This window comes from Ciceribacter thiooxidans, assembly GCF_014126615.1.
GTDB lineage: Bacteria > Pseudomonadota > Alphaproteobacteria > Rhizobiales > Rhizobiaceae > Allorhizobium > Allorhizobium thiooxidans.
Genome location: NZ_CP059896.1, coordinates 230,001 through 287,671 on the forward strand (window position 1 = coordinate 230,001; position 57,671 = coordinate 287,671).

At 61.6% G+C, this 57,671-nt stretch carries 49 protein-coding genes, 1 tRNA gene, 2 rRNA genes and 2 pseudogenes (1 of these 54 only partly in view); 41 read left to right on the forward strand and 13 right to left on the reverse strand.

Translation table 11 applies throughout. The features are described 5' to 3' along the window. The first annotated feature begins 21 nt into the window (after positions 1-21). The 4 genes and pseudogenes from H4I97_RS01060 to H4I97_RS01075 all read left to right on the forward strand — a co-directional run. Positions 22-2,819: ribosomal RNA gene (locus H4I97_RS01060) — 23S ribosomal RNA — on the forward strand. Between the two features lie 144 nt (positions 2,820-2,963). Beyond that, positions 2,964-3,078, forward strand: a 5S ribosomal RNA gene (gene rrf / locus H4I97_RS01065). A 279-nt stretch (positions 3,079-3,357) separates the two neighbouring features. Then, positions 3,358-3,434, forward strand: a tRNA-Met gene (locus H4I97_RS01070). Between the two features lie 265 nt (positions 3,435-3,699). Then, positions 3,700-4,714 (forward strand): annotated as a pseudogene (locus H4I97_RS01075) (IS3 family transposase); the annotation flags it as partial. Between the two features lie 179 nt (positions 4,715-4,893). On the opposite strand, the gene H4I97_RS01080 reads toward H4I97_RS01075, so the two are convergent. From H4I97_RS01080 to H4I97_RS01100, 5 genes are all read right to left on the reverse strand, one after another. Then, on the reverse strand, positions 4,894-6,801 hold the full coding sequence (locus tag H4I97_RS01080; protein WP_244658687.1) for a recombinase family protein: 1,908 nt from the start codon (positions 6,799-6,801) through the stop codon (positions 4,894-4,896). Beyond that, entirely contained in the window at positions 6,791-6,988 is a 198-nt protein-coding gene (locus tag H4I97_RS01085; protein WP_182306133.1) for a hypothetical protein, read from the reverse strand. The genes H4I97_RS01080 and H4I97_RS01085 overlap by 11 nt, the downstream gene beginning before the upstream one ends. A 764-nt stretch (positions 6,989-7,752) precedes the next feature. After that, positions 7,753-10,230 carry a DNA translocase FtsK gene (locus H4I97_RS01090; RefSeq protein WP_244658688.1) on the reverse strand — a complete coding sequence of 826 codons (2,478 nt, stop codon included), beginning with the start codon at positions 10,228-10,230 and terminating at the stop codon, positions 7,753-7,755. 396 nt (positions 10,231-10,626) lie between these two features. Next, positions 10,627-11,919 (reverse strand): L-rhamnose catabolism isomerase, encoded by a 1,293-nt coding sequence (gene rhaI / locus H4I97_RS01095; protein WP_182306135.1) that lies wholly within the window; start codon positions 11,917-11,919, stop codon positions 10,627-10,629. 191 nt (positions 11,920-12,110) lie between these two features. Further along, positions 12,111-14,207 carry a bifunctional rhamnulose-1-phosphate aldolase/short-chain dehydrogenase gene (locus H4I97_RS01100; RefSeq protein ID WP_182306136.1) on the reverse strand — a complete coding sequence of 699 codons (2,097 nt, stop codon included), beginning with the start codon at positions 14,205-14,207 and terminating at the stop codon, positions 12,111-12,113. Positions 14,208-14,411: 204 nt separating this feature from the next. Here H4I97_RS01100 and H4I97_RS01105 point away from each other — a divergent pair, with 204 nt between their 5' ends. The 7 genes from H4I97_RS01105 to H4I97_RS01135 all read left to right on the forward strand — a co-directional run bounded on the left by H4I97_RS01105 (position 14,412) and on the right by H4I97_RS01135 (position 21,712). Continuing rightward, positions 14,412-15,224: a DeoR/GlpR family DNA-binding transcription regulator gene (locus H4I97_RS01105; protein ID WP_182306137.1), complete on the forward strand. Its 813-nt coding sequence runs from the start codon at positions 14,412-14,414 to the stop codon at positions 15,222-15,224. Positions 15,225-15,280: 56 nt separating this feature from the next. Next, the gene (rhaS, locus tag H4I97_RS01110; RefSeq protein WP_182306138.1) at positions 15,281-16,276 is read left to right on the forward strand and encodes a rhamnose ABC transporter substrate-binding protein; all 996 of its coding nucleotides are present in this window, start codon (positions 15,281-15,283) and stop codon (positions 16,274-16,276) included. A 176-nt stretch (positions 16,277-16,452) separates the two neighbouring features. Further along, the gene (locus H4I97_RS01115; RefSeq protein WP_182306139.1) at positions 16,453-17,985 is read left to right on the forward strand and encodes a sugar ABC transporter ATP-binding protein; all 1,533 of its coding nucleotides are present in this window, start codon (positions 16,453-16,455) and stop codon (positions 17,983-17,985) included. Positions 17,986-17,996: 11 nt separating this feature from the next. Further along, a complete protein-coding gene (locus tag H4I97_RS01120) occupies positions 17,997-18,995 on the forward strand; it encodes an ABC transporter permease (RefSeq protein ID WP_182306140.1) in 999 nt (332 codons plus the stop codon). Further along, a complete protein-coding gene (locus H4I97_RS01125; protein WP_182306141.1) occupies positions 18,992-20,005 on the forward strand; it encodes an ABC transporter permease in 1,014 nt (337 codons plus the stop codon). Before H4I97_RS01120 ends, H4I97_RS01125 begins: the two co-directional genes overlap by 4 nt. Further along, positions 19,989-20,330: an L-rhamnose mutarotase gene (rhaM, locus tag H4I97_RS01130; protein WP_182306142.1), complete on the forward strand. Its 342-nt coding sequence runs from the start codon at positions 19,989-19,991 to the stop codon at positions 20,328-20,330. The genes H4I97_RS01125 and rhaM overlap by 17 nt, the downstream gene beginning before the upstream one ends. Next, positions 20,327-21,712 (forward strand): FGGY-family carbohydrate kinase, encoded by a 1,386-nt coding sequence (locus tag H4I97_RS01135; RefSeq protein ID WP_182306143.1) that lies wholly within the window; start codon positions 20,327-20,329, stop codon positions 21,710-21,712. The genes rhaM and H4I97_RS01135 overlap by 4 nt, the downstream gene beginning before the upstream one ends. Here H4I97_RS01135 and H4I97_RS01140 read toward each other — a convergent pair. Then, complete coding sequence (locus H4I97_RS01140) at positions 21,653-22,717, reverse strand: AraC family transcriptional regulator (RefSeq protein WP_182306144.1); 1,065 nt, start codon at positions 22,715-22,717, stop codon at positions 21,653-21,655. The two genes, H4I97_RS01135 and H4I97_RS01140, sit on opposite strands and share 60 nt — an antisense overlap. Positions 22,718-22,912: 195 nt before the next feature. On the opposite strand from H4I97_RS01140, the gene H4I97_RS01145 reads away from it, so the two are divergent. The 7 genes from H4I97_RS01145 to lpdA all read left to right on the forward strand — a co-directional run bounded on the left by H4I97_RS01145 (position 22,913) and on the right by lpdA (position 31,039). Continuing rightward, on the forward strand, positions 22,913-23,680 hold the full coding sequence (locus H4I97_RS01145) for a 3-hydroxyacyl-CoA dehydrogenase (protein ID WP_182306145.1): 768 nt from the start codon (positions 22,913-22,915) through the stop codon (positions 23,678-23,680). A 28-nt stretch (positions 23,681-23,708) separates the two neighbouring features. Continuing rightward, complete coding sequence (locus H4I97_RS01150; RefSeq protein ID WP_182306146.1) at positions 23,709-24,893, forward strand: acetyl-CoA C-acyltransferase; 1,185 nt, start codon at positions 23,709-23,711, stop codon at positions 24,891-24,893. A 19-nt stretch (positions 24,894-24,912) separates the two neighbouring features. Next, a complete protein-coding gene (locus tag H4I97_RS01155; protein WP_182306147.1) occupies positions 24,913-26,040 on the forward strand; it encodes an acyl-CoA dehydrogenase family protein in 1,128 nt (375 codons plus the stop codon). Positions 26,041-26,101: 61 nt separating this feature from the next. Then, the gene (locus tag H4I97_RS01160; protein WP_182306148.1) at positions 26,102-27,334 is read left to right on the forward strand and encodes a 3-methyl-2-oxobutanoate dehydrogenase (2-methylpropanoyl-transferring) subunit alpha; all 1,233 of its coding nucleotides are present in this window, start codon (positions 26,102-26,104) and stop codon (positions 27,332-27,334) included. 1 nt (position 27,335) lies between these two features. Then, positions 27,336-28,349 (forward strand): alpha-ketoacid dehydrogenase subunit beta, encoded by a 1,014-nt coding sequence (locus H4I97_RS01165; protein WP_182306149.1) that lies wholly within the window; start codon positions 27,336-27,338, stop codon positions 28,347-28,349. Between the two features lie 3 nt (positions 28,350-28,352). Then, positions 28,353-29,633 (forward strand): dihydrolipoamide acetyltransferase family protein, encoded by a 1,281-nt coding sequence (locus H4I97_RS01170; protein ID WP_182306150.1) that lies wholly within the window; start codon positions 28,353-28,355, stop codon positions 29,631-29,633. Between the two features lie 5 nt (positions 29,634-29,638). Then, on the forward strand, positions 29,639-31,039 hold the full coding sequence (gene lpdA / locus H4I97_RS01175) for a dihydrolipoyl dehydrogenase (protein WP_182306151.1): 1,401 nt from the start codon (positions 29,639-29,641) through the stop codon (positions 31,037-31,039). A 28-nt stretch (positions 31,040-31,067) separates the two neighbouring features. On the opposite strand, the gene H4I97_RS01180 is transcribed toward lpdA, so the two are convergent. The 6 genes and pseudogenes from H4I97_RS01180 to H4I97_RS01205 form a co-directional block, all read right to left on the reverse strand. Then, on the reverse strand, positions 31,068-31,850 hold the full coding sequence (locus H4I97_RS01180; RefSeq protein WP_182306152.1) for an ABC transporter ATP-binding protein: 783 nt from the start codon (positions 31,848-31,850) through the stop codon (positions 31,068-31,070). Beyond that, positions 31,850-32,911: a FecCD family ABC transporter permease gene (locus H4I97_RS01185; RefSeq protein ID WP_182306153.1), complete on the reverse strand. Its 1,062-nt coding sequence runs from the start codon at positions 32,909-32,911 to the stop codon at positions 31,850-31,852. Before H4I97_RS01185 ends, H4I97_RS01180 begins: the two co-directional genes overlap by 1 nt. Beyond that, positions 32,908-34,014 (reverse strand): ABC transporter substrate-binding protein, encoded by a 1,107-nt coding sequence (locus tag H4I97_RS01190; RefSeq protein ID WP_182306154.1) that lies wholly within the window; start codon positions 34,012-34,014, stop codon positions 32,908-32,910. Before H4I97_RS01190 ends, H4I97_RS01185 begins: the two co-directional genes overlap by 4 nt. 100 nt (positions 34,015-34,114) lie before the next feature. Then, positions 34,115-34,798: a helix-turn-helix domain-containing protein gene (locus H4I97_RS01195; protein ID WP_182306155.1), complete on the reverse strand. Its 684-nt coding sequence runs from the start codon at positions 34,796-34,798 to the stop codon at positions 34,115-34,117. Positions 34,799-34,904: 106 nt separating this feature from the next. Continuing rightward, the gene (locus tag H4I97_RS01200; RefSeq protein ID WP_244658689.1) at positions 34,905-35,384 is read right to left on the reverse strand and encodes a hypothetical protein; all 480 of its coding nucleotides are present in this window, start codon (positions 35,382-35,384) and stop codon (positions 34,905-34,907) included. A 42-nt stretch (positions 35,385-35,426) separates the two neighbouring features. Further along, positions 35,427-36,364 (reverse strand): annotated as a pseudogene (locus H4I97_RS01205) (LysR family transcriptional regulator). Positions 36,365-36,482: 118 nt separating this feature from the next. Between H4I97_RS01205 and H4I97_RS01210 the strand changes: the two are divergent. From H4I97_RS01210 to H4I97_RS01280, 15 genes are all read left to right on the forward strand, one after another. Continuing rightward, positions 36,483-37,532, forward strand: coding sequence for a class 1 fructose-bisphosphatase (locus H4I97_RS01210; protein WP_182306156.1), 1,050 nt, complete (start codon positions 36,483-36,485; stop codon positions 37,530-37,532). Positions 37,533-37,547: 15 nt separating this feature from the next. After that, the gene (locus H4I97_RS01215; RefSeq protein ID WP_182306157.1) at positions 37,548-38,420 is read left to right on the forward strand and encodes a phosphoribulokinase; all 873 of its coding nucleotides are present in this window, start codon (positions 37,548-37,550) and stop codon (positions 38,418-38,420) included. Positions 38,421-38,430: 10 nt separating this feature from the next. Continuing rightward, the gene (gene tkt, locus H4I97_RS01220; RefSeq protein ID WP_182306158.1) at positions 38,431-40,440 is read left to right on the forward strand and encodes a transketolase; all 2,010 of its coding nucleotides are present in this window, start codon (positions 38,431-38,433) and stop codon (positions 40,438-40,440) included. Between the two features lie 50 nt (positions 40,441-40,490). Further along, the gene (gene fba / locus H4I97_RS01225) at positions 40,491-41,570 is read left to right on the forward strand and encodes a class II fructose-bisphosphate aldolase (protein WP_182306159.1); all 1,080 of its coding nucleotides are present in this window, start codon (positions 40,491-40,493) and stop codon (positions 41,568-41,570) included. Between the two features lie 37 nt (positions 41,571-41,607). Next, on the forward strand, positions 41,608-43,068 hold the full coding sequence (locus H4I97_RS01230; protein ID WP_182306160.1) for a form I ribulose bisphosphate carboxylase large subunit: 1,461 nt from the start codon (positions 41,608-41,610) through the stop codon (positions 43,066-43,068). Between the two features lie 10 nt (positions 43,069-43,078). Beyond that, on the forward strand, positions 43,079-43,498 hold the full coding sequence (locus H4I97_RS01235) for a ribulose bisphosphate carboxylase small subunit (RefSeq protein ID WP_182306161.1): 420 nt from the start codon (positions 43,079-43,081) through the stop codon (positions 43,496-43,498). A 54-nt stretch (positions 43,499-43,552) separates the two neighbouring features. Continuing rightward, positions 43,553-44,431, forward strand: a complete 879-nt coding sequence (cbbX, locus tag H4I97_RS01240; protein ID WP_182307504.1) for a CbbX protein — start codon at positions 43,553-43,555, stop codon at positions 44,429-44,431. Continuing rightward, positions 44,428-45,117 carry a ribulose-phosphate 3-epimerase gene (rpe, locus tag H4I97_RS01245; protein ID WP_182306162.1) on the forward strand — a complete coding sequence of 230 codons (690 nt, stop codon included), beginning with the start codon at positions 44,428-44,430 and terminating at the stop codon, positions 45,115-45,117. The genes cbbX and rpe overlap by 4 nt, the downstream gene beginning before the upstream one ends. A 30-nt stretch (positions 45,118-45,147) precedes the next feature. Then, positions 45,148-45,705: a thioredoxin family protein gene (locus H4I97_RS01250; RefSeq protein ID WP_182306163.1), complete on the forward strand. Its 558-nt coding sequence runs from the start codon at positions 45,148-45,150 to the stop codon at positions 45,703-45,705. 195 nt (positions 45,706-45,900) lie between these two features. Then, on the forward strand, positions 45,901-46,110 hold the full coding sequence (locus H4I97_RS01255) for a hypothetical protein (protein WP_182306164.1): 210 nt from the start codon (positions 45,901-45,903) through the stop codon (positions 46,108-46,110). A 45-nt stretch (positions 46,111-46,155) separates the two neighbouring features. Continuing rightward, positions 46,156-47,142: an ABC transporter substrate-binding protein gene (locus tag H4I97_RS01260; RefSeq protein ID WP_182306165.1), complete on the forward strand. Its 987-nt coding sequence runs from the start codon at positions 46,156-46,158 to the stop codon at positions 47,140-47,142. 71 nt (positions 47,143-47,213) lie between these two features. After that, positions 47,214-47,954 carry an ABC transporter permease gene (locus tag H4I97_RS01265; RefSeq protein ID WP_182307505.1) on the forward strand — a complete coding sequence of 247 codons (741 nt, stop codon included), beginning with the start codon at positions 47,214-47,216 and terminating at the stop codon, positions 47,952-47,954. After that, positions 47,920-48,663 (forward strand): ABC transporter ATP-binding protein, encoded by a 744-nt coding sequence (locus H4I97_RS01270; protein ID WP_182306166.1) that lies wholly within the window; start codon positions 47,920-47,922, stop codon positions 48,661-48,663. Before H4I97_RS01265 ends, H4I97_RS01270 begins: the two co-directional genes overlap by 35 nt. A gap of 11 nt (positions 48,664-48,674) precedes the next feature. Then, positions 48,675-49,628: a quinoprotein relay system zinc metallohydrolase 2 gene (locus H4I97_RS01275; protein WP_182306167.1), complete on the forward strand. Its 954-nt coding sequence runs from the start codon at positions 48,675-48,677 to the stop codon at positions 49,626-49,628. A gap of 112 nt (positions 49,629-49,740) precedes the next feature. After that, the gene (locus tag H4I97_RS01280) at positions 49,741-50,586 is read left to right on the forward strand and encodes a quinoprotein dehydrogenase-associated SoxYZ-like carrier (RefSeq protein WP_182306168.1); all 846 of its coding nucleotides are present in this window, start codon (positions 49,741-49,743) and stop codon (positions 50,584-50,586) included. Positions 50,587-50,598: 12 nt separating this feature from the next. On the opposite strand, the gene H4I97_RS01285 is transcribed toward H4I97_RS01280, so the two are convergent. After that, entirely contained in the window at positions 50,599-50,964 is a 366-nt protein-coding gene (locus H4I97_RS01285) for a hypothetical protein (RefSeq protein WP_182306169.1), read from the reverse strand. Between the two features lie 468 nt (positions 50,965-51,432). On the opposite strand from H4I97_RS01285, the gene H4I97_RS01290 reads away from it, so the two are divergent. From H4I97_RS01290 to pqqE, 8 genes are all read left to right on the forward strand, one after another. Next, the gene (locus H4I97_RS01290; RefSeq protein ID WP_182306170.1) at positions 51,433-53,244 is read left to right on the forward strand and encodes a methanol/ethanol family PQQ-dependent dehydrogenase; all 1,812 of its coding nucleotides are present in this window, start codon (positions 51,433-51,435) and stop codon (positions 53,242-53,244) included. 157 nt (positions 53,245-53,401) lie between these two features. Then, positions 53,402-53,926, forward strand: coding sequence for a c-type cytochrome, methanol metabolism-related (locus tag H4I97_RS01295; protein ID WP_182306171.1), 525 nt, complete (start codon positions 53,402-53,404; stop codon positions 53,924-53,926). Between the two features lies 1 nt (position 53,927). Continuing rightward, a complete protein-coding gene (locus H4I97_RS01300) occupies positions 53,928-54,779 on the forward strand; it encodes a substrate-binding domain-containing protein (protein ID WP_182306172.1) in 852 nt (283 codons plus the stop codon). A gap of 35 nt (positions 54,780-54,814) precedes the next feature. After that, a complete protein-coding gene (locus H4I97_RS01305) occupies positions 54,815-55,372 on the forward strand; it encodes a PQQ-dependent catabolism-associated CXXCW motif protein (RefSeq protein WP_342344129.1) in 558 nt (185 codons plus the stop codon). 213 nt (positions 55,373-55,585) lie between these two features. Further along, positions 55,586-56,524, forward strand: coding sequence for a pyrroloquinoline quinone biosynthesis protein PqqB (gene pqqB / locus H4I97_RS01310; RefSeq protein WP_182306174.1), 939 nt, complete (start codon positions 55,586-55,588; stop codon positions 56,522-56,524). Further along, a complete protein-coding gene (gene pqqC, locus H4I97_RS01315) occupies positions 56,521-57,276 on the forward strand; it encodes a pyrroloquinoline-quinone synthase PqqC (RefSeq protein WP_182306175.1) in 756 nt (251 codons plus the stop codon). Before pqqB ends, pqqC begins: the two co-directional genes overlap by 4 nt. Next, on the forward strand, positions 57,273-57,572 hold the full coding sequence (pqqD, locus tag H4I97_RS01320; protein WP_244658690.1) for a pyrroloquinoline quinone biosynthesis peptide chaperone PqqD: 300 nt from the start codon (positions 57,273-57,275) through the stop codon (positions 57,570-57,572). The genes pqqC and pqqD overlap by 4 nt, the downstream gene beginning before the upstream one ends. Further along, a protein-coding gene (pqqE, locus tag H4I97_RS01325) for a pyrroloquinoline quinone biosynthesis protein PqqE (RefSeq protein WP_182306176.1) crosses the window boundary here: on the forward strand, positions 57,569-57,671 show its start. 1,028 nt of this gene lie beyond the right edge of the window; the window shows 103 of its 1,131 coding nt (coding positions 1-103); the start codon lies at positions 57,569-57,571; the stop codon falls past the right edge of the window. The genes pqqD and pqqE overlap by 4 nt, the downstream gene beginning before the upstream one ends.

Sequence of the window (57,671 nt, forward strand, 5' to 3'; positions counted from 1 at the left end):
ATGAGCATTGGCAATGAGAACGATTAAGTGTCGTAAGGGCATTTGGTGGATGCCTTGGCATGCACAGGCGATGAAGGACGTGATACGCTGCGAAAAGCCGTGGGGAGCTGCGAATGAGCTTTGATCCATGGATATCCGAATGGGGCAACCCACCTTAAATGCTTGGAAAATCCAAACTGTCAGCGATGACGGCTTGGGTTTCCAAGCATTGTTATAAGGTATCTTACCTTCGAATACATAGGGGTAAGAAGCGAACGCAGGGAACTGAAACATCTAAGTACCTGCAGGAAAGGACATCAACCGAGACTCCGCAAGTAGTGGCGAGCGAACGCGGACCAGGCCAGTGGCAATCAGGAATAAAGCCGAACGAGCTGGAAAGCTCGACCGTAGTGGGTGACAGTCCCGTAGGCGTAGAACACTGATTGTCCTTGAGTAGGGCGGGACACGTGAAATCCTGTCTGAACATGGGGAGACCACTCTCCAAGCCTAAGTACTCGTGCATGACCGATAGCGAACAAGTACCGTGAGGGAAAGGTGAAAAGCACCCCGACAAGGGGAGTGAAATAGAACCTGAAACCGGATGCCTACAAACAGTCGGAGGGCGCAAGCCTGACGGCGTACCTTTTGTATAATGGGTCAACGACTTAGTGTAACGAGCAAGCTTAAGCCGATAGGTGTAGGCGCAGCGAAAGCGAGTCTGAACAGGGCGTTCAGTTCGTTGCATTAGACCCGAAACCGAGTGATCTAGCCATGAGCAGGTTGAAGGTTGGGTAACACCAACTGGAGGACCGAACCCGCATCTGTTGCAATAGATTGGGATGACTTGTGGCTAGGGGTGAAAGGCCAATCAAACTCGGAAATAGCTGGTTCTCCGCGAAATCTATTTAGGTAGAGCGTCGACCGAATACCCTCGGGGGTAGAGCACTGGATGGGCTATGGGGACTCACCGTCTTACTGATCCTAACCAAACTCCGAATACCGAGGAGTACTAGTCGGCAGACACACGGCGGGTGCTAACGTCCGTCGTGAAGAGGGCAACAACCCTGACCTCCAGCTAAGGTCCCCAAGTCATGGCTAAGTGGGAAAGGATGTGAGGATCCCAAAACAACCAGGATGTTGGCTTAGAAGCAGCCATCATTTAAAGAAAGCGTAACAGCTCACTGGTCTAAATAAGGGTCTTTGCGCCGAAAATGTAACGGGGCTAAAGCCATGCACCGAAGCTGAGGATACGTAGCAATACGTGTGGTAGCGGAGCGTTCCGTAAGCCTGCGAAGGGGTACCTGTGAGGGGCCCTGGAGGTATCGGAAGTGCGAATGTTGACATGAGTAACGATAAAGAGGGTGAGAGACCCTCTCGCCGAAAGACCAAGGGTTCCTGCTTAAAGTTAATCTGAGCAGGGTTAGCCGGCCCCTAAGACGAGGCGGACACGCGTAGTCGATGGGAACCACGTTAATATTCGTGGGCCTTGTGGTGGTGACGGATCGCACAAATCGTACATTCTTATTGGATTGAGTGTGCGGTGGAGCGGTTCCAGGAAATAGCCCCACTTTATAGACCGTACCCGAAACCGACACAGGTGGTCAGGTAGAGTATACCAAGGCGCTTGAGAGAACTATGTTGAAGGAACTCGGCAAATTGCACGCGTAACTTCGGAAGAAGCGTGACCCCATGATGGGCAACCATTGTGGGGTGGCACAGACCAGGGGGTAGCGACTGTTTATCAAAAACACAGGGCTCTGCGAAGTCGCAAGACGACGTATAGGGTCTGACGCCTGCCCGGTGCTGGAAGGTTAAGAGGAGGGGTGCAAGCTCTGAATCGAAGCCCCAGTAAACGGCGGCCGTAACTATAACGGTCCTAAGGTAGCGAAATTCCTTGTCGGGTAAGTTCCGACCTGCACGAATGGCGTAACGACTTCCCCGCTGTCTCCAACATAGACTCAGTGAAATTGAATTCCCCGTGAAGATGCGGGGTTCCTGCGGTCAGACGGAAAGACCCCGTGCACCTTTACTATAGCTTTACACTGGCATTCGTGTCGGCATGTGTAGGATAGGTGGTAGGCTTTGAAGCAGGGACGCCAGTTTCTGTGGAGCCATCCTTGAAATACCACCCTTATCGTCATGGATGTCTAACCGCGGCCCGTCATCCGGGTCCGGGACAGTGTATGGTGGGTAGTTTGACTGGGGCGGTCGCCTCCGAAAGAGTAACGGAGGCGCGCGATGGTGGGCTCAGACCGGTCGGAAATCGGTCGTCGAGTGCAATGGCATAAGCCCGCCTGACTGCGAGACTGACAAGTCGAGCAGAGACGAAAGTCGGTCATAGTGATCCGGTGGTCCCGCGTGGAAGGGCCATCGCTCAACGGATAAAAGGTACGCCGGGGATAACAGGCTGATGACCCCCAAGAGTCCATATCGACGGGGTTGTTTGGCACCTCGATGTCGGCTCATCGCATCCTGGGGCTGGAGCAGGTCCCAAGGGTTTGGCTGTTCGCCAATTAAAGCGGTACGTGAGCTGGGTTCAGAACGTCGTGAGACAGTTCGGTCCCTATCTGCCGTGGGTGTAGGAATATTGACAGGATCTGTCCCTAGTACGAGAGGACCGGGATGGACATATCTCTGGTGGACCTGTTGTCGTGCCAACGGCATAGCAGGGTAGCTATATATGGAAGGGATAACCGCTGAAGGCATCTAAGCGGGAAACCCACCTGAAAACGAGTATTCCCTATCAGAGCCGTGGAAGACGACCACGTTGATAGGACGGGTGTGGAAGCGCAGCAATGTGTGAAGCTTACCGTTACTAATAGCTCGATTGGCTTGATCGTTCTCATTGACCATGCTCATCAAAGATGAGCCAGTAGGAGTTGGGCAGTAGGCAGTAGTCTTCGCCGCTCCAGGACGTGTTCAAAGAAAGACTGTTGCCTAAGGCCTCAGTCACCAGCTTCTCAAATATGATTGCCCTTAGCTGACCTGGTGGTTATGGCGGGGTGGCTGCACCCGTTCCCATTCCGAACACGGCCGTGAAACGCCCCAGCGCCAATGGTACTTCGTCTCAAGACGCGGGAGAGTAGGTCGCTGCCAGGTCTGCTAAAGGCAATCAAAATCTTCTCATCACAAAAAGGGCCTCGTGCCCAAAACGAGGCCGCGAAAGCGGCCTTTTTGCTTCATACAATAACACCCGGGCCAGAGCAGCCCCGCCCTCCCCAAGGCAAAAAAGCCCAAAAGGAAGGCCAAAAAAACCGGGATCGCCCGGCAGCTCAGGTCTAACGCGGGGTGGAGCAGCCCCGCCCTCCCGCAGAGCGCAACGCGCGCGAGGAAGGGCAAAACAAAAATCCGGGCAAATCCCCGGACAGCTCAACATAACGCGGGGTGGAGCAGCCCGGTAGCTCGTCAGGCTCATAACCTGAAGGCCGCAGGTTCAAATCCTGCCCCCGCAACCAACCTTCCACCCGATCCCAAAGAGCCCCCACCGCGGGGCTTTTTGCGTTTCTGCAAGCCGTCATCGCAGAACTACCAAGCAACTGACCTGCCACCACCTCCCTCCCGGCAAAACGCCGGGCGCTCCTGGCTGCCGCCACAAACCAACAGCTCCGCCGCTATCGGAAGGAATTGCCTTGCGAGGCAGCTTCTTCATCCAGCCTGACCTGCTCCCCTGAGATGTTCTCGATTTTGGGTTAGCCTGTTCCTCAACGAAGGAGACAGGCAATGAAGCGCTCACGATTCTCGGAGGAACAGATCATCGGGATTTTGAAGGAGCATCAAGCCGGGATGTCGGCGGTCGATCTGTGCCGCAAGCACGGTATCAGCGATGCGACCTTTTACACGTGGCGCAAAAAGTACGGCGGCATGGAAGTGTCGGAGGCCAAGCGGCTGAAGGCCCTGGAAGAAGAGAACGCGAAGCTGAAGAAGCTTCTGGCGGAGCAGATGATGGATGTTTCCACACTCCGCGAGATGCTCGGAAAAAACTTCTGACGCCCGGTTCGAGGAGAAATGCCGTGAACTGGGCCATTGAAGAGAAGAGCTACTCGCAGCGCCATGCATGTGCCCTGGTGGGGATGACACCGCGCGTCTACCGCTATCAGTCTAGCAGCCCCGATGACACCGAACTCCGAAAGCGTCTGCGGGAACTGTCATCGGAACGCCGACGGTTCGGCTATCGCCGCCTGCACCTGTTGCTGAAGCGCGAGGGTGTCGAGGTGAACTGGAAGAAGCTGTATCGCATCTACAAGGAAGAGAGGCTGACAGTCCGCAAACGTGGCGGCCATAAGCGGGCTTTGGGCACGCGCACACCGATGACGATCACGCAGAAAGCGAACCAGAGATGGTCTCTCGACTTTGTGTCAGATGCACTGGTCGATGGACGTCGCTTCCGCATACTTTGCGTGATCGATGACTTCAGCCGCGAGTGCCTGGCGACGGTCGTCGACAACTCGCTCTCCGGCGAACGCGTTGCCAGAGAACTGGATGCCATCGCCGAGCGGCGCGGTTATCCGTTATTGGTCGTCAGCGACAATGGCACCGAGCTCACATCGAACGCCATGCTCGCCTGGAGCAGGATCGTGGTGTCGAATGGCACTACATCGCCCCGGGCAAACCCATGCAGAATGGCTTCGTGGAATCGTTCAACGGTCGACTGCGTGACGAGTGCCTCAACGAGTATCTGTTCCGCAGCTACCGGCATGCCCGGGAGATCATCGAGGAATGGCGCATCGACTACAATCCTGTTTCATAACGCCCATCTTTCTATGTTGTTGAAGGGAATAAGCTTTCCTGATCTGGATGCGATCCTGTGGGGTGTCGGGGGTTCTGCCGGGCGCGATCGAGGATCTGACGTGCTTGTAAGGTCGCGAGTTTTGAACGGCTGAAGATCCATGGGCCATCGGGTAGCGGATGAGCCCCCTAAATATCGCCAGCCTCGGCCGCCAGACGCAGCGTCTTTGGCGTTATCCCGAGTAACTTCGCCGCGCCGCCCAGATTAAGCCATGGCTCGACCCCGTCGATCTGCGGACGGAAGACCGGAATCTTGCGATATGACCTCAGCGCGGTGACCCGCTCCCGTGTCCAGCGATTGCCATTGCCGGTTGTCAGTCCGTTGCGATTGAGGACACCGGCAATCACATCATCATTGGCGAGTAAGACGAGCTGTCTCACAGCGTCGACAATGTCGTCAGGGGTCGCGTTTCTTTGGCCGCGGCGTCGCTTCGGCAGGCGCAGCTCGGTGTGGACGCCTCCAACCCAATGAATGACGAGGACGATCTCAGAAGTTCCATCATCGAGATCGGCGACCACTTCATTGATGAGCGTGCGCACGATGCGCTTCTTCAGCCTTGCATCGGTTGTCGGCGCCGTCCAGACGGTGCGAAGGTTTCCCGCAAGTGCGGTTACCTGTGATGCGGACATGGGGAACGGCTGAGGCGTAACTGTCCGATGTTTGGCAATCCTGGTCTCGATCTCGCCGACGCGTGCGAGTGTCCTATTCCAGCGCGCTTCGAGCTCTGACGTTACAAGTCTGTTCTCCGGATCGGCCGCGTCATATTGCCGGAATGCCCGGTCGGCTACATAGCGTGCTGCCTCGAGGTCGCGTAGCAGGGCATCCTGAACCTGATCGCGTTGGCTGGCCATATTGCGTTCCGCCTCAACGGCGGCCGCAATGGCTCCTGGTTCGACTACGCCGAGCAGCGCCTCCTCGATCGCATCATCGACCCGCAGACCGCCGAAGGCGATGCAACGTGGTTCGCCATTATCGAGTAGACCACGCCAACAGGAATAGCGCGGAATGTTATGCTTGTTTCCGGTGTACCGGACGGTCAGCTTTCGACCGCATCTCTTGCAACGGAAAAGGCCGGCAAGCAGAGCGTCGCCGTGCTTCGGCGCCCCGTGATGGCGGCTGGCTGGCACATTGTCGCTTACCATCTTGCGGATCTCCTCCGCCCGTTCCCAACTGACGTAACCTTCATGTGCATCCGGGATCAGCGCCAGCCATTCATCACGCGCCTTGCGACGAATTCCAGACCGGCCATCGTATCGGGGCACGGAGCGACTCTTACCATAAGCGTAAGCGCCTCCGTAGATCGGGTTCGCAATCATCCGGTGGATGGTGGCATAATTTGGCCTGCGCCAGATGACGTCACCATTGGTATACCTGACCGGCAGGTCCAGCCCCTGCTCGAGGAACCATAGCAGAGCCTGCCGCGCACTGCCGAGTTCGGCAACCTTGTCGAAGACGAGCGCGATGGCTTCCTGGATGCGTCGGTCGGGATCCTTCTCGATCCTGTCACCGGCCTTCACGAAGCCGGCCGGAACAGTGACCACGAGTTCACCGCGGCGAGCCTTCTCATAGCGGGCGGAAAGGGAACGCTGACGCAAGAGATCGAGTTCATACTCGTTGAGGCTGCCCTTCAAACCCAAGAGCAGGCGGTCGTTGCCCTGGCGGGGCGCATAAACTGCTTCCTGGTCGACCAGGACGGTATCGACAACGCGGCACATCTCGATGAGTTGCTGCCAATCGCGGCTGTTCCGGGCGAAACGCGATACCTCACGCGCGGCCACGGCGCCAACCTTGCCAAGGCAGACTTCCGCCACCATCCGATCAAATCCAGCGCGGGTCACGCCGCCGGCGGCCGAACGACCAAGATCGTCATCCACCGTCTCTATTTGTGACCATCCAAGCGCTGCCAGACGGTCGCGCATGGCGTACTGGAGGGCGCTGCTCTCTCGATTATGCAGAACCTGGTGAGCCGAGGACTGCCGAACATAGAGGATGGCCTTCCGCTCCAGATGATGCGGCCCGATCTTCTCATGCATCATGATCGGCCTCCTTCTGTTGGGAGGCATGTCCGCACTTTGCGTGATCGACGAACAGCCGCACGATGAGCACCGTCAACGCTTGGCGGGTCTCCTCCGGCAACTCCGGCCATTGCGGCGTCCCTGCCGTTTTCCCCCGCTGCGGGGCCGAGAACAGATCGAACTGGCATGTCATGGGCTGGCGAGGCATGAACATCTCTCCGACTCGTTTCGTGAGAGACCAATGCTGCGCCCATTACCGAAGATTGCGATGAGGCATCAGCGTCCTTCAGCAATCTTGCCAAAATATGCAGGCTTGCGAGATCGACGTGCGGAACCGGCAGGCTGCGCCAACAACCACTCACTGATCGGTCGAACATCCACGACGGGACCTCAAGAAGTCGACCAGAAGAAGAACCAGAAAGGCTGCAGCGGAAAACATGCCTCCCTTTGGACACCGCCTCATGCACGTGAACGAGCCGCCCAGACCAGGGATGCCACGGATACAAAAGCTCGCGAACCTCGGTCCCGTGGGTGTTCTGTCGTCGTGTTGTACAATCTGCACCGTCCACACACGAGCCTTGGCGGGCTGACACCAAATGAGTTTGCAATCCGGTCCAGAAAGAACCACAACGTGAACAGGGCTAGCCTATGAGTGAGTACATTCGGGGGAGCAGGTCAGTTCTGAACACCTAGTCCCTCCTGTTGTTTCAGCCGAAATCGACAGGGAGCAACGATGGCGCCGTGCGGTTGGGACGCTGAGGAAGAAGACAGATCTTGAACCGAAATCTGCACCCGAAAAGCACAGCCGCGACCTGAGGCGAGCCCCGGCATCGACATATACAAAGCTGGGCGCGTCGGCGATTTTCCCGCGGGAGAACACCTCTTCTGAAGCGGGAGCGGCCGCAGCGAGAGGCCGGGACGGAGGGCGAGGGCTCAAGGAGCAGCAGGGTCTTGCCCGGCTGCCGTGTTCCATCAAATGGCGCCGTCGTTGCGCTCCGTGCCGTCGGCAATGATCGCGCGTTTCCCGACGTGATTGGCGGGGCCCACGAGCCCTTCCTGCTCCATCCGTTCCACGAGTGACGCCGCACGGTTGTAACCGATGGAGAGCTTGCGCTGGATGTAGGACGTCGAGCATTTCTTGTCGCGCATGACGATCTTCACCGCCTTGTCGTAAAGGTCGCTTGCATCCTCTTCGCCCATGGTCGAGCGGTCGAAGATGGCTTCGTCCTCTTCGGGTTCGTTTTCCTCCGCCTCTTCTGTGACCGTGCCGAGGTAGTCCGGCCGTCCTTGCGTCTTCAGGTGTGCCACCACCTTTTCCACCTCGTGGTCTGAGACGAACGGCCCGTGCACGCGCGCGATGCGGCCGCCGCCCATCATATGCAGCATGTCGCCCTGGCCGAGCAGATGTTCGGCGCCCTGTTCACCGAGAATGGTGCGGCTGTCGATCTTGGAGGTCACCTGGAAGGAGATGCGTGTCGGGAAGTTCGCCTTGATCGTACCGGTAATGACGTCGACGGACGGGCGCTGCGTCGCCATGATCAGGTGGATGCCCGCCGCGCGGGCCATCTGCGCGAGCCTCTGGATTGCGCCTTCGATCTCCTTGCCGGCGACCATCATCAGATCCGCCATCTCGTCGACGATGACGACGATGTACGGCATCGGGGAAAGGTCCATTTCCTCCTGCTCGTAGACCGGTTCGCCGGTGGACCGGTCGAAGCCCGTCTGGATCGTGCAGAGGATCGTCTCGCCCTTGGTGCGGGCGGTGGCGGCGCGGCCGTTATAGCCGTCGATGTTGCGCACGCCGAGCCGCGACATCTTGCGATAGCGGTCTTCCATCTCGCGGACGGCCCATTTGAGCGCCATCACCGCCTTTTTGGGATCGGTGACGACAGGGGTCAGGAGATGCGGAATGCCGTCATAGACGGAGAGTTCGAGCATCTTCGGATCGACCATGATCAGGCGGCACTCCTCCGGCTTGAGCCGATAAAGCAGCGACAGGATCATCGTGTTGATGGCGACTGACTTGCCCGAGCCGGTGGTGCCGGCAACCAGCAGGTGTGGCATCTTCGCCAGTTCGGCAATGACCGGTTCCCCGCCGATGGTCTTGCCGAGGCAGACCGGTAGCTGGAAGCGGGTCTCGGTATAGTCCCGCGATTCGATGAGTTCGCGGAAGTAGACGGTCTCGCGGACAGGGTTCGGCAGCTCGATACCGATCACGTTGCGGCCAGGCACAACGGCGACGCGGGCGGAGAGCGCCGACATCGAGCGGGCGATGTCGTCGGAGAGCCCGATGACGCGCGAAGACTTGACGCCGGGTGCGGGCTCGAACTCGTAGAGCGTGACGACGGGGCCGGGCCGAACGTCGATGATCTCGCCCTTGATTCCGAAGTCCTCGAGAACGCTTTCCAGGAGACCGGCGCTCTGTTCCAGCGCTTCGGGCGAGAGGATGTGTGTCTCCTGAGACTGCGGCAGTTGCAGGAGATCGATCGAAGGAAAATCGTACTCTCCTTCCGATACGGTTCGGGCATTCGCCGTGCGATCACGGACCGTGGGCTGTTCGGCGGCATTCTCCGTTGCCGACGGAACGGCCGCTTCTTCAGGCGCCGTCAGGAATACCGGTACTGCCTCGGAAACGGCAGCAGCGCCGGGTCGGGTCTGGCTGATCCGGTGAAGGCCGACCTCCCGGTAGAGTGACGTGACCGACTTGTCCGACTTTGCGGCTGGTGGTGCGAGGACCGGCATCTTCACCTTTGCGGGCGCCGTGGCGACCGGGGCCGGAAAGGCGAGCGGCGCGGGAACAGCAGCTGCCACCGGCGGGCTGACCGGAAGCATCAGACCGGCGCTCTCTGCCTCGTCGCTTGCTTCCGTCATCGCTTCCCAGAAGACGTGATCGGAGATGAACGCCGTCAGTGGCAGGAATCGCGTATCATCGGGCGACGGGACTGGCGCTGTCGTCGCCATCAGTTGTTCTGCCGTGTCATTCTGCGCGAGCTCGCGGCACGTGACGGCAATCATCGTCGTCGCTTGGGTGATCGCGGCGACCGGTAGGTCCTCGTGTGTCGTCGATGCCTCGGCTGGCGTTTCCTCGGTCTGCCTGCTTCGCGCGAGTTCGCGACGGAGCCGATAGCTGAGTGCGCGTGCGCCGGCGGCATCGGGCGGCTGCGGCAGGAATTCCGGCTGCGCAATTATGCGCTCGGCATTTCTCGTCGGCATGGATGGCAGGCTGTCCGGCGCGGCTGGAACGGCAACAGGAGCTTCAGGCACGGGACAAGGTACGCTTGCGGCCGCCGGCGCGGCGCGCTTCGGCAGCGCCGTATCGGGTGTGCGGGTGAAGCGGACGTTCGGTCCGAGTACGAAAGCCCTCTGCCAGATCGGGGCGTCGCCGCGGCCTTCGATTTCGCTCGCGGCAATCGAATCGGTGTTGCCCGCCGTGTCGCCCGAAGCCGCCATCCGCGGGTCTGCCGGATTTGCCGCCGGCTTGTGCGGCTCTTCACCTCCGGCCTCAGATCCCTTCCGTTCCTCTTCCAAGTTACTGGTAAATCTTGAGAAATTCGAACGGCTGAAACGCATGGCTACCTGCACATCTCTCGAACACGAACAACGAACACTGACAATCTTACTAAAAAATAAAGGTTAACCAGGTCTTTCCGGCGCCTGTCGGTGAGCGCTCTTTCGCCGGTTGTAGTGTGAGCAAATTGCGAGGTGCGGCGACCGTGCCACACCGGCTATTGCTTGCGCCCGGCGGAAGGTGGCGGAATGATCGGATGATCATCAGATACGCATGCAAACGCGCCCCGGAATGGTCGGAGCGGTGCGTCGATGTTTTGCTGTGCCGTTGGTGCGGGATCAGACGATGCCGCCGGAGCCGCCCTTGACTGTCGGGCGCTCGGAGGCGACCCGGGCGCGGTAGCCGCTGGCGCGATAGGTGGCGACCGGGTCGATCGCGCCGCCGTGACGGCGACGGGCTTCGGCGAGAATCGGTTCCACATCCATGCGATAGGCACGCTTGAGTGTCTCCGAAGCCATCAGCGCATCATTGTCGCCCTGGAAGCCTTCTAGTGCCGCGCGGTCGACCAGAAGCGCCTGGGCATAGGCGCGGCGGATCTCGTTGGCGCTGGAGATCAGGCTCTCGATCGGGTCGGTGACATTGTGGCTCTGGTCGATCATGTGCGCCGGGTGGAAACCCTTCACGCCGCGATGCTCCGCATCGACCAGCTCGTTGAAGACGAGGAACAGGCGGTAAGGCTCAACCGAGCCGGCGTCGAGATCGTCGTCACCGTATTTCGAGTCGTTGAAGTGGAAGCCGCCGAGCTTGCCGAACTGGATCAGTCGGGCGACGATCATCTCGATATTGGTGTTGGGCGCGTGATGGCCGAGGTCGACGAGGCAGAAGGCCTTTTCGCCGAGCGTCTGGGCGATCAGGTAATTCGTCCCCCAGTCCTGGACGACCGTTGAATAGAAGGCCGGCTCATACATCTTGTGCTCGGTGAAGAGCCGCCAGTCGTCGGGCAGGGCCTTGTAGATGTCGGCCATGGAGGCGAGGTAGCGCTCGAACTGGCGGGTGAAGTTCGACTGGCCGGGGAAGTTCGAGCCGTCGCCAATCCAGACGGTCAGCGCCTTCGAGCCGATGGCATTGCCAAGCTCGATGCATTCGATGTTGTGCTCGACGGCCTGGGCGCGGGTGGCCGCATCCACGTGGCTGAGCGAGCCATACTTGTAGGAATGTGTCTGGTCCGGCGCGTCCGAGAAGGTATTCGAGTTCATGGCATCGAAGCCGAGGCCCAGTGCGTCGCCCTTTGCCTTCAGCTCCTTCGGATCGGCCTTGTCCCACGGAATGTGCAGCGACACGGTTGGCGTGGCACGGGTCAGTTCGTTGATGACCGAGCAGTCTTCCAGCTTGTCGAAGATATGGCGCGGCTCGCCAAGGCCGGGGAAGCGGGCGAAACGGGTGCCGCCGGTGCCGACGCCCCAGGAGGGAACGGCAACGAAGAAATCGGCGACCTTGCTGGTGACGGCGTCGATGTCGATGCCGGTGCGGGCGAGCTTTTCGCCGAGCGCCGCATAATCGGACTTGAGCGCGGCCGCGCGCTTTTCGTTTTCGGCCGCGATGACGTCGGCGGCGATTATCTGATCGGTCATGGTTTTCCTCCCAAAGGTATTCCCCCTCTGTCACTTCGTGACATCTCCCCCACAAGGGGGAGACTTAACTCACGGTTGTCGATGCCTTTTGCACCAAGCAAAGTCATCGTGGTTACGCTCGGTCAACTGCTGTTCTTCTCCCCCCTTGTGGGGGAGATGCCCGGCAGGGCAGACGGGGTGCTAAAGCTTGCTCAGCGCGTGAAGCTCTGGGCGTTGCCGGCATCGACATTGATGATGTTGCCGGTCGACTTGGCCGAGAGATCGGAGGCGAGGAAGTAGATCGCTTCCGCGATGTCTTCCGGGAAGACATTGAGCTTCAGCATCGAGCGCTTGCGGTAGTGCTCCTCCAGATCGGTGACCTCGATCTTCGAGGACGCCGCCCGCTGTTCGCGCCATTCGCCGTTCCAGATCTTCGAGCCGCGCAGCACGGCATCGGGGTTGACTGTGTTGACGCGGATGCCGGCGTCAGCGCCTTCCAGCGCCAGGCAGCGGGCGAGATGGATCTCGGCGGCCTTGGCGGTGCAATAGGCGGATGCGTTCGGCGAGGAGGCAAGGCCGTTCTTCGAGGCGACGAAGACGATATTGCCGCCGATCGCCTGACGGCGGAACAGGCGGAAAGCCTCGCGGGAGACGAGGAAATAGCCGGTCGCCAGGATGTCGATGTTCTTGTTCCACATTTGAAGCGTGGTGTCCTCGACCGGGGCCGAAGAGGCGATGCCGGCATTGGAGACGAGAATGTCGACGCCGCCGAATTCGACGCAGGCTTCCGCGAATGTCGAGGTGACGGCTTCTTCCTTTGTCACGTCGAGCGTGACGGAACGAACGCTGTCGCCGCCGTAGCGCTTGGAGAAGTCGGCCATCGTGTCCGAGAGCGCGCCGGTGTCGATGTCGGCGAGCACCACGCAGGCGCCTTCGGACATCAGCCGCTCGGCCGTCGCCCGGCCAATGCCGCCGGCGCCGCCGGTGACGAAGGCGACGCGACCGGCCAGCGATTTCGGCTTGGGCATGCGCTGGAGCTTGGCTTCCTCGAGCAGCCAGTATTCGATGTCGAAAGCTTCCTGTTCGGGCAGGCCCTGATATTCGGAAACCGTCGAGGCGCCCTTCATGACGTTGATGGCGTTGACGTAGAATTCGCCGGCGATGCGGGCGGTCGCCTTGTCCTTGGCGAAGGACAGCATGCCGACGCCCGGAACCAGGAAGATGACCGGGTTCGGATCGCGCATGGCAGGCGAGTTGGCGTGCTTGCAGGCCTCGTAATAGCGCGTGTAGTCGGCGCGGTAGTCCTCGAGCGCCTTGTCGAGGCCGGCGATCACGGCGTCGGCATCGGGCTTGGCCGGATCGAAATCGACGATCAGCGGACGGATCTTGGTGCGCAGGAAGTGGTCGGGGCAGGAGGTGCCGAGCGAACCCAGCGGCTTCAGATCCTTCGAATTGACGAATTCAAGCACGGCGGCCTGGTCGTCGAAATGACCGAGCTTGCGTTCGGCCTTGCCGATCCGGCCACGGATTTCCGGCATCAGCTTGGCTGCGATCGCGCGGCGTTCGGCTTCCGGCAGGCTCTTGGCCACCGCGCCGCCGAAGATCGTCTTGCCCTCGGTTTCCTTGGCGAACCACTCGATCGCCTTGTTGATGATCTCGAGCGTTAGCAGGTAGCATTCCTTGGCGTCGTTCGCCCAGGTGAACAGGCCGTGACTTTCGAGCACGACGCCCTTGGCGGTCGGGTTTGCCTTCACGAAGGCTTCGAGGTCGAGACCGAGCTGGAAGCCTGGACGGCGCCAGGGTAGCCAGCCGATGTCGGCACCGAAGATCTTCTGCGTCAGTTCCTTGGAGTTCTTCGAAGCGGCGATCGCGATAATCGCATCCGGATGCATGTGGTCGACATGGGTGAACGGCACGAAGCCGTGCAGGGGCGTGTCGATCGAGGCGGCGCGCGGGTTCAGGTTGAAGGTGCAATGCGGCAGGAAGCCGACCATGCGGTCCTCGTCTTCGACGCCCTTGTAGAGCGTCTTCAGCGCCTCGAGCTTGTCCATGTAGAGGGTGGCGAAGCCGTCGAGCTTGATGGTGCCGACGTCGCCGCCGGAACCCTTGACCCACATGACGCGAACCTTTCCGCCGGTCAGCGGATCGGTTTCGAGCACTTTCGCGGAGGTGTTGCCGCCGCCGTAATTGGTGATGCGCTTGTCAGCGCCCAAGAGATTGGACCGGTAGAGCAGCTTGCCGGGCTCGTCGAGCTCCGCCGCACGAGCATCATCCCAACGATTATCGAGAAGGCGGGTTTGGCCCGTCATCGCTTCCTCCCTGTGCGTGTCGATTCATGGGTAACCCGACCGGGGACCCATCTCCTTCTGGTGGACGGTATCGCGCATCCGTTCGATGCTTGTCAATCAATTTCGATCACAAACGTTCATTGTGCGACGCAACATTATCTTTTTTGATCGTTTGTGATTGACAGCGTAAACGCAATCCGAATAAATCACGCTCAGGAGGAGCCCATGCACGAACGCGAACGTCATCGCATCATACTAAGCGCGATCCAGGAAAAGCCGGTCATCACCGTGCAGGATATCGCCGAGCTGACCGAGGCTTCCGAAGCCACGATCCGCCGCGACATCGCAGCGCTTCATGTGCAGGGAAAGCTCCGCCGGGTCCGCGGCGGCGCGGAGGCGGTGCATCCGCCGCAGCTCGGAAATCTCGCCGCGCGACCGTTCCGCGTTTCGGAATCGGTCAATATCGACAAGAAACGCGCAATTGCGCGTGCCGCCGTCGATCTTTGCGAGGAAGGCGACTCGATCATCATCAACGGGGGCACGACGACCTTCCAGATGGTGCATTTCATGTCGGCGCGCCGCCTGCAGGTCATGACCAATTCATTCGCCATCGCCGAGCATTTGGTCAAGCATTCGAAGTGCACGGTCTCGGTGCCGGGCGGGGCGATCTATCGCGACCAGAGCCTGATCCTGTCGCCCTTCGAAAACGATGCGATCCGCAATTTCTACGCGCGGCGCATCTTCATCGGCGCGCAGGGCATCAATGCGCTCGGCGTAATGGAGTCCGATGCGCTGGTTATCCAGAGCGAACAGAAGTTGGTCCGCCAGGCCGAGGAACTGATCATCATGGTCGATTCCAGCAAGTTCTCGAAGCGCTCGAGCTTGATTCTCTGCCCGCTCGACAACGTCTCGACGATCATTACCGACGACAAGATTCCGGACGAGGCGGCCGCCATGGTCACCGACGCCGGCATAAGGCTCATTACGGTCAAGCCGATGGCTTCGACTGAGAAGGAGGATACCACGTCGGTCGCGTGATGTGATCCGGCCGCGTGGGAGGAGTTCAAGCAGTCTCAACCTGGGAGGAAAACACAATGAAACTGTCGAAGACACTGCTCGCCGGCGTGGCGATCGCCATAGCTGCCATGACGTCCGCGGCAAATGCCGCCGACATGAAGATCGCACTTGTGGTCAAATCACTTGGCAACGGCTTCTTCGAGGCGGCCAACAAGGGTGCACAGGAAGCGGCCAAGGAACTCGGCGGCGTCGAGGTGATTTACACCGGCCCGACGACGACGACGGCCGAAGGCCAGATTGAAGTGATCAATTCCTTGATTGCCCAGGGCGTCGATGCGATCGCAATTTCCGCCAACGATCCGGACGCCGTCGTTCCGGCGCTGAAGAAGGCGCAGCAGCGCGGCATCAAGGTCATTTCCTGGGATTCGGGTGTCGCTCCGGAAGGCCGGATCATGCACCTCAATCCGTCGTCCAACGAACTGATCGGCAAGATGTGCCTGCAGCTCGCGGCCAACCATCTCGAAGGCGGCAAGGGCGACTTCGCCATCCTGTCGGCCACCACCACCTCGACCAACCAGAACATCTGGATCGAGGAAATGAAGAAGCAGCTCAAGGATTTCCCGGGCCTCAACCTCGCCACGACCGTCTATGGTGACGACCTGGCCGACAAGAGCTACCGCGAAGCCAACGGCCTCCTGTCGTCCTCGCCGAACGTCAAGGTTATCGTCGCTCCGACGACCGTCGGCGTTCTCGCCGCCTCGCAGGCTGTCAAGGATGCCGGCAAGATCGGTCAGGTCTACGTGACCGGTCTCGGCCTGCCGTCGGAAATGGCCGGTGCCATCAAGTCCGGCGCGACCAAGGAATTCGCGATCTGGAACCCGATCGACCTCGGTTACTCCGCCACACAGATCGCCTATCATCTGGTGAAGGGTGACACCGACGGTGCTCCGGGCGCGGAAATCGAAGCCGGCCGCATGGGCAAGATCAAGGTCGGCGACAACGGCGAAGCGGCGATGGCCGATCCGTTCGTCTACAATTCGTCCAACATCGACGAGTTCTCGAAGATCTTCTGATCCTGCATTTCCGAGTTCGGGGGCCGTTGCCCCTCACCCTAGCCCTCTCCCCGCACGCGGGGAGAGGGGACGTGCCCCGATGATAGGATGACGCCGTGTGGCTTGCGTCCTTCGCCCCGCTTGCGGGGAGAAGGTGCCGGCAGGCGGATGAGGGGTCTACAGGACCTGAAAAGACCATGACCGTTCAAGCCAAACCTCTCGACACCGCGCCGCTGGCCGCCGACACGCCGATTCTCGAAATGCGTGGCATTTCTCAGATCTTTCCGGGGGTGAAGGCGCTCGATGGGGTGAACATCGCGCTCTATCCCGGCAAGGTGACGGCGCTGATCGGGGAAAACGGCGCCGGCAAGTCGACGCTCGTCAAGATCCTGACCGGTATCTACCGTCCGAACGAGGGCGAGATCCTGATCGACGGCAAGCCGGTCGCATTTGCCAATGCGCAAGACGCGATCGATGCCGGTGTCACTGCGATTCATCAGGAGACAGTCCTTTTCGACGAGTTGACCGTCGGCGAGAACATCTTTCTCGGCCACGCACCACGGACCCGGTTCGGGCTGATCGACTGGAAGACCATCAATCAGCGCGCCCGACAGCTGCTGGCCGATCTCGAAAGCACGATCGATCCGACGATCAAGCTGAAGGACCTGTCGATCGCCCAGCGCCATCTGGTCGCGATCGCACGTGCCCTTTCGGTCGAGGCCCGGATCGTCATCATGGACGAGCCGACCGCTGCGCTCTCGCGCAAGGAGATCGACGATCTCTTCCGCATCGTCGAGACCCTGAAGAGGCAGGGGAAGGCGATCCTCTTCATCAGCCACAAGTTCGACGAGGTCTACGAGATCGCTGAAAACTACGCGGTCTTCCGCGACGGCAAGATGGTGGGAGCGGGTATCCTCAAGACTACGCCGCAGGATGAAATCGTCCGCCTGATGGTCGGTCGTGACGTTGATGACGTGTTTCCGAAGAGCCCGGTGCAGATCGGGCCAACAGTGCTGACCGTCGATCGCTACAGCCACGACACCGAATTTCGCGACATTTCCTTCGATCTTCGCAAGGGGGAAATTCTCGGCGTCTATGGCCTCATCGGCGCCGGCCGCTCCGAACTCTGTCAGTCCCTCTTCGGCATCACGAAACCGGCCTCCGGGCGCCTGCTGCTCGACGGCCGCGAGATCGTGATCCGGTCGCCAGCGGACGCGATCGCCGCAGGCATCGTCTACGTACCGGAAGAGCGCGGCCGCCACGGCCTTGCGCTCGAAATGCCGATCTACCAGAACATGTCGCTGCCCTCGCTGGCGCGTACCTCGGTCAGGGGTTTCCTGAAGGCTGCCAACGAATTCTCGCTCGTCCGCCGATACGCCGAGAGACTGGACCTGCGTGCCGCGGCCCTTTCCGTTCCTGCGGGAACGCTTTCCGGCGGCAACCAGCAGAAGGTCGTCATCGGCAAGTGGCTCGCCACCCGGCCGAAGGTGATCATTCTCGACGAACCGACCAAAGGCATCGATATCGGCTCGAAGGCGGCCGTGCACGGCTTCATCTCGGAACTCGCCGGTGAAGGACTTTCCATCATCATGATCTCGTCCGAACTGCCGGAGATTCTCGGCATGTCGGATCGGGTCATGGTCATGCGCGAAGGCCTCCAGGCCGGAATTTTCGAACGCGAAGGGCTTACCGCAGAGACGCTCGTGCGTGCGGCGACGGGCAATGCGTAAGGACAATTGACATGCAACGCATCTTCAAGAACCGCGAAGTTCTCCTGGCGCTGATCATCGCTGTGATGGTCGCGGGCTTCGCAATGCGGGCCAACGGGTTTGCCTCTGCCGGCAACCTCGCCAACATCTTCAACGACACCTCGATCCTGATCATTCTGGCGCTCGGCCAGATGACCGTCATCCTCACCAAGTCGATCGACCTGTCGGTGGCGGCCAATCTCGCCTTCACGGGCATGGCGGTCGCGATGCTCGACGCCGGCCATCCCGGTCTGCCGCTTGCTCTCCTCATCGTTCTGGCGGTGGTCATCGGCGCCGGGCTCGGTGCGATCAATGGATTCCTCGTCTGGTTGCTTCAGATTCCGCCGATCGTGGTGACGCTCGGAACGCTGACCATCTATCGCGGCATGGCTTTCGTCCTGTCCGGCGGAAGCTGGGTCAATGCCCACCAGATGACCCCCGATTTTCTGAACCTGCCCCGCCTGCCGGTGCTCGGCATGCCGATCCTGTCCTGGATTGCGATCGCCGTCGTTCTGCTGATCTGGTTCATGCTGACGCGGACGCCTTTCGGCCGCTCGACCTATGCGGCAGGCGGCAATCCGACCGCTGCCGTCTATGCGGGCATCGATATCGGCCGCGCCCGCTTCTTCGCCTTCGTCCTTTCCGGTGCGCTGGCGGGTCTCTCCGGTTATCTGTGGGTCTCTCGTTATGCGGTTGCCTATGTCGACATCGCTGCTGGGTTCGAACTCGACAGCGTTGCCGCCAATGTGATCGGCGGCGTGTCGATCGCCGGCGGCATCGGCACGGTCGTCGGCACGGTTCTCGGGGCGCTCTTCCTCGGCGTCATCAAGAATGCGCTGCCAGTCATCGGCGTGTCCCCATTTGCACAGATGGCGATATCGGGCATCGTCATCGTACTTGCCGTCGTCTTCAATGCCCGTGCCGAGCGCAAGAAGGGCCGTATCATCCTGCGGGATCGAGCCGCTAAGGAAACGAAAGAGGTGACAGCATGACCGCGCCGTCTGCAGATGTCGCTACCAGACGTGTCATTCCCGATCGCCTCGGCACCCCGCTGAAGCGGTTGGCGGGAAGCTGGGAAGTGCTGCTCTTCGGTGTGGCGGTGGCGATCTTCGTCGCGAACTCGCTTGCCTCGCCCTACTTCCTCGATGCGTGGAATCTCTCCGACGCGACCTTCAACTTCACCGAGAAGGCAATGATCGCCTTCGCAATGGCACTGCTCGTCATTGCCGGCGAGATCGATCTCTCGGTGGCCGCGATCATCGCGCTCGCATCGACCGCCATGGGAGCGGCGGCCCAGATGGGTGTCGCGGCGCCCGGACTGGTCGTGATCGGCATCGGCACCGGGCTCGTCTGCGGCATCTTCAACGGGCTGCTCGTCGCCGGAATCGGACTGCCGTCGATCGTCGTCACGATCGGCACTATGAGCCTTTTCCGTGGGATCTCCTACATCGTTCTGGGAGACCAAGCCTACGGGAAGTATCCGGCCGACTTCGCCTATTTCGGTCAGGGCTATGTCTTTTGGGTCTTCTCGTTCGAGTTCGTACTCTTCCTCGTGCTTGCGGCGCTCTTTGCCGTCCTGCTCCATGCGACGAATTTTGGACGTCAGATCTTCGTCATCGGCAACAATCCGCTTGCGGCACGCTTCTCCGGGATTCCGGTCGAGCGCGTGAAGTTCATCCTCTTCCTCTTGACCGGCCTGATGAGCGGGATTGCCGCGGTCTGCCTGACGTCGCGGCTTGGATCAACCCGCCCATCGATCGCACAGGGTTGGGAACTGGAAGTCGTGACCATGGTGGTGCTCGGTGGCGTATCGATCCTTGGCGGTGCCGGCACGATCGCCGGCGTGGTGATCGCCGCCTTCGTCATGGGCCTCGTGACCTTCGGTCTCGGCCTTCTCAACGTGCCCGGCATCGTCATGTCGATCTTCATCGGCCTGCTGCTGATCGTCACCATCGCCCTGCCGATCATTGCGCGGCGGATCAGGAATGCACGGAGTGCCTGAGGTGACCGAACTCGAAAAATATGCCTTCAAGATGCACCTCAATCCGGGCATGGAAACCGAATACCGCAAGCGTCATGACGAGATATGGCCCGAGCTCGTAGAGCTTCTCCACGAGGCGGGAATTCGCGATTACTCTATCCACCTTGATCGGGAGACCAGCACGCTCTTCGGGGTGCTGACCCGTCCAAAGACGCATGGCATGGCAGACCTTCCGCACCATCCCGTCATGAAGCGTTGGTGGGCCCACATGGCCGACATCATGGCGGCGAACCCGGACAATTCGCCGGTCGCCGTCGATCTGGTCAACGTGTTCCACCTGCCATGAACGCGTCTCGTCCGCGGCGCGTCGCCGTCATCGACATCGGCAAGACGAATGCCAAGGTGGTGGTCCTCGACGGGGAAGCGGGTGCCGAGATCGCGATCCGCAAGACTTCGAACCGCGTGGTCGCCGGTCCTCCCTATCCCCACTATGACGTCGAAGCCTTGTGGTCGTTCATCCTGTCCGCTCTCGCTTCGTTCGCCGAGAAGCCCGGCTATGATGCGATTTCGATCACGACCCACGGGGCGAGTGCCGCGCTGCTCGATGCCGAGGGGCAGCTCGCAATGCCGGTCCTCGATTACGAACACGCTTATTCGGCCGACGTCGTTTCGGACTACGCCGCCTTACGGCCTGCCTTTTCCGAGACCTGTTCGCCGGCGCTTCCGGGTGGCCTCAATCTCGGAGCCCAACTTCATTACCAGAAGACCACCTTTCCCGAAGCGTTCGCACGGGTTGGGACGATCCTCACCTATCCGCAATACTGGGCCTTCCGGCTAACGGGCATTGCCGCGAATGAGGTGACTTCGCTCGGCTGCCACACCGACCTCTGGAATCCAGGGGAGGGCCGGTACTCGACGCTCCTAGACAGGCTCGGGATCGGTTCGTTGCTGGCTCCCGTCCGGTCGGCCTTCGACGTGCTGGGCCCGATGCTGCCGGAGGTTTGCGAGGTGATCGGCCTCGACACCGCTGTGCCGGTCTATTGTGGTATTCACGATTCCAACGCGTCGTTGCTGCCGCATCTCGTTGTGCGACAGCCGCCTTTCTCGGTGGTGTCGACAGGCACTTGGGTCATCTGCTTTGCCGTCGGAGGAGATCCCGCGGGGCTCGATCCCGCGCGCGATACGCTTTCCAATGTCGATGCTTTCGCGCGCGCCGTGCCATCGGCCCGTTTCATGGGCGGTCGTGAGTTCGAGATCCTGACTCAAGGCGTGGCTGAACCGTCACCGGAAGCGGTGGAGTTGGCCGCCCGTGCGGTGATTGCCAAGGGTGTGATGGTCCTACCCAATGCAGTGGAAGGATCGGGACCTTTCCCGGGTCGCAAGGGACAGTGGATCGGTGAGCCTGCCACCGATGCCGAGCGGCTGGCCGCCGCCTCGCTCTACGTCGCGATGATGACGGCCATATGCCTCGACCTTGTGAAGGCCGCGGGGCCGATCATCGTTGAGGGGCCGATGACTCGGAACAGCGCCTTCCTTGCCGCTCTGGCGTCGATCACCGGGCGTGACGTGATGATCGACACTGAAGGTGGCGTGAGCGGCACCGCGCTCGGAGCGGCGGTGCTCGCCGGGGTGCGGCCGCAGAAGGGGCACTCGACCGTCGTGTCCTCGTCACTCGATATCGGCTCCTATGTCGACCGTTGGCGAACGACGCTGGCGTCCGGCGTCTAGATTCCGTGCCGCAGCGGCTTCGCGGCGAAAGACGCCCGGACTCCTGGATGTCCACTTCCGGAAGGCGCGATGAAAGGCACTTGGTTCCGAGAAGCCGAGCTGGGCGGCAATCTCGCCGACGCTGCTTCGGCTCCCCAGCAGCAGTTCCATGGCGCGTTCGCGTCTGATCTCGTCCTTTATTCCGGCAAAGCTCCGGCCTTCGGCCTGCAGCCGGTGGCGCAGGGTCGACGGCGACATGCGCATCTGTGCCGCAATGTGCTCGAAGCTGCCCCAGTTCGTCGGCGGAGTCTGCCGCAGCCGGCGCCGAATGCCGGCTGCCAGACCGGCGTCATAGCGGTAGCGCACGAGGATATTGGCCGGTGCGCCGCGAAGAAACTGCTTCAGCGCCTGTTCGGTGCGGGCGATCGGCAGCCGGAGCAGTTGCCGATCGAAAGAGAGGCGACTAACCGGTTGTGCGAAGTGCACCGGCGCACCGAAAAATAGCCGGTAGTCGGTACCCTGTTCAGGTTCGGCGCAACAGAAATCAACCTTGCGGATCGGAATGCGCCGGCCGACCAGCCAGCAGGCGATACCGTGCAAAAGAATCCAGTAGGTGCGGTACGCAAAGGCCGAGCGCGGCCCTGTCCTGTCCTCGAGCACGATTTCGGCGAGGCCCTCATTGATTTCGAGCCGGCCGGAGGGATCCTCCAGGATCACGTTCAGGAAGCGGAGCGCCCGTCGCAGCGCGTGCTCCAGCGTCGGCGCGTGCAGCACGCAATGGCAGAGAAGCGTGAAACTGCCGTTGCGCATCGGCCGGGCGCCCATACCGAAAAATTCGTCGTCGACTTCTGCCGCGACGGCAAGCCAGAGCGCACCGTAGATTTCGGCCGAGACCGGAGCGTCGACCACGGGCGGCAGTCCCACCGACGCCAGAACCGGTGCCGTCGGCTTGCCGTGTCGTCGCAGACAATCGAGCGCTTCCTCGATGAAGGAAGGCGAAATCATCCGTCTGTCCGGCTCGGCCATTCGCTTCTCCCGATATGGTAAAACTGTCCAAAAAATCTGGCTGCTTTGGTCATCGCTTGCAATATACTGTCCGCATAGAGTCCGGCAACAAGGATCGGCGGAGGAGTCGGTTCGCATGCAGAATGTTGAGGAGGAGGACGGCATGGTGCATCGATCGTTCATCGTCATGCGGTCCGCGACGGCGGGAGTTTTTCAGTGCTGATCGAAGACAAGGTCTTCATCGTAACCGGAGGCGCCTCGGGCCTCGGTCTCGCGGTCGTGCGCTCGCTTACCGCTGCCGGAGCGCGGGCAATCATTGCCGACGTTAACGCAGAGGTCGGCGAGAAGGTTGCCACAGAGCTCGGGGAGGGCGTTCGCTTTGTGAGGACGGACGTTACGTCGGAAGATGACGCAGCCGCCGCGGTCGCAGCCGCGGTCGAAACCTTCGGGCACGTCCACGGTCTGGTGAATTGTGCCGGCATAGCGCCCGGCGAGAAGGTGATCGGCCGCGACGGCCCGCACCGGCTGGATGTCTTCACAAGGGCAATCAGCATCAATCTCGTCGGCACGTTCAACATGATCCGGCTCGCCGCCGCGGCGATCTCCAGGGAGGAGCCGGGCGAAGACGGTGAGCGTGGCGTGATCGTCAATACCGCCTCCGTCGCTGCCTTCGAGGGGCAGATCGGCCAGGCCGCCTATTCGGCGTCGAAGGGCGGCGTCGTCGGCATGACCCTGCCGATCGCGCGCGAGCTTGCGCGCTACGGCATTCGCGTCGTTTCGATTGCGCCCGGCATCTTCGAAACGCCCATGATGGCGGGTATGCCGCAAGAGGTTCAGGATTCGCTCGGCAAGAGCGTGCCATTCCCCTCCCGTCTCGGCCGTCCGGAGGAATATGCCGGTCTTGTCCGCCACATCTGTGAGAACAGGATGCTCAACGGAACGGTGATCCGTCTCGACGGAGCTTTGCGCATGGGTGCGCGTTGAAGGAGCAGTGATGCAGGAGAAACAGGGAATGCCTCAGGACCCCGTTGTCATCGTCGGTGCGGCGCGCACGGCCATGGGCGGCTTTCAGGGTGTGCTGTCGCGCGCGACGGCTCCGGATCTCGGCGCCGCCGCGATCCGCGCGGCGCTTGCCCGATCCGGTGTCGGTGCTAATGAAATTGATGAGGTGGTATTCGGCTGCGTTCTCGCTGCCGGTCTGGGGCAGGCGCCGGCCCGACAAGCGGCGATCGGGGCGGGTCTTCCTGCCTCGACGGGTGCCACGACCGTCAACAAGATGTGCGGCTCGGGCATGAAGGCCACGATGCTGGCCCATGACCTGTTGCTCGCCGGCAGTGCCGCGGTGGCGGTCGCCGGCGGCATGGAAAGCATGACCAATGCACCGTATCTGCTCGATCGCGCCCGTGGCGGCTACCGGCTGGGCCACGGCCGCGTCATCGATCATATGTTCCTCGACGGCCTCGAAGACGCATACGACAAGGGCCGGCTGATGGGGACGTTCGCGGAAGACTGCGCGGACGCCTACGGCTTTACCCGTGAGGCGCAGGACGCTTATGCCGTTGCATCGCTGACGCGCGCGCAAAAGGCGATCGCAGGCGGGGATTTCCAGGCGGAGGTCACGCCGGTCACCGTCCGCGACGGCAAGGCCGAAGTCACCGTGAGCATCGATGAGCAGCCCGGCAAGGCTAGGCTCGACAAGATACCCACTCTGCGTCCAGCCTTCCGGGAAGGAGGAACGGTGACGGCGGCGAATTCCAGCTCGATCTCGGATGGAGCCGCGGCGCTTGTTCTCATGCGCCGCTCGCAGGCCGAACGGGAGGGGCGCACGCCGCTTGCGACCATCACCGGTCATGCCACCCATTCTCAGGCTCCACATCTCTTTCCCACGGCCCCGGTCGATGCATTGCGGAAGCTCGCCGTGCGCACTGGCTGGGATCTCAAGGATGTCGACCTCTTCGAGATCAACGAGGCATTTGCCGTCGTCCCGATGGCGGCGATGCGAGACCTCGGCCTGCCCCATGAGAAGGTGAACGTCCATGGCGGAGCCTGTGCGCTCGGGCATCCGATTGGTGCGTCGGGAGCACGGATTATCGTGACCCTGCTCGCCGCGCTGGAGCGCTATGACCTGCGACGCGGCATGGCCGCTGTCTGCATCGGCGGTGGCGAAGCGACCGCGATTGCCGTGCAGCGACACTGAGGAGCGGGAAGGAGTCGGAATGATACTGACCGAGGAACAGCAACAGATCCGCGAGATGGCGCGCGACTTCGCCCGCGAAAGGCTGGCGCCGGGCGCGGCCCAGCGCGATGTCGACCATGCCTTCCCGAAGCAGGAACTGAAGGAAATGGGCGAGCTCGGTTTCCTCGGCATGCTGGTGCCGGAAACCTACGGCGGATCGGATACCGGCGTCGTCGCCTATGCCGCGGCACTCGAGGAAATCGCGGCCGGCGACGGACCATGTTCCACGATCATGAGCGTGCACAGTTCCGTGGGCTGCGTGCCCATTCTCAAGTTCGGCACCGAAGCACAGAAGGAACGCTTCCTGCCGAAACTCGCCTCCGGCGAATGGATCGGCGGTTTTGCACTTACCGAGCCGCAGGCTGGCTCGGACGCTTCGAACCTGCGCACCCGCGCCCGCCGCGATGGAGATCACTACGTTTTGAACGGCGCAAAGCAGTTCATCACCTCGGGAAAGAACGGGCAGGTCGTCATCGTTTTCGCGGTGACCGATCCAGCGCTCGGGAAAAAGGGCATTTCCGCCTTCATCGTCCCGACCGACACGCCGGGTTACGAGGTGGTCCGCGTCGAGAGCAAGCTCGGGCTCCATTCGTCCGATACCTGCCAGATCGCGTTCAGCGACATGCGGGTGCCCGCAGAGTTGCGGCTCGGCGAAGAGGGAGAAGGATACAGGATCGCGCTCGCCAATCTTGAAGGCGGGCGCATCGGCATCGCTGCCCAGTCTGTCGGCATGGCGCGTGCGGCCTTTGAGGCGGCGCGGGACTATGCGCGCGAAAGGAATGCTTTCGGGCAGCCGATCATCGATCACCAGGCCGTTGCCTTCCGCCTCGCCGACATGGCGACGAAGATTGCGGCGGCGCGCCAGCTCACCCTGCATGCGGCGCTCCTCAAGGAGCGGGGCGAACCGTGTCTCACGGAAGCGTCGATGGCGAAGCTCTTCGCCTCGGAAATGGCGGAAAAGGTCTGTTCCGACGCGATCCAGATCCATGGCGGTTACGGTTACATGTCCGACTATCCGGTCGAACGGATCTACCGCGATGTCCGGATCTGCCAGATCTATGAGGGAACGAGCGATGTGCAGCGCATCGTGATTGCGCGCGGTCTATAATGTTTCCGGCTCTGCCCTCCGGGAGGACGGAAGGCATCGGGCCGACAAGGAGGAGAAAGGCATGAACGAAACGGTTCGTCTTAGCCTGCATGTACCCGAGCCGGAGGTCCGACCCGGCGACCAGCCCGATTTTTCGAACGTCAAGATCCCCAAGGCGGGCTCGGTTCCGCGACCCGAGGTCGACGTCGCGCCTGAGACGATCCGCGACCTCGCCTTTTCCATCATCCGGGTGCTCAACCGGGAAGGGGAGGCGGTCGGTCCTTGGGCGGGTCTGCTGTCGGACGAGGAACTGCTCGCCGGTCTGAAGGACATGATGCGCCTTAGGGCCTTCGACGCCCGCATGCTTATGGCGCAGCGCCAGGGCAAGACCTCGTTCTACATGCAACATCTTGGCGAGGAGGCAGTGAGCTGCGCCTTCCGCAAGGCGCTGGCGAAGGGCGACATGAATTTCCCGACCTATCGACAGGCGGGGCTGCTGATCGCCGACGGCTACCCGATGGTCGACATGATGAACCAGATCTTCTCGAACGAGAAGGATCCACTGCGCGGCCGGCAGCTGCCGATCATGTATTCGTCGAAGGATCACGGCTTCTTCACGGTGTCCGGCAATCTCGCCACGCAGTTCGTTCAGGCGGTGGGTTGGGCCATGGCATCGGCCATCAAGAACGACACACGGATTGCGGCGGCCTGGATCGGTGACGGCTCGACGGCGGAGTCCGATTTCCATTCGGCGCTGGTCTTCGCCTCAACCTACAAGGCGCCGGTTATCCTCAACATCGTCAACAACCAGTGGGCGATCTCGACCTTCCAGGGTATCGCCCGTGGTGGCGCCGGGACGTTTGCGGCCCGCGGCCTCGGTTTCGGCATTCCGTCGCTCCGCGTCGACGGCAATGACTACCTCGCGGTCCATGCGGTCGCCCGCTGGGCAGCGGAACGCGCCCGCCGCAATCTCGGTCCGACGTTGATCGAATACGTCACCTACCGTGTCGGCGCCCATTCGACTTCGGACGATCCGAGCGCCTACCGGCCCAAGGCCGAATCAGAAGCCTGGCCGCTCGGTGACCCGGTCCTGCGCCTGAAAAAGCACCTGATCACCCGTGGCTGCTGGTCGGTCGAGCGACATGCGCAGGCCGAGTCCGAAATCATGGACGAGGTGATCCAGGCACAGAAGGAGGCAGAAAGCCACGGCACGCTCCACGCCGGTGGCAAGCCTTCGGTGCGCGATATCTTCGAAGGAGTCTATGCGGAAATGCCGACGCACATCCGTCGCCAGCGGCAGAAGGCGGGTTACTGACATGCCCAGAATGACCATGATCGAAGCGGTTCGCAGCGCCATGGACGTCTCGATGGGGCGCGACGACGATGTCGTCGTGTTCGGCGAGGACGTCGGCTATTTCGGCGGTGTCTTTCGGTGTACCCAGGGGCTGCAGGCAAAATACGGCAAGACCCGTTGCTTCGATACGCCGATCAACGAATCCGGCATCCTCGGAACGGCGATCGGCATGGCGGCCTACGGACTAAAGCCGTGCGTGGAGATACAGTTCGCCGACTACATGTATCCGGCCTACGACCAGATCACGCAGGAGGCGGCCCGTATCCGCTATCGCTCGAACGGCGACTTCACCTGCCCGATCGTCGTACGGATGCCGACCGGTGGCGGCATCTTCGGCGGTCAGACGCACAGCCAGAGCCCCGAGGCGCTCTTCACCCATGTCTGCGGCCTGAAAGTGGTGGTGCCTTCCAATCCCTTCGATGCCAAGGGTCTGCTGATCGCGGCCATCGAAGATCCTGACCCGGTGATCTTCCTGGAGCCGAAGCGACTCTACAACGGTCCTTTCGACGGTCATCACGAGCGACCGGTGACGCCCTGGTCCAAACACGAGCTTGGCGAAGTGCCGGAGGGGCACTATGCGATCCCGATCGGCAAGGCCGAGGTGCGCAGACCGGGTTCGGCGGCCACGGTTCTCGCCTACGGGACGATGGTTCACGTTGCTCTTGCCGCGGTGGAGGAGACAGGTGTCGATGCCGAAGTCATCGATTTGCGCAGTCTGCTCCCGCTCGACCTCGATACGATCGTGCAATCGGTGAACAAGACAGGCCGCTGCGTCATCGTTCATGAGGCGACGCTGACTTCCGGTTTTGGTGCCGAAGTCGCGGCTCTGGTTCAGGAGCATTGTTTCTACCATCTCGAAGCGCCGGTGGTACGTGTCGCCGGCTGGGATACGCCTTATCCGCATGCGCAGGAATGGGATTACTTTCCCGGTCCGGCCCGGGTCGGGCGCGCGCTCATCGAAGTGATGGAGGGCTGATCCATGGGTGAATTCACCATCAAGATGCCGGACGTCGGCGAAGGCGTCGCCGAGGCGGAGCTGGTCGAATGGAACGTGAAGCCCGGCGATCCCGTGCGCGAGGATATGGTGCTCGCGGCCGTGATGACCGACAAGGCGACCGTCGAAATTCCGTCGCCGGTCGCTGGCGTCGTGACCTGGGTCGGTGCCGAGATCGGCGACACGGTTGCCGTCAAGGCGCCGCTGCTGAGAATTGAAGTGCCCGGCTACGACGACGGTTCCTCCTCCGGGGAGGACGAGGGAGATACTCCGGTTGCCGCCGCCGCGGCGGCTGCACCGGTCGCTGCAGCATCGTCGTCGAACGAGCCCAAAGCGGCGCCGAGCGCCTCTGTTGGCGCGCCTGCGCCGCGTCCGTCTCCGCTGCCCGATTCGCAGAGGCCACTTGCATCTCCCGCTGTACGGTTGCGAGCGCGGGAGAGCGGTGTAGACCTGCGTCAGGTCGCGGGTACAGGCCCGGCGGGCCGGATTACGCATGAGGATGTCGAACTTTTCCTCACCTCCGGCGCGCCGCAGCCGGTGGCGTCGCATGGTCCGGCTCGCAACCTGCGCGTCGAGGAGATCAAGCTGACCGGCATGCGGCGGCGAATCGCCGAACGGATGACGCTTTCGGCCTCGCGAATCCCCCATATCAGCTACGTCGAGGAGGTCGACATGACCGATCTCGAGGAACTGCGTACGACGATGAACAGGGACCGCAAGCCGGATCATCCGAAGCTGACGATCCTGCCGTTCCTGATGCGCGCCATGGTGAAGGCGATTGCTCGCCAGCCGGAAGTCAACGCCACGTTTGACGACAACAACGGAATCATCTCCCGTTTCGGCGCCGTGCATATCGGGATCGCCACGCAAACACCGACGGGGCTCACGGTTCCGGTGGTCCGCCATACGGAAGCCCGCAACATCTGGGATTGTGCCGCCGAACTCACCCGACTCGCTGACGCGGCCCGCTCCGGCACGGCGCTCCGGGAAGAGCTGACCGGCTCGACCATTACGATCACCTCTCTCGGAGCTCTCGGCGGGATCGCCACGACGCCGATCATCAATCACCCGGAGGTCGCGATCATCGGGGTCAACAAGATGGTGGTACGGCCGGTATGGGACGGCACCCAGTTCGTTCCGCGCAAGATGATGAACCTCTCGTCCAGCTTCGACCATCGCATCATCGACGGCTGGGATGCCGCGACCTTCGTGCAGCGGATCAAGACCCTGCTCGAAACGCCCGCCCTCATCTTCATCGAGGACTGACAGTCATGAAGGAAATTTCCTGCAAGCTCCTGGTCATCGGCGCCGGTCCCGGCGGTTACGTCTGTGCGATCCGTGCCGGCCAGCTCGGCGTCGACACGGTGATCGTCGAAGCAGGCAAGCCGGGGGGCACTTGTCTCAACGTTGGCTGCATTCCCTCCAAGGCATTGATCCACGCGGCCGAAGAGTATGACAAGATCCGCCATATGGCGGAGGGTCAAAGCCCGCTCGGCATCTCGCTTCAGGCTCCACCGAGCCTCGATCTCGCCGCAACCGTCGCCTGGAAGGACGGTATCGTCGGCCGTTTGAACAGCGGTGTCTCCGGTCTCCTGCGCAAGGCGCGGGTGAAGATCGTCCAGGGGCGCGCCGCCTTCCGGGACGGCAAGACCGTCGAGGTGCAGACCGAAACCGGGATGCAGGTGATCCGTGCCGAAATGGTCGTCATCGCAACCGGCTCCAAACCGGTCGAACTGCCCTTCCTGCCGTTCGGCGGACCTGTCATCTCCTCGACGGAGGCGCTGTCGCTCACGGCACTGCCGAAGAAACTGGTGGTGGTGGGTGGCGGCTATATCGGCCTCGAACTCGGAACGGCCTTCGCGAAGCTCGGGAGCGAGGTGACGATCGTCGAAGCGGCGGCTCAGGTGCTTCCGCAGTACGACGGAGAACTCGTTCGGCCGGTCCAGAAACGCCTGCAACAGCTGGGCGTTCGCGTGCTGACGGGGGCGAAGGCGAAGGGTCTGGCAAGCGGAGGTGACGCACTCCTGGTTGAGACCAGCGACGGCAAGGAACATACGCTGCAGGCTGACAAGATACTCGTTACGGTCGGGCGCCGGCCGAACACGGATATGGTCGGGCTTGAGGGGCTCGATCTCGATCGCTCAGGTCCATTCCTGCGTATCGATGACCAGTGTCGTACATCGATGCGCGGAGTCTTCGCCATCGGCGATATTACGGGCGAACCGATGCTCGCCCACCGCGCCATGGCGCAGGGCGAGATGGTCGCCGAGATTGCCGCCGGGCTGAAGCGCGGGTGGGACAAGCGCTGCATCCCGGCCGTGTGCTTCACTGATCCGGAGATCCTCAGCGCGGGCCTGTCGCCAGACGAGGCGCGCCGCAACGGTCTCGAAGTGCGGGTGGGACAGTTCCCGTTCAGCGCTAACGGCCGGGCGATGACCATGCTCGCCGAAGACGGTTTCGTGCGTGTGGTGGCGCGAGCGGACAACAATGTCGTGCTCGGGCTGCAGGCGGTCGGTGCCGGCGTATCCGAACTGGCAAGCGCCTTTGCACTCGCCATCGAGATGGGTGCCAGGGTGGAGGACATCGCGGCGACAGTCCACGCTCATCCGACTCGTGGCGAAGCGCTGCAGGAAGCCGCACTAAAGACTCTCGGCCACGCCCTGCACATCTGAAGCTGCATCAGGGCACGGGTGAACCCCGCTACTGGGCGGCATCACGTATCGGGGCGAAGGCAGCGACACCGAGCGGAACGACGACCGGCAGGCCGGAGCGGCAGCGCAGCACCTCTGCCTCGATCTGGTAGATCGACCGGATGGCTGGCAGTGTCAGGACCTCGGACGAGGTTCCATGAGACACGAGTTCTCCTCCGTGAAGCAGCATCAGGCTGTCCGCGTGTCGCGAAGCGAGATTGAGGTCGTGGATGGCGATCAGGACGAGTGCACCGGTTCGCTTCGCATAATCCTTGAGGAGGTCCAGCACGCCGATCTGATGACGCAGATCGAGTGCGCTGGTCGCTTCATCCAGAATGAGCAGGCGTGGCTCGCGCATGAGCCTCTGCGCGAGGAGCACCATCTGCTGCTGCCCGCCGGAAAGCGTCGTCATGGGGCGCTCGGCCAGATGGTCGAGGCCGAGGGAGCAGAGGATTTCGGCCGCAGCCGAGAGATCATCCTCGCGCACGTGCCAGCCGAGCTTTTCGTGGCGGCCGAGCAGCAGAACCTGCAACACGGACAACTCCGCCCGGACTGCGCAATATTGCGGCATGAAGCCGACGGCGGCGCGATCGACAGGCTGACCGTTCCAGAGGATCGAGCCCTTGTGAGGGATATCGCCGGCGATCGCTCCGAGGAGTGTGGACTTGCCGGCACCGTTCGGTCCGATGACGGCGACGAGCTGGGAGGGAACGAGAGCGGCCGAGAAATGGCTGACGATCGTTGTTCGACCACGCTCGACAGCTACTTTGTCCAGTATGAGACCTTGCCGCATCAGACGCCTCCACGACTGCGCCGGGCGATGACGGCGAACAGCACGGGTACGCCGGCAACCGCGGTAATAATGCCGACCGGGATGACTGCACCGGGTGAGATGAGTTTGCCGAAAACCGAGGCCGCGACCAGCATTGTCGCGCCGGCCAGTGCGGCCATCGGCAGGGCGAAGCGATGATCCTCGCCGACGGCTGCCCGTGCCGCATGCGGGGCGATCAGGCCGATAAAGCCGATGGTGCCGACGAAGGAAACGGCGGCTGCCGTCATGACGGCGACGAGCAGGAAGGTCTTCGTGCGGAGGCTCTCCACCGACAGCCCGAGGCTCGCGGCATTGGCGTCGCCGAGCCGCAAGACGGTCAATTTCCACGAATCGCGCAGTACGAAAGGCAGGACGAGCGCGAGCACGATCGAGAGGACAGCGACGCTGAGCCACGTCGCCTTGAGCAGGCTGCCGAAGAGCCAGAAGACGATCTGCTGCAGGACTTCGGGCGATGCGAGGAACTGCAGAAGCGATTGCATCGACTGGAAGAAGAAAAGCACGGCAATGCCGGCGAGCACCAGGATCTCCGGTGTCGCGCCGCGGAGCGACGCAATCGAATAGACGAGCGCGCAGGCGACAAGCGTCATAAGGAAGGCGGAGACCGGGACCACGAGAAAATCCGGAAGCGGCAGGAGCCCGCCGAACATGATCGCAAGTGCGGCTCCGAAACCGGCTGCGGCCGAAAAGCCGAGCGTGAACGGGCTCGCAAGCGGATTTGAGAGGATGGTCTGCATCTGCAGCCCGCAAATGCCGAGACTGGCGCCGACGAGTGCGCCCATCAACGTCTGCGGCATCCGCAGCTGCCAGAGGATCGTGACGGCCATCGTGTCACTACCATTCGGTCCGGCCAGCAGTGTCGACCAGACGGTTGAAACCGGCATTCCCGACGGTCCGGTCGCGAGGTCGATGACCATGAAAGCAACGAGGCTGGCGGACGCAATGGTCAGCGCCAGCGCCCGTAGAAGGGCTGCACGGCGATAATCGCCGCGCAGCCTTTCGATCGTCGAAGCGTCGGCGGTCATTGACCCGGCGCCGGATAGGGCAGAACGAAGACGCCGTCGGCCTTGATGGGCAGCCATGTTTCGTAATATTGCGCGAGGTTCTTCGCCGGGTGCACGTCCTTGAATGCCTCCGGATAGAGCTGCTTTGCTATGTACTGGGCGTAGACGTAGTCGGAGAGCGTCCGCGTGCCGCCATGATAGATGGCATGAACGTTGCCGGAGACGACCGCCGGCAGTTCCGACCAGCCGGGGCGGCCGAGATAAGCCTTCATCCTTTCGCGCGTGACAACCGGATCGGCACCGAAGCCGACCGAGACCGCCTGCGGCTTGTTCAGCCATTCCGAACCGGCAAGGAAGATGAGGTCGGGTTTCTGGGTCAGCACATATTCGGGGCTGAGAGGTCCCCAATTCTCGACCTGTCCCTTGGCGATGTTGAGGCCGCCGAGGGAGTCGACCAGTGTGCCCCACATGCCGTTGCCGTAGCTGTTGCCGACTTCGGATGGACCTTTCTGTGCGAGCTCTACGTAGACCTTCTTGTTCGACGGGCCGGCAGCCTTGATCCGCGCTGCGATGTCATCCATCGCGCTCTTGTAGTTGGCGACGAGCTTTTCAGCCCTGTCCTCCGAACCCATGACCTTGCCGAGAATGAGCGTCGACTGAATGTGTTTCTCGAGCGTCTGGGCGTTGTAGTCGAGCGTGACGACCGGAATGCCGGCCTGCTCGATCTGCCGCACGGTGTCGCCCATCGCGTCATAGGTCCAAACCCCGAGGATGACGAGATCGGGCTTGGCGGCGATGACCTTCTCGGCGGAGAAGGTTCCGTTCTCGGCGTCACCCACGTCCGGAATGTCCGAGATTGTCGGGATTGCTTCCAGGTACTTTGCAAACTGTTTCGGACGCCAGTCCTTCCAGGTGGAAAGCGAGAGTGCCACCACCTTGTCCATCGCTCCCGGCCCGACCACGGCGATGTAGTCTTCATAATAGAAATTGAGGATGACGCGTTTCGCCGGTGCGGCGAGCGTCACCTCTCGTCCCTTGACGTCCGTCACCCTGATCTCGGCCAGTGCCGGCCCGGCGAGGATCATCGCCAACCCGGCGATCATGCATTTGAGCAGTGTCTTCATCGGATAGTCCCCTAGGTTCAAAGAAAGTTTCGGCACCCGGCTCGCACTGTTCCCCGACAGATGTTTCCGGGTGCCGTTCGGGCCCCTCGCGGTTGTGCGCTCACATCGAACGGCATGTGCCGTTGATGTCAGCGATCTCAAGCAGAGCGTCACGATCCAGGATCGTTACGATTTCCGGATGGGTGAAATCGATCAGTGCCCCACGCTTGAGCTGGTTGAGGCAACGGCTGACTGTTTCGACCGTCAGGCCCAGCCAGTCGGCGAGATCGGCTCGGGTGAGATAGAGCGTAAAGGTCACCCGTCGACGCTTCGAGGATCTCGAGGGCCGCGCGAACTGGCACGAGAGGTCGAGGACGGCCGAAGCAACCTTCTCCATCGCGGTCTTCCGACCGAGAAGGGTTGCGTGCGCCTGTGCCCGCCGCAGCATGAGATGAACCTCCTGCTGCGTCTCTGAGGGGGCGAGGCTGTCGTCCAGTTGCTCGATATGGGTGTAGGTCAGGCTCTCAGCCGAGCAGGCGTTGCTGTCGCCTAGCGAGAGCCCGAACAGACGTCCGGGGCCAAGAATGTCGACGATCTGGCGACGGCCATCCCGGAGCGTCTGCGATATCGCCACGCAGCCGTCAACGAGGCGATAGGCAGGCGAACGACGGAAACCTTCGAAGTAAATCGTCGTCCCGGGCGAAATGACCCGGCTCTGCGTGGAGCGTGCCTGCCGCGGGAACGTAAGCACGAGTTCAGGAGGCGCAACGCGGGCTGCCTCCTTGGGAACGGAAATGTTGAGCATGGTGATGGTTCCGGTCTCGGCCGGTCACCCGCTCCTCCGTACAGGCAGAGTTCAGGCGGGGTGCGCCGGCCATGTTGACGAAATCCGGGCGCAAGCGCCGCGGCGTTCAGACAACGAAACCGGCAGGAGGTGCTCTGGGTGCTGCGTTCGGCGGATAAATCTGGCGATAGAACGCCTCGTAGCGAACCGGGAGAATGTCGTCGCCGGCCTGCTGCGGCGGTTGACCTGCAACATCCGTCGGCAAGGGCAGGATAATCGAGGCGCTGATTATACAAGCCTCGCAACCGGCTCCGGGGGCGGCGCCATGGTCATGGCTGTTGCCGTCCGTGGAGGGCAGGCAGAGCTCGGGAAGCGTGCCGTCCGGCAAGGTGTAGGCGGCGAGCTCCTGTGGCGGGAGGCCGCCGAAGACATCGGGCACCTTGTGCGCAAATCCGACGAACAGCAGCGCAAGTGTGCACAGAACGTGCACCAGGCCGCGCGCCATCTTTTGTCGGTTCATCATCGCCCGTGAATCCTCGGTTCCCATCACGGATACCTCATTGGTGGTCCCGAGCGCAATGGTGCTGCCTGCGGCGGTTTGTTCCACCGGGCCCGCGGTCTCGGACTGTATGTGCATCGTATGAGGGCACTAGCCGGTGACTTCGGGATAAAGGCGATTGAAGAAGGGCAGGCACTGCGCCCCGCGACGGCGCAGAAAGTCCTGGAACGCCGCCATGGCGGGCGAGAGGGTTCTGTCCGTGCGCATCACCGAAAACCACTGGCGGCGGATCGGCATGCCGATAACGTCGAGCATCGTGAGCTTGCCATATTCCAGCTCCATCGCGATCGTGTGGGCGGATATGAACGCGACGCCCAGTCCCGCCATGACCGCCTGCTTGATGGTCTCGTTCGAAGCCATTTCGGTGCCGAGGTCGTCCAGTTTGCCGGGAATTTCGCTCAGGAATATCTCGAGCGAGATACGGGTGCCGGAGCCTCGTTCGCGAATCAGAAAATGCTCCCGGGCGATCTCTTCCTTGGTGATACCGCGCTTCTCGGCAAGCGGGTGATCCGGCGCCGCGACCATCACCAGGGGATGATCGCCGAAGATCGACGAACTCAGTGGCAGGTCCTTCGGGGGCGTCCCATCAAAGCGATATCGATCTCGTGGTTCTTGAGGCTCGAGATGACCTCCGCGCGGTTCCCGATCGAAAGCGTGATCGAGATGTCCGGATGCTCTTTCCTGAAGGTCGCCATCAGGTGAGGTGCGAAGTACTTCGCCGTCGATACGCAACCGAGTGTCAGGGTACCCGCCCGCAGCCCTTTTATGGCATCGAGTTCGTCGTCGAGAAGGCGCAGACGTTCTTCGATCGTCCGGGCCGCATCGACGAAGGCGTATCCTGCCGCCGTCGGGCGCAGGCCCTCATTCGTACGGTCGAAGAGAAGCAGGCCTGCCTCTTCCTCGACCTGCTTCAACTGGATGGTGATCGCCGACGGCGTCAGACCGATCGCGTTCGCGGCACCGGCGATCGTGCCGTGCTTCAAGACGGCCTCTATGGCCCGAAGGTTCTTAAGGGTCAGATTGCGCATAATTGGTAACTTAATTTTTCTTAGTGTCTACGTAAATATAATAAATTTTACTCAGCACGGCATCTCTGTTTCGATATCTCCATGCCCGACAAGAGGAGTGGGCAGGGAGGACAGGACAATGGTTTCGGCGACCCTAGACGCCTTTCTGAGTTCCTACATTTCAAGCGGAGACCCGCTCAGGATCGCAGTCTCCCAGACGGTTCGGCAGCTTGCCCTGACCGCCGTGACGATGCGTAAGACCATCAATCAGGGCGCACTCGGCAGCGCATTCGCCGGGCATCGCGGGCGTTCCAACAGCGACGGCGACGCTCAGAAGGACCTCGACGTCCATGCCGATGACATGTTCATCGAGGCGATGCGGCAGGCGCCGGTCTGTCTCTACGGTTCGGAAGAGCTGGAACACCCTGTCGTCCTTGATCCGGGCGCGCCGATCGCCGTGGCGATCGATCCGCTCGACGGTTCATCGAATATCGACACCAATGTCTCGATCGGCACCATCTTTTCGATCCTCCCTGTGGTCGGTGAACCGGTCAGCGAGCGAAACGCCTCCTTCTTCCAACCGGGAGGCGCCCAGCTCGCTGCCGGCTTTTTCATCTACGGTCCGCAGCTCGCGCTGGTGCTGACGGTCGGCAACGGTACCCACGTCTTCGTCTTTTCCTCGCGTCTCGGGACTTTCATGCAGGCCTATGAAAGCGTGGTGTTGGCGCCCAAAACCCAGGAATTCGCGATCAATGCCGCCAACTATCGGCACTGGGACGAGTCCGTTCGCCTCTATGTCGACGACTGCCTCAAGGGAGCGGAGGGCCCGCGGGAGAAGGAGTTCAACATGCGCTGGATCGCTTCTCTGGTTGCCGAAACCTATCGTATTTTGATGCGCGGCGGCGTGTTTCTCTACCCCGGCGACAAACGCAAGGGTTATGGCGACGGTCGGATCCGGCTCGTCTACGAGGCCAACCCGATCGCCTTCCTCATCGAGCAGGCGGGCGGAGCCGCGACGGATACGGTCAACCGGATCCTGGAACTGACGCCACAGAGCATGCATCAGCGCGTGCCGCTGATCTTCGGCTCGGCGCGCGAAGTGCATCGGATCGCCCGCTACCATACGGATCCGAGCTTCATCGGCGAGCGTGCGCCTCTCTTCAACAATCGCGGCCTCTTCAGGGCCTGACGGGAGGTAACACGGATGTCCACAAAGCACCCGATCATCTCGATCACCGGCTCCTCCGGCGCCGGCACGACCTCGGTAAAGCGGATTTTCGAGCAGATCTTCCGCCGGGAGAACATCGAGGCCGCGTTCATCGAAGGCGACGCCTTCCACCGCTACGACCGCCAAGCCATGAAGGCAAAAGTCGCCGAAGAGCAGGCGAACGGCAATCCCAACTTCACGCATTTCAACGCCGAGGCGAACGAGCTCGAAATTCTCGAGCAGGTCTTTGACGAATATTCTCGCCGCGGCTCGGGTCGGACCCGGACCTACATCCACGATGACGAAGAGGCTGCCCAATACAATGCGCCGGCCGGTACGTTCACGGACTGGCGGGAGTTTGGCCCGAGCGACCTCCTCTTCTACGAGGGGCTGCACGGCTGCGCAGTAACGGAGCAGGTCAATCTCGCACGCTTCGGAGACCTGAAGATCGGGGTCGTCCCCGTCATCAACCTCGAATGGATCCAGAAGATTCACCGGGACCGGGCGACCCGCGGCTATTCGACCGAGGCGGTCATGGACGTGATCCTGAGGCGTATGCCGGACTATGTGCGCTACATCACACCGCAATTCACGCAGACGGACATCAACTTCCAGCGTGTGCCGATCGTCGACACCTCAAACCCCTTCGTGGCGCGCTGGATACCGACGGCTGACGAATCGATGCTCGTCATCCGGTTCGCCAAGCCGCGGGGAATCGACTTCCCGTATCTGCTTTCGATGATCCACGACTCTTTCATGTCGCGGGCCAATTCGATCGTCGTGCCCGGCAACAAGCTCGATCTCGCCATGCAGCTCATTCTGACGCCGCTCATCCTGCAACTGATCGAGCGCCGCAATCGCGCATCCTGAGGAGGAACCCATGCAAGAACAGGCCCTGAAGACGAGCCCCGAACCGATAGAGGTGAGCGAGCGCGACATGGCAAATGCCGTTCGTGCGCTGGCCATGGATGGCGTGCAGCGGGCGAATTCCGGTCACCCTGGCATGCCGATGGGCATGGCGGATGTCGCAACGGTCCTCTTCACCCGCTTTCTCAAGATCGATCCCGCTCATCCTGACTGGCCGGACCGCGACCGCTTCGTCCTGTCGGCGGGGCACGGCTCAATGCTGCAGTATGCGTTGCATTACCTGGTCGGCTATCCGGATATGACCGTCGAGGAGCTCAAGCGCTTTCGGCAGCTCGGCGCGCGGACGGCGGGCCACCCCGAATACGGCCATGCCAGCGGCATCGAGACGACGACGGGCCCGCTCGGACAGGGCATTTCGAGCGCCGTCGGAATGGCAATCGCCGAACGCCTCGCCAACGCCCGTTTTGGTGACGCCCTGGTCGACCATTATACCTATGTGATCGCCGGCGACGGATGCCTGCAAGAGGGGATCAGCCACGAGGCGATCGATCTCGCTGGCCATCTTCGGCTGTCGCGTCTGATCGTGCTCTGGGACAACAACTCGATTTCGATCGACGGACCGACGAACCTCTCCACGTCAATGGACCAGCTTTCACGGTTCACGGCTGCCGGCTTCGATGTCCAGGAGGTCGATGGACACGATTTCGAGGCGATCGAACGGGCAATTGCTCACGCCAGGCAGTCCGACAGGCCGTCGCTCATCTCCTGCCGGACGGTGATCGGCAAGGGCGCCCCGAACCTGCAGGGATCGGAGAAGACCCACGGCGCGCCGCTCGGCGACGCGGAGATCGCGGCCGCCCGCGAAGTGCTTCAGTGGCCGCACGCGCCCTTCGATGTGCCGGAGGCGATCCTCGATCGTTGGAGCGAGGTCGCCGAACGCGGCGACGAAGCCCGGCGCCGTTGGACGGCGCGGCTCGAAGCCTCGCCGGAGGCCGAGGCATTTCAGCGAACGCTTCGCAAGGAGCTTCCGGAGACACTGTTCGAGGCACTCGACGCCTTCCGCCGGGAGCATGTCGAGAAGGCAACCAAGGTCGCCACCCGCAAGGCTTCGGAGATGGTGCTTGGCGTTGTCAACGGCCTCACGGACCTGACGATCGGCGGCTCTGCAGACCTCACGCATTCCAACCTGACGGTCACCAAGGGAATGGAGGATGTGACGGCGAAGGACTTCTCCGGTCGCTACATCCACTACGGCATCCGCGAGCACGGCATGGCGGCGGCCATGAACGGACTGGCGCTGCATGGTGGCTTCATCCCCTATGGCGGCACCTTCCTGGTCTTCTCCGATTACGCCCGCGGGGCCATGCGCCTTTCGGCACTCATGGGCCAGCAGGTCATCTATGTGATGACCCACGATTCCATCGGGCTGGGCGAAGACGGCCCTACCCACCAACCGATCGAGCATCTGGCGATGCTGCGGGCGACGCCCAACATCACCGTCTTCCGGCCCTGCGACATCGTCGAGACGGCCGAGTGCTGGGAAATCGCATTGAGGCAGCAGGACCGGCCGAGCGTGCTGGTGCTCTCTCGCCAGAACCTGCCGATGCTCCGGCTCGGCCACAGCTCGACGGCCCTGTCCGTGCGCGGCGCCTACGTGTTGAGGGAGTCGGCAACGGCGCGGGACGTCACCTTGCTTGCGACCGGATCGGAGGTCGAGATCGCCATCGCCGCGGCCGAGCGGCTTCAGGCCGATCACGGGATCGCCGCCGCTGTCGTGTCGATGCCTTCCTGGGAACTCTTCGAAGAGCAGACGCCCGAGTATCGCCGCTCGGTGCTCGGCACTGCGCCGCGCGTGGCAATCGAAGCGGCATGCCGCCTCGGCTGGGATCGCTACATTGGCGAAGGTGGCACTTTCATCGGAATGAACGGCTTCGGCGCGAGCGCGCCGGCGCCGGAGCTCTATCGTCATTTCGGCATCACCGTCGAGGCCGCGGTGGAGGCGGCTTGCAGGCTGGTGCCCTAGCCGGCGCGTGCGCCGGCAGTTGAAACTCGGATGAAAAGGATCATGAGCCAATGGCAAGAATTACACTGCGACAACTGCTGGATCATGCCGCCGAACGCGGCTACGGCGTGCCGGCATTCAACATCAACAACATGGAACAGGGCCTCGCCATAATGGAGGCGGCGAAAGCCTGTGACGCGCCCGTCATCATTCAGGCATCGCGCGGTGCCCGCACCTACGCCAACGACATCATGCTTGCGAAGATGATCGACGCTCTCGCCGAGATCTACCCCGACATCCCGGTGTGCATGCATCAGGACCACGGCAACGACGAGGCGACTTGCATGACTGCGATCCGCCACGGCTTCACCTCGGTGATGATGGACGGCTCTCTTGAGGCGGATGCAAAAACGCCCGCCTCCTACGAGTACAATTTGGAAATCACCGAGCGCGTCGCCCGAATGGCCCATTGGGTCGGCGCCTCGGTGGAAGGCGAACTCGGCGTGCTCGGTTCGCTTGAAACCGGCGAGTCCGAGGCCGAGGACGGTCATGGTGCCGAGGGCAAGCTCAGCCAAGACCAGCTGCTGACCGATCCCGACCAGGCGGTCGACTTCGTAACCCGCACCAAGGTCGATGCGCTGGCGATTGCCTGCGGCACCTCGCACGGTGCCTACAAGTTCACCCGCAAGCCGACCGGCGACATTCTGGCGATGCGGGTCATCGAGGAAATTCACGCCAAGCTGCCGAACACACATCTCGTGATGCATGGCTCGTCCTCCGTTCCGCAGGAACTGCAGGACGTCATCAACAGGTACGGCGGCGACATGCCCCAGACCTTCGGTGTCCCTGTCGAGGAAATCGTCCGCGGCATCAAGCATGGCGTGCGCAAGGTCAATATCGACACCGACTGCCGCATGGCGATGGCCGGTCAGTTCCGCAAGGTCGCATTGGAACGGCCCGGAGAATTCGACCCGCGGAAGTTCCTGAAACCGGCGATGGACGCGATGCGCGACCTTTGCCGGGCTCGCTTCGAGGCCTTCGGGACAGCCGGGAACGCCTCTCGCATCAAGGTGGTCGGGCTCGATGAAATGGCCCGCCGCTACGCAAGCGGGGTACTCGACCCGCGCATCGCTACTGCCAAGGCTGCTTAGCGCGGTCCCAGAATTCAAACCGGAAAAGGAGGCTATCATGCCGCACAGGTCAGAAACGGTTACCGGTAAGGAACGCTACAAATCCGGCGTCATGGAATACAAGAAAATGGGGTATTGGGAGCCCGATTACGAGCCCAAGGACACCGACATCATCGCGGTCTTTCGTATCACGCCGCAGGATGGGGTGGATCCGATCGAGGCGGCCGCAGCGGTTGCCGGCGAGTCTTCGACGGCCACTTGGACGGTTGTCTGGACGGACCGGCTGACGGCGACGGAGAAGTATCGCGCCAAGGCCTATCGTGTCGATCCGGTGCCGAACGGCGAAGGCCAGTACTTCGCCTACATCGCCTACGATCTCGACCTCTTCGAGCCGGGCTCCATCGCCAACCTCAGCGCGTCGATCATCGGAAACGTCTTCGGTTTCAAGCCGCTGAAGGCGCTGCGTCTGGAGGACATGCGTTTCCCCGTCGCCTATGTGAAGACGTTCCAAGGTCCGGCGACCGGCATCGTGGTCGAACGGGAGCGGCTCGACAAATTCGGACGGCCGCTGCTCGGCGCCACGGTGAAGCCGAAGCTCGGTCTTTCCGGCCGCAATTACGGCCGTGTCGTGTACGAAGCGCTCAAGGGCGGGCTCGACTTCACCAAGGACGACGAGAACATCAATTCGCAGCCATTCATGCACTGGCGAGAGCGCTTCCTCTACTGCATGGAGGCAGTCAACAAGGCGCAGGCAGAGTCCGGGGAGATCAAGGGAACGTATCTCAATGTCACCGCGGCGACGATGGAGGACATGTATGAGCGTGCGGAATTCGCCAAGGAGCTCGGTTCGAACATCGTGATGATCGACCTCGTGATCGGCTACACCGCCATCCAGTCGATGGCGAAATGGGCGCGTCGCAACGACATGATCCTGCATCTGCACCGGGCCGGCCATTCAACCTATACCCGTCAGAAGAGCCACGGCGTCTCTTTCCGGGTCATCGCCAAATGGATGCGGCTCGCCGGCGTTGACCACATTCATGCCGGCACCGTGGTCGGCAAGCTCGAAGGCGATCCGGCCACGACGCGCGGCTACTACGACATCTGCCGCGAGGACTTCAACCCGATGCGGCTTGAGAACGGCATCTTCTTCGACCAGCACTGGGCGTCGCTCAACAAACTGATGCCGGTCGCCTCCGGCGGCATTCATGCCGGACAGATGCACCAATTGCTCGATCTTCTCGGCGAGGATGTCGTCCTGCAGTTCGGTGGCGGGACGATCGGTCACCCCATGGGGATCGCCGCCGGTGCGACGGCCAATCGTGTCGCGCTCGAATGCATGGTGCTCGCCCGCAACGAGGGCCGGGACATCGTGAACGAGGGGCCGGAAATCCTCAGGGCTGCGGCGCGTCACTGCCAGCCACTGCGGCAGGCGCTCGACGTCTGGAAGGATGTCACCTTCAACTACACCTCGACGGACTCGCCGGACTTCGTTCCGACCGCGACCGCTGCCGAATAGGAGAACCGACATGTACATCACCCAAGGCGCCTTCTCTTTCCTGCCGCCGCTGACGGACGAACAGATCGCCAAGCAGGTACAATACTGCATCGACAAGGGCTGGGCGGTCAGCCTCGAATTCACCGACGACCCGCATCCGCGCAATACCTATTGGGACATGTGGGGGCATCCGATGTTCGACAATCCGGATGCGGCTGCGCTGCTGATGGAACTGCGGGAATGCCGTAAGGTCTATGGTGACCGCTACATCCGGCTCGTCGCGTTCGACAACGGCCATGGTTGGGAATCGGTGAAGCTTTCCTTCATCGTCAACCGGCCGAAGGAGGAGCCGGGCTTCCATCTCGAACGGCAGGAATCCGCCGGGCGGGTCGTCCGCTATACGACCCGTTCCTATGCAACGGAACGGCCGGCGGGGCAGCGCTATGGCTGACCTCGTTCCGAACGAAAGCGCAGCCGACGGTGGCCCCCGCCGACGGCCGTCGACCTGAAGGTCGAGTACCAGCAGTCCGGCGTAAAGGACATTCTCGACGAACTCGATCGTGAACTCGTCGGTCTCGAGCCGGTCAAGCAAAGGATCCGGGAGACGGCCGCCCTGTTGCTGGTGGAGCGCGCCCGAAAACGCCTCGGACTGGCGCATGAGACACCGACGCTTCACATGAGCTTCACCGGAAACCCGGGCACCGGCAAGACGACCGTGGCACTGCGGATGGCCAATCTCCTGCATCGGCTCGGTTATATCCGCAAGGGCCACCTCGTATCGGTGACGCGCGACGACCTCGTGGGCCAGTACATCGGCCATACGGCGCCGAAGACGAAGGAAATCCTCAAGAAGGCGATGGGCGGCGTGCTGTTCATCGATGAGGCCTACTATCTATATCGCCAGGAAAACGAGCGGGACTACGGCCAGGAGGCGATCGAGATCCTGCTGCAGGTGATGGAGAACCAGCGCGACGACCTCGTTGTGATCCTCGCAGGATATGCGGATCGGATGGACCGGTTCTTCGAAAGCAATCCGGGATTTCGCTCCCGTATCGCTCATCACATCGACTTCCCCGACTACACGGACGATGAGCTTCTGACGATCGGGGAGATGATGTTGTCCGACCAGAGTTATCGTCTCGACGCGGAAGCTCGCCGGGTGATGGCACAGTATATCACTGCCCGTCGGCGCCAGTCGCACTTCGCCAATGCCCGCTCGATCCGCAATGCGCTCGACCGGGCGCGGTTGAGGCAGGCGAACCGGCTGCTGGACACCTCGGACGGTCCGTCATCCGCCGAGGAATTATCGACGATCACGGCCGCCGATATCCGGCCGAGCCGGGTACTTGCAGCCGTTAAAGCCACGGAGGAACAGGCATCATGAACAGGAAGGCGATCATCGCTCCCTCCGTGCTCTCCGCCGACTTCTCCCGCCTCGGCGACGAAGTCGAGTCCGTCGTACAGGCAGGCGCGGATTGGATCCACCTGGATGTGATGGACGGTCACTTCGTGCCGAACATCACCTTCGGCCCGCCGGTCATCAAGGCGATCCGCAACCGTACCGACGCGGTGTTCGACTGCCATCTGATGATCGCGCCGGCCGATCCTTATCTCGAAGCCTTTGCCGATGCCGGCTGTGATATCATCACCGTCCATGCCGAGGCCGGTCCCCATCTCGATCGGTCGCTGCAGGCGATCAGGGCGCTCGGAAAGAAGGCCGGTGTTTCGCTCAACCCTTCCACGCCTGAGAACGTCATCGAATACGTGCTCGACCGTATCGATCTCATCCTGTTGATGACCGTCAATCCGGGCTTCGGCGGGCAGGCCTTCATTCCGGCCGTGGTCGAGAAAGTGCGTCGTGTACGGACGATGATCGGCAACCGGCCGATCCATATCGAAATCGACGGTGGGGTCACGCCTGCGACTGCTCCACTGGTTGCGGCGGCAGGCGCGGACGTGCTGGTGGCCGGCTCGGCAGTTTTCAAAGGGGGTGACAAGGAGGCGTATAGGGAGAATATTAGCGCGATCCGGGCCGCCGCCGATGCAGCGCTCGGGCAGAAAGCCGCCTGACCAAATCTCGACACTCTGCGAGGAGGCAAAATGGCTGCGACCGCTCCCCTTTGCGACTTCGGCTGGAAGGCTGTCGATGCACGACTTCCCGGCGTCGACGGTCGCACTTCGTCCATCCTTGACCACGCGGGCCCACGCGGGCTCGTCGTCGCCTTCATCTGCAATCATTGCCCCTATGTGAAGGCGGTGATTGCCCGCATCGTCCGCGACGCGCGCGATCTCGCCGGTGCGGGCATCGGATTCGTCGCGATCAACTCCAACGATGCGCTCACCTATCCGGAGGATTCCTTCGAGAACATGCAGCGCTTCTCCGCCGACTATGCACTACCCTTTCCGTACCTGTATGATGAGGACCAGACGGTGGCACGTGCCTATGGCGCCGTTTGCACGCCGGATTTCTTCGGGTTCAATGCCGCCGGCGAGTTGCAGTATCGCGGTCGTCTCGATGCATCGCGGAAGGAGGTCGCCGATCAAGGCCTGCGTCGCGATCTCCACGAAGCCATGCTCGAGGTCGCAAGGACCGGCCGCGGCCCAGCGGAGCAGCAGGCGTCCATCGGCTGCTCGATAAAATGGAAATTTCCGGCATGAGGCGCCGGCGACCTTTCGGTTGCCCTGGTCCGTCGGCACGGCCCCCTCCCGCGCAGGACAATTGACGGCGAAACCGGATGCCTTTAACTTCGTCTCGGTTTCTTATCCGGGCACCGTGAGAAATCTGACGTGATGGCGGCGGCCCTCTTCCGCGGAAGAGGCACTGGAGTTTGTCGTCGAGACGGAAGGTGCGACATGGATATCATCAATCTTGTTCTGACGATCTGCCTCGTGGCTTCGCCTGACGAATGCCGCGAACAGAGCTTGCACTTCGAGGCGTCCGGCGGTCTGCTGAATTGCCTGTTTCTCGCGCCGACGCATATCGCGAAATGGTCGGAGGAGCATCCAAACATGCGGGTCGTGAAGTGGCGGTGCGCCTATCCCTCACGCGACATCAACATTTAGCAACGAAAGTCTTTTTACTTGCCGGCCAACAAGGGGTGAGGGGGAATGCGGAATTTGTTTTTCTTGTGCCGCCGATGGGCGCTTTTGATCCTGCTGCTGGGCGGCATTATCCCACCTGCTGGCGCAAGAGCCGCCGAAACGGTGAGGGTCGGCGTCCTCAAGTTCGGAACGGTAAACTGGGAACTCGATACCATCAAGCACCACAAGTTCGACGAGAAGCATGGCGTGAACGTCGACATCCGTTTCTTCGCCGGGGAGGACGCGACGAACGTCGCCCTTATGGCCGGCGAGGTGGATTTCATCGTCTCCGACTGGCTGTGGGTTTCGCGGCAGCGTGCGTCCGGCGAGGACCTGACGATGTTTCCGTACTCGACCGCTGTCGGCGCCCTGATGGTTCCGGCCGGATCACCGATCAAGACGCTTGCGGATCTCAAGGGAAAGAAGATCGGTGTCGCCGGTGGCCCCATCGACAAGAGCTGGCTGCTCCTGCAGGGACTCGCACGGAAAGAGAAGACCGGTGATCTCGCCGCCGACAATGACATCGCCTACGGCGCACCCCCACTGCTTGCGGAAAAGGCGCAGCAGGGTGAGCTCGATGCCGTGCTGAATTTCTGGCACTACTGTGCCCGTCTTGAGGCCGCCGGTTTCCGGCGGCTGGTGAGCGCGAACGATGCCGCTGAGGCGCTCGGAGCGTCCGGGCCGGTATCCGCCCTCGGCTACATTTTCCATGAAAGTTGGGCGAGAGAGCATCCGGATGCGATCGCCGGATTCATGGCTGCAACCGCTGAAGCCAAGGCATTGCTCGGCAGTTCCGACGAGGAATGGCTGAGGCTCGCACCGATCATCAAGGCTGATGGTCAGGCGCTCGTGGTGCTGCGGGATCGCTATCGCGAAGGCATTCCGAACCGGGCGATCGAGGACGAGGAGAAGGACGCGGCGGCGCTCTATGCGGTGCTTGCCGACCTCGGCGGAGAGAAGCTCGTCGGCTCGTCGAAGACGCTGATGCCCGGAACGTACTGGAGGGCAAGGTGACCACGGTTCCCGACCAGTCACCCGGCTCCTCGGGTCGCCGCGCAGGTCAGCGCCGCGCCTTCGGCGCCCCGATGGTGTCGGTCGCACTCTCCTTCGCGAGTCTTGTCCTGGTCTGGCATCTGGTTGCAACGATCTGGCCGAGCCGGTCGCTGCCGCTTCCGGCCGACGTTATGGCGGCGTTTCTGCGCGAAATGGCAACCGGCGAACTGCCACACCATCTCGGTATTACCCTGTGGCGGGTCGTGGCTTCCTTTTCACTTGCGATGGTGATCGGATCGGCGATCGGTATCTATCTCGGTGGCCACCGGCGGGTCGACGAATTCCTCCAGCCCTGGGTGATCCTCTTCCTCAATATTCCGGCGCTGGTCATCATCGTCCTTGCCTATATCTGGTTCGGCCTGACGGAAGCGGCGGCGATCGGCGCTGTCGCCGTCAACAAGATTCCGAATGTCATCGTCACCATGCGCGAGGGAACGCGCGCGCTCGACCTGCGCTATTCGGAGATGGCGCAGGTCTACCGCTTCAGTGCATTCGACCGGTTCCGACACGTCCTGCTTCCGCAGTTGCAGCCCTATCTCGCCGCAGCCGGGCGCTCGGGCATATCGCTGATCTGGAAAATCGTTCTCGTCGTCGAGCTGCTCGGGCGATCTGACGGCGTCGGCTTCCAGATCAACCTCTATTTCCAGCTTTTCGACGTCGCGACGATTCTCGCTTACACGCTCGCTTTCGTGGCGGTCATGCTCTTCATCGAACTGGTACTGGTACAGCCCATTGAACATGCATCCATCCGTTGGCGCCGGCGCACGGCTTGAGATCGACATAAGGCGAAAGACATTCCGTACCGCTTCCGGCGAGACGCTGGACGTATTGCGCGACCTGCACCTTGAGGTAGAGGAGAACGAATTCGCCTGCGTGATCGGCCCCTCCGGCTGCGGAAAGACGACGACGTTGAGAGTGCTGCTCGGCCTCGACAGGGATTTCGAGGGCAGCATTCGCTTGCCCGGCGTCGAGGATCCGCGCATCGGAACCGTGTTCCAGGAGCCGCTGCTGCTCCCATGGCGGACGGCCGAGGCGAATGTCAGGCTCGCACTGCCCAAGGCGCTGCGCGACAAGAATCTCGATCAGCTGTTTTCCCTGCTCGGCCTTTCGAAGATGCGGTCGTTCTTTCCGGGAGAGCTTTCGCTTGGTCTTGCGCGGCGGGCGGCGATCGCGCGGGCATTGGCGATCGAGCCGGATCTGCTGGTGTTGGACGAACCTTTCGTCTCTCTCGACGAGGCTACGGCGAACCAGCTCCGCCACATGTTGGCGGCGGCATGGTCAGAGCGACCGATGACGACCTTGATGGTAACCCATAACTTACATGAAGCAATTCTGCTCGCCGACAGGATCGTCCTTCTCTCGCCCCGCCCTTCGCATGTCACCGGGGTATTCCTGATCCGGATCCCGCGCGAGATGCGCAACGAGCAGGTCAGAAGTGATCTGATGCGTTCGTTTCGGGAGAAATTCCCCGACTACAGATGAGGAGCGGACCAATGGCACACCTGCCCAGCCGTCGAAGCGTCCTCAGGACGGGTTTCCTTCTCGGCGTGTCGTCGTTGATTTCTGCGGCGCGACCTGGCGCAGCAGGATCGGTCTTGCCTATGCGCGAGGTTGCGGAGGGCATTCACGTCTTCGGCGGCAAGCATGAACTGATGGATGCGTCCAACAAAGGAGAGATCTGCAATGTCGGGTTCATCGTCGGAAAGGATGCCGTTGCGGTGGTCGACAGCGGCGGAAGCGTGGTCGAGGGGCGTGCGCTGATCGCGGCCGTCCGTGCCGTCACCGACCGGCCGATCCGCTATCTGGTCAACACCCACATGCATCCCGACCATGTTTTCGGAAACGCTGCTTTTGCGGAGATCGGTGCGGAGATCGTCGGGCACCGGAATTTACCGCGGGCGCTCGCAAACCGTGGCTCGTTCTACCTGTCGAGCTACGGCGACGCGATGGGCAGCGATCTTATGGCGGACATCCGCATCGTGCCGCCAGAAGTGCTGGTGGAGACCGAGCGAGAACTTGATCTCGGTGGTAGATCCCTGGTCCTCAGGGCCTGGAAGCCGGCGCATACGGACAACGACCTCACCGTCTTTGACGCGACGACGCGGACACTCTTTACCGGTGACCTCTGCTTCATGGAACATCTGCCGACGCTTGACGGCTCGATCCGCGGTTGGATCGAGCAGCTTCAACTCCTGGCCGCGATCGGTGCAGACCAAGCGGTGCCGGGACACGGGCCCGTGGCGGCAAAATGGCCGGACGCACTTGACGACGAGCGCCGCTATTTCGAGGCGGTCGTCAGGGACGTCCGCAAAGCCATTGCGGACGGCATACCGATGGCCGAGGCGGTCGACAGGATTGCTCCGGAAGAGCGCGGTCGGTGGAGGTTGTTCGACGAGCATCACCTACGTAACGCCACGGCCGCCTTTGCGGAACTCGAATGGGAGTAGCAGTCGCGGCTGCGCGCCGAGCCGCTTGCAGAACCGTGATTTGCCGACAGGTGGGTGCTGGTGGTATTATTAGCCTCGCCGGGCACCGCCAGTTTCTGTGGTGGAGGCAGACATGACTGAACATGGTTCTGACTTGCTGACGCGACGCCAGGTCGCCACGGCATTTTTTGTCCTGTCGTTTTGTGTATCCGGCAGTGTGCCGGTGCGGGCGCAACCGCCCGCCACGACCGCGACATGGGACGGTCTCAAGATGGACATTTTCGGAGACCGGACGATAGACGCGGCCGACGGCATCGTTACGATCGACGCGCCGGCACGGGCCGAAGATGCGGCCATCGTGCCGATCGATCTTCATTTCGCGGGCCGGGCCGGGACCGCGGCTCTCAAGGCGGTTACTCTCGTGATCGACGAGAATCCGTCTCCGGTTGCCGCCACCTTTACCTTCGGCAAGGAGGCCGGCGTGACGCACCTTGCGACCCGCGTCCGCGTCGACTCATATTCTTACGTGCGAGCCATAGCGGAGACGGAAGACGGTAAGCTTTACATGACGCAAGCCTTCGTCAAGGCTTCGGGTGGCTGCGGCGCTCCGGCGAGCAAGAACCAGGACGAGGCGATGGCTTCGCTCGGCAAGATGAAGCTTCGGATATTCCCGCCCCAATCGGGCGGCGCCGACTTCTCGAAGGCGGCGGACGTGCAGCTGATGATCCGGCACCCGAACAATTCAGGCCTGCAAATGGATCAGATCACCCGGTATTACATCCCGGCGCATTTCGTTCATGACCTGACGATTTCGCAAGGTGACAGACTGATCCTGAAGATGGAGGGCGGCATTTCGATCTCTGAAGATCCGAACTTCCGTTTCCAGTTTGCTGCGAAGCCGGGCGAGGAGATCAAGGTCGAGGCGACCGACACGGAGGGCCAAGTGTTCAAGGGGCACTGGCCTCTCGATCCCGCCTGAACATTCCGGAGGCTAGAAGCAGCGGATGTCGGCTTCCGCCTGCGCCCGCTTCAGTTCGGTCATGGCGGCCTTGGCCGGGGCCGTCTCGCGGAAGAGGGCTCCCTTTTCTCCCGCTACCAGTCCCATACCCTTGAAGGTTTCGGCCGTCACATAATGTTCATAGGGAATGATGGAAGCAATCACGTCGATCGAGCAGGAGCAGCGATCAAGCATCTCCCGGTTCTCGCCGTTTGCCTTCATGCAACCGTAGACATATTCTGCGACCGTTGTCGTCGGGTACTCGGTGGCACCCATTGCCGCCGCCACCGAACCAGCCAATGCGGCGACTGCGAAAACCGAAGCCCGGATGATATCTGGTGCGCTCATGGCAGTCCTCATGTTGCACAGCAGTAAAGATTAGAGCAAGAATAACAGTAGAATTTGATGGATGGCAAACGATAAAATTAACCCGCCTGCAAGCTTACAATCCTGACCGTTTCTTTCCGTAATAAAACCAATAAAAATCTACGGTATACTGCGTTGCGGCATCGGTATATTGCGCTGCAGTAGACATTAATTCATAAACCTCTTGCGCATTTGATTTCGATAACCTATCGTCTCCCTGTTTCCGGCTTCAAGGACGTTGCCGTCAAGGGAGTGGTGACAGTCTTCGCAGGCCAAGCGGGGTGGGCGGTAACGGTGCCCTCCGCACGCCTTGGCTTCGGTCGTGACACGCTGCCGGAAATACTTCCCATTTGCGTGAGCTGATGGCGCGGTGAGGCCTTTCGAGGCGGATGCCGCCTGGCTCGTCCATTTTGGACTTAGGGAGGACTCGATATGCGTGCACGGAAACCTGCAAGAACTGTAATGAACGTGGCTTTGGCCACCACTGCTCTGTCGTTTGCCCTGGCTGGAGGAGCCAAGGCGGATGACGATCTTCAAGGCATGATGTCCGATTCCAAGAACTGGGTGATCCAGAGCGGGGATTATGCCAATACGCGATACTCGCAACTCGATCAGATCAACAAGGACAACGTGAAGGATCTCCAGGTTGCCTGGACCTTCTCGACGGGCGTTCTTCGCGGACATGAAGGAGGTCCGCTCATCATCGGCGACGTGATGTATGTTCACACGCCGTTCCCGAATACCGTCTTTGCTCTCGACCTGAACAACGACGGCAAGATTCTCTGGAAGTACACTCCGAAACAGGACTCGAACGTCATTCCGATCATGTGCTGCGACACGGTGAACCGTGGCGTCGCCTATGCTGATGGGAAGATCTTCCTTTATCAGGCGGATACCACGCTGGTGGCGCTCGACGCAAAGACGGGCGAGCCCGCCTGGTCGGTCAAGAACGGCTCGACCGCCGATGGCAGCACCGGGGAATCCGGCACGTCTGCCCCGATGGTGGTCAAGGACAAGGTCATTGTCGGTATCTCCGGCGGCGAGTTCGGCGTACGCGGTCACCTGACTGCCTACAACATCAAGGATGGCTCTCTCGCCTGGCGAGCCTATTCGATGGGCTCTGACAAGGAGACCCTCATCGATCCTGAAAAGACCACCCACCTCGGCAAGCCGGTCGGCTCCGACTCGGGTACGAATACCTGGGAAGGCGACCAGTGGAAGATCGGTGGCGGGACGACGTGGGGCTGGTACTCCTACGATCCCAAACTCAACCTGATCTTCTACGGAACCGGGAATCCGTCGACCTGGAACCCGAGCCAGCGCCCGGGCGACAACCGCTGGTCGATGACCATCATGGCGCGTGATGCCGACACCGGCGTCGCCAAGTGGCTCTACCAGATGACGCCTCATGACGAATGGGACTATGACGGCGTCAACGAAATGATCCTTGCCGACGGTGTGGAAATCGACGGCAAACCGCGTGACATCCTGTTCCATCCGGACCGCAACGGCTTCGCCTACACGCTCGACCGTGCCACCGGCGAACTGTTGGTCGCCAAGAAGTACGATCCGGCCGTCAACTGGGCCACGGAAGTGGTCATGGACAAGAACAGTCCGGATTACGGCCGGCCGAAGGTGGTGGACAAGTATTCCACTCACAAGGGCGGCGAGGATGTCAACACCACCGGCATCTGCCCGGCGGCACTCGGAACGAAGGACCAGCAACCGGCGGCCTATTCGCCGAAAACCAAGCTGTTCTACATCCCCACCAACCACGTCTGCATGGACTATGAACCGTATCGTGTCAGCTACACGGCCGGCCAGCCCTATATCGGGGCGACGCTGTCCATGTATCCGGCACCGAACAGCCACGGCGGAATGGGCAACTTCATCGCCTGGGACGCCGCAAAGGGTGAGATCGTGTGGTCGAAGCCGGAGCAGTTCTCGGTCTGGTCCGGGGCGCTCGCAACAGCCGGTGACGTCGTGTTCTACGGCACGCTCGAAGGCTACATCAAGGCCGTCGACCTGCAGGGTAATGAACTCTACAAGTTCAAGACGCCCTCGGGCATCATCGGCAATGTCACTACCTACGAACACAACGGCAAGCAGTACATTGCTGTGCTGTCCGGTGTGGGCGGCTGGGCCGGGATCGGTCTTGCCGCGGGTCTGACGAAGGGCACGGACGGCCTCGGGGCCGTCGGCGGCTATGCCGGCCTTTCCGATTACACGACCCTTGGTGGCCAGCTGACGGTGTTCGCGCTACCCGGCAAGTAAGCCGAGGACGCGAGATACAAGCTTCGAATGACCTCCTGAGCAGGATGAACCCGGTTGCACGACCGCGGACCGGGTTCATCGTCTCTCGATTTCACGAGTTTTCCAGGTCTTCGGGTGGCGGCGTTGGCCGGCCGCTGGAGCCGAACACGAGGTGCCTATGCCTTCCACTTTCAAGTATCTTCCGCTTGTGCTCGGGCTATTGCTCCCGGCGGGTGTGCCTTCGGCATTCGCCGACGACAAGGCCGCTGCGGCGGCCGTCACCAATGAGGATGGGAAATATTTCGACGCCGAAGGGTCGCCGACCTTCAAGATTGCCGAGGATGGTACCGTCGACTGGTACACTTACAGCGGCTATCGGCGGTTCAATTCCGAGTGCTTTGTCTGCCACGGTGCGGACGGTGCCGGGTCGTCTTTCGCGCCGGTTCTCGCCGACTCCTTGAAGACGATGAGTTATGGAGAATTCCTCCAGATCGTCGCCGAGGGCAGAAAGAACCTGACGGCCGGCAAGGAAAACGTCATGCCATCTTTTGGCAACAATAAGAACGTCTACTGCTATCTGGACGATATTTATGTCTACCTGCGTGCCCGGGCAGTAGGGGACCTTCCGAGAGGACGTCCCGCCAAGAAGGAAGAGAAGCCGCAGGCCGCGAAGGACCACGAAGCGTCCTGCATGGGTGGATGACATGGCAAGAGGCGTCTTTCGTTCGAGCATTGTCACCGCGTTGGCAATTCTGATTTTCCCGGTTTCGGCCTTCGCCCAGGGCGCAGGGCTTGGTGCGGCTGGAGAACTGGTCGATCCCGACGTGCTGCGTGTCTGCGCCGACCCGTCGAACATGCCTTTCAGTGATGAGAGCGGTGGCGGCTTCGAAAACAAGCTGGCGGAACTCGTGGCGGCAAAAACGGGCCGGAAATCCGTCGCCTACACCTGGTACCCAATGGCGACGGGTTTCGTTCGCAACACGCTGCGCGCAAATCTCTGTGACATCGTCATAGGATACGCGCAAGGCGATGAGCTCGTGCAGAACACCAATGCCTACTACAAATCGGCCTATGTGATCGTGCATCGCAAGGGCGACGGGCTGGAGGGCATCGACTCCCTTTCTGACCCGCGCCTTGCAGGCAAGAAGATCGGGGTTGTCGCCGGCACGCCGCCGGCGGCGACGCTCGCCCGCCTGGGTTTGATGCGGACGGTCAAGCCCTATCCGCTGATGGTGGATACCCGGTTCGCGCCGTCGATGGCAGAGGTGATGCTCAAGGAAATGGAGGCCGGCAAGATCGAGGTGGCGATCCTCTGGGGGCCAATGGCCGGCTACTATGCGAAGCAGGTCGGCAGCGACCTCGTCGTCGTGCCTCTTCTCAAGGAAAAGCCGGATCACATGTCCTATCGCATCACCATGGGCGTTCGGCCTTCGGACCAGGAGTGGAAGCGGACCTTGAACAAGGTCATTCGCGAAAACCAGAAGGAGATCAATCGAATCCTGCTGGGCTACAACGTTCCGCTGGTGGACGAGAACAGCCGTCCGATCACCGAGTAGTCGGACACGGGGAGGAGCATGCGACGGCCATGCGAATGCGCGAACTAGTCCTGGCCTTGGCGATCGCCCTCTTCCTGGCAGTGACCGCCGTTGCCGAACCCGTGCCGGAGCCGTCGGCATACAGGAGGGAGAACTACCGGGCCGAGGTGCCGGAGACCCTGAGCGGTGCACGGGTCGTCGACACACCGGAGGTCGTCAAGCTCTGGAAAGAGCATGGGGCCGTCTTCGTCGACGTTCTGCCCCATACGCCGAAGCCGCCGGAGCTTCCGGCGGGGACGGTCTGGAAAGAGAAGATAAGGGAGGACATTCCCGGCAGCGTCTGGCTCGCAAATGTCGGCTACGGCGTGCTCAACGAGGAGATGGAAGCGTTTTTCCGCACTAACCTGGAAAAGCTCACCGGCGGTAGCAACGAGAAGGCGCTGCTCTTCTACTGCCAGGAAAAGTGCTGGATGTCCTGGAATGCCGCAAAACGTGCGGTTGAATGGGGATACCAGCAGGTTCTCTGGTACCCGCACGGAACGGACGGATGGATCGCCGCAGGGCAGCCGGTCGAAAAGGCGGTACCCCTGCAACCCGAGATCTTACGCCGATGAGGCGTATGATGCCCAGCAAGACCATTTTCGGTCTTAAGAGAAGGAGGAGCTGATGAAGAAAACCTGGACGAAACCGACCATGTGCACTGTTGCCGCCGGCATGGAAATGTCGCGCTATTTCCCGGCACAGCTGAAGAAATAAGCCACCCAGTCGCCCCGTCCGTATCGGGCGGGGCGGCTCCTTCGATGCGTCGCTGGAGGACAATCGGTCGGATGCTGTTGAAAGTCCTGGGGTCCGCCGCGGGTGGAGGGTTTCCGCAATGGAACTGCAACTATCGATTGAGCAGGGCGGTCCGCCGCGGTGAAGAAGGATTTCGCCCGCGAACCCAATCGAGCCTCGCAGCTTGCGCGAATGGTCGCGATTGGGTGCTGTTCAACGCCTCCCCCGACATTCGCTCGCAGATCGACGCCACACCGGAATTGCAGCCGCCGCAGGAGGGCAAGCTTCGCGGGTCACCTATTCGCGCCGTGGTACTGACCAATGCGGATGTCGACCATATCGCCGGCCTGCTGAGCCTCAGGGAGCGCGAACGCTTCGTGGTTTACGCAACCGATCGCGTCCTCGAGGTCCTCGAGCAAAATACGATCTTCAATGTGCTCGATCCGCATTATGTGGAACGGCGCCTTCTGCCCCTTGGAGGCGTGATCCCGATTGCCGACAGCGACGGCCAATCAACCGGTATTCTGGTCGAGACGTTTTCTGTTTCCGGCAAGATCGCGCTTTTCCTTGAGGACGCCGGCCGTGCGAACGACGGTTTCGGCACGGAAGAGGGTGATACAGTGGGCTTGCGAATCTTCGAAGCGGACGTCGGGTCTTCGGCGTTCTACATTCCCGGCTGTGCTGCGGTTGACGGGAACCTGAAGGCACGTCTGGCTGGTGCTGCCTGCCTGTTCTTCGACGGTACCGTTTTCACCGACGACGAGATGCCCGTGGCCGGCGTTGGCTCCAAGACCGGAAAACGCATGGGACATCTGCAGATATCGGGGGCGCAGGGCTCGATGGCGCTCCTCGCCGACGTGCCGGTCGCGAGACGCATTTATGTTCATATAAACAACACCAATCCGATCCTCGACGAGCGCTCGTCCGAACACCAGGAGGTTCGCATGAGCGGCTGGGAGATCGGTCATGACGGGATGGAGATCAGACTATGACCAGATTTTCCAGTGCTGCGAAGAATGGGCTGACGCCGGCCGCGCTCGAAGCGCTCCTGCGGGAGGTGGGCGCCGCGCGCTATCACAATCGCCATCCGCTGCACCACAAGATGGTGTCCGGCGCACTGAGCAAGGGACAGCTCCAGGCCTGGGCTCTCAACCGCTATTGCTATCAGGCGGTCATTCCGCGAAAGGACGCGATGATCCTCGCGCGGGCGGAGGATCCCGCCTTCCGTGCCGAATGGCGCAAACGTATCGAAGATCATGACGGCACCAATGGCTGGGACGGTGGCATCGCGCGCTGGGTCAAGCTTGCGACAGGCCTCGGTCTCGACGACGCCATGGTCAAGAGCGAGCGTCTGGCACTTCCGGCGACCCGTTTCGCGGTCGGAGCCTATCTCTCGTTTTGCACTGAACGCAGTCTTCTGGAAGCGGTCGCCTCGTCGCTGACCGAGCTCTTCTCACCAGTGATCATCGGTGAACGCGTGCCGGCCATGCTCGCCAAATACGACTATGTCACCGAGGATATCCTCGCCTATTTCAAACCGCGCCCCGTGCAGGCATCGAGAGATGCCGAGTTCGCGCTGGCTTATGTGCTGAAGCACGCCGACAGTCCCCGGAAGCAGCAGGCGGTCATCGACGCGCTTGTTTTCAAATGCGATATTCTCTGGTCGATGCTGGACGCGCTCGAACACGCCTACGGCGAGAACGGCCACATTCCGCCCGGCGCCTTCGGCCCGGGGGCGGCATGATGACGCTCGTCAGGGAACGTGCCGTTCTTTCGACGTCGTCCAGGCCGATGCTGAAGCGGTACTGCCGGCTGCAGTTCGACCCAGTCCGGGATGCCTGGGCGCTGCTGGCACCGGAGCGTGTCTATTGGCCGAACGACGTCAGTCTCGAGATCCTGCGGCTATGCGACGGACAGCGCTCTGCCCGCGAAATCGTAGACCGGTTGGCTGAGCAGTACGAAACTCCGGCCGAGGACATCGCGGAGGATGTCGAGGATTTTCTCCAGGAGTGGGCGGACAGGTTGGTGGTGGCGTTATGAGCGAGATTCTTCCACCGCTTGGCATGCTCGCCGAACTCACGCATCGTTGTCCGCTGCAGTGCGTCTATTGTTCGAACCCGCTGGAGCTCCTGAAGGCCG

Coding starts and splice junctions, on each gene's coding strand:
- H4I97_RS01255 (WP_182306164.1), top strand. CDS start 45,901: ATGGATATCATCAATCTTGTTCTGACGATCTGCCTCGTGGCTTCGCCT.
- rhaS (WP_182306138.1), top strand. CDS start 15,281: ATGAAACTGTCGAAGACACTGCTCGCCGGCGTGGCGATCGCCATAGCT.
- H4I97_RS01270 (WP_182306166.1), top strand. CDS start 47,920: ATGCATCCATCCGTTGGCGCCGGCGCACGGCTTGAGATCGACATAAGG.
- H4I97_RS01305 (WP_342344129.1), top strand. CDS start 54,815: ATGCGCGAACTAGTCCTGGCCTTGGCGATCGCCCTCTTCCTGGCAGTG.
- rhaI (WP_182306135.1), bottom strand. CDS start 11,919: ATGACCGATCAGATAATCGCCGCCGACGTCATCGCGGCCGAAAACGAA.
- H4I97_RS01190 (WP_182306154.1), bottom strand. CDS start 34,014: ATGAAGACACTGCTCAAATGCATGATCGCCGGGTTGGCGATGATCCTC.
- H4I97_RS01235 (WP_182306161.1), top strand. CDS start 43,079: ATGTACATCACCCAAGGCGCCTTCTCTTTCCTGCCGCCGCTGACGGAC.
- H4I97_RS01295 (WP_182306171.1), top strand. CDS start 53,402: ATGCCTTCCACTTTCAAGTATCTTCCGCTTGTGCTCGGGCTATTGCTC.
- H4I97_RS01230 (WP_182306160.1), top strand. CDS start 41,608: ATGCCGCACAGGTCAGAAACGGTTACCGGTAAGGAACGCTACAAATCC.
- H4I97_RS01265 (WP_182307505.1), top strand. CDS start 47,214: ATGGTGTCGGTCGCACTCTCCTTCGCGAGTCTTGTCCTGGTCTGGCAT.
- H4I97_RS01185 (WP_182306153.1), bottom strand. CDS start 32,911: ATGACCGCCGACGCTTCGACGATCGAAAGGCTGCGCGGCGATTATCGC.
- H4I97_RS01215 (WP_182306157.1), top strand. CDS start 37,548: ATGTCCACAAAGCACCCGATCATCTCGATCACCGGCTCCTCCGGCGCC.
- fba (WP_182306159.1), top strand. CDS start 40,491: ATGGCAAGAATTACACTGCGACAACTGCTGGATCATGCCGCCGAACGC.
- rpe (WP_182306162.1), top strand. CDS start 44,428: ATGAACAGGAAGGCGATCATCGCTCCCTCCGTGCTCTCCGCCGACTTC.
- H4I97_RS01210 (WP_182306156.1), top strand. CDS start 36,483: ATGGTTTCGGCGACCCTAGACGCCTTTCTGAGTTCCTACATTTCAAGC.
- H4I97_RS01135 (WP_182306143.1), top strand. CDS start 20,327: ATGAACGCGTCTCGTCCGCGGCGCGTCGCCGTCATCGACATCGGCAAG.
- rhaM (WP_182306142.1), top strand. CDS start 19,989: ATGCACGGAGTGCCTGAGGTGACCGAACTCGAAAAATATGCCTTCAAG.
- H4I97_RS01280 (WP_182306168.1), top strand. CDS start 49,741: ATGACTGAACATGGTTCTGACTTGCTGACGCGACGCCAGGTCGCCACG.
- H4I97_RS01300 (WP_182306172.1), top strand. CDS start 53,928: ATGGCAAGAGGCGTCTTTCGTTCGAGCATTGTCACCGCGTTGGCAATT.
- H4I97_RS01080 (WP_244658687.1), bottom strand. CDS start 6,801: ATGATGCATGAGAAGATCGGGCCGCATCATCTGGAGCGGAAGGCCATC.
- pqqB (WP_182306174.1), top strand. CDS start 55,586: ATGCTGTTGAAAGTCCTGGGGTCCGCCGCGGGTGGAGGGTTTCCGCAA.
- H4I97_RS01160 (WP_182306148.1), top strand. CDS start 26,102: ATGAACGAAACGGTTCGTCTTAGCCTGCATGTACCCGAGCCGGAGGTC.
- H4I97_RS01150 (WP_182306146.1), top strand. CDS start 23,709: ATGCCTCAGGACCCCGTTGTCATCGTCGGTGCGGCGCGCACGGCCATG.
- H4I97_RS01165 (WP_182306149.1), top strand. CDS start 27,336: ATGCCCAGAATGACCATGATCGAAGCGGTTCGCAGCGCCATGGACGTC.
- tkt (WP_182306158.1), top strand. CDS start 38,431: ATGCAAGAACAGGCCCTGAAGACGAGCCCCGAACCGATAGAGGTGAGC.
- H4I97_RS01090 (WP_244658688.1), bottom strand. CDS start 10,230: ATGGCGGCTTCGGGCGACACGGCGGGCAACACCGATTCGATTGCCGCG.
- H4I97_RS01180 (WP_182306152.1), bottom strand. CDS start 31,850: ATGCGGCAAGGTCTCATACTGGACAAAGTAGCTGTCGAGCGTGGTCGA.
- H4I97_RS01275 (WP_182306167.1), top strand. CDS start 48,675: ATGGCACACCTGCCCAGCCGTCGAAGCGTCCTCAGGACGGGTTTCCTT.
- H4I97_RS01115 (WP_182306139.1), top strand. CDS start 16,453: ATGACCGTTCAAGCCAAACCTCTCGACACCGCGCCGCTGGCCGCCGAC.
- H4I97_RS01125 (WP_182306141.1), top strand. CDS start 18,992: ATGACCGCGCCGTCTGCAGATGTCGCTACCAGACGTGTCATTCCCGAT.
- H4I97_RS01155 (WP_182306147.1), top strand. CDS start 24,913: ATGATACTGACCGAGGAACAGCAACAGATCCGCGAGATGGCGCGCGAC.
- H4I97_RS01170 (WP_182306150.1), top strand. CDS start 28,353: ATGGGTGAATTCACCATCAAGATGCCGGACGTCGGCGAAGGCGTCGCC.
- H4I97_RS01290 (WP_182306170.1), top strand. CDS start 51,433: ATGAACGTGGCTTTGGCCACCACTGCTCTGTCGTTTGCCCTGGCTGGA.
- H4I97_RS01195 (WP_182306155.1), bottom strand. CDS start 34,798: ATGCTCAACATTTCCGTTCCCAAGGAGGCAGCCCGCGTTGCGCCTCCT.
- pqqC (WP_182306175.1), top strand. CDS start 56,521: ATGACCAGATTTTCCAGTGCTGCGAAGAATGGGCTGACGCCGGCCGCG.
- H4I97_RS01250 (WP_182306163.1), top strand. CDS start 45,148: ATGGCTGCGACCGCTCCCCTTTGCGACTTCGGCTGGAAGGCTGTCGAT.
- H4I97_RS01285 (WP_182306169.1), bottom strand. CDS start 50,964: ATGAGGACTGCCATGAGCGCACCAGATATCATCCGGGCTTCGGTTTTC.
- H4I97_RS01105 (WP_182306137.1), top strand. CDS start 14,412: ATGCACGAACGCGAACGTCATCGCATCATACTAAGCGCGATCCAGGAA.
- H4I97_RS01085 (WP_182306133.1), bottom strand. CDS start 6,988: ATGCCTCGCCAGCCCATGACATGCCAGTTCGATCTGTTCTCGGCCCCG.
- H4I97_RS01100 (WP_182306136.1), bottom strand. CDS start 14,207: ATGACGGGCCAAACCCGCCTTCTCGATAATCGTTGGGATGATGCTCGT.
- H4I97_RS01260 (WP_182306165.1), top strand. CDS start 46,156: ATGCGGAATTTGTTTTTCTTGTGCCGCCGATGGGCGCTTTTGATCCTG.
- H4I97_RS01140 (WP_182306144.1), bottom strand. CDS start 22,717: ATGGCCGAGCCGGACAGACGGATGATTTCGCCTTCCTTCATCGAGGAA.
- H4I97_RS01120 (WP_182306140.1), top strand. CDS start 17,997: ATGCAACGCATCTTCAAGAACCGCGAAGTTCTCCTGGCGCTGATCATC.
- pqqD (WP_244658690.1), top strand. CDS start 57,273: ATGATGACGCTCGTCAGGGAACGTGCCGTTCTTTCGACGTCGTCCAGG.
- lpdA (WP_182306151.1), top strand. CDS start 29,639: ATGAAGGAAATTTCCTGCAAGCTCCTGGTCATCGGCGCCGGTCCCGGC.